Here is a 57,223-nt window from a genome sequence, read left to right as displayed (position 1 = left end):
GCCGAGAGCACATGGCAGCGCCCCTCGAGGGCGACGTGCGTCATCGTCGGCAGCCAGCTGTCCCGATCGTCGGCGGTGGGCGCGCAGTACACGGCGATGCCCTGCGCGTACATCGCCGTGCGCAGCAGCGGCATGTAGTTCTCCCAGCAGATCACGGCGCCGACGCGACCCGCCGGGCTCTCGACGACCGGAAGGGTCGAGCCGTCCCCGAAGCCCCAGATGAGCCGTTCGGTGCCGGTCGGCATCACCTTGCGGTGGTGGCCGACGATCTCGCCGGTGTCGCTGATGAGCACGGCGGTGCAGTACAGGGTGCGGCCGGCGCGTTCGACGATGCCGAGCACGACGAAGACGCCGTGCTCTGCGGCCGCCTCGGCGACGCGGGCGACCTCGGGCCCGTCGAGTTCGACGGCGCCCGCGAGATAGCGTTCGAACTCCGCGCGCGCCTGCTCGGTGCGGCGCCCGATCGGGCTCCGGAACAGCAGGGCCTTCGGATAGGTGCCGAGGAAGGCCTCGGGGAACAGCAGCAGGCGCGATCCGGCCTCGGCGGCCTCGGCGACGATCGCGACGGCCTTCTCGGCGGTCGCGGCCGGATCGAAGGCGATCGAGCCCACCTGGGCCACGGAAACTCTGGTCATCTGCTTCTCCATTGCGGTCATGCCTTCGTCAACTCCTCGATGGTGTCGACGATCCAATTGATCTCGGGGTCCTCGTTGCGGGTCTGATGCCAGACCGCGGCGACCTCGTAGTCGGGGAGGTCGATGGGCGGTTCGAAGACCGCGAGCCCGTACTGGTCGGCGAAGACCCGCGCCACATGGCTCGGCACGGTCGCCACCGACGGTGTTTGCCGCAGCAGGAGCGGCGCCATCGCGAAGTGCGCCGTCGAGGCGATCTTGAAGCGCTGCAGCCCGAGCTTGTCGAGTTCGTCGTCGACGATCCCCCTGGTCGCATCGAACGACACCATGACGTGGGGGATGGCGAGGTATTCGTCGAGCGTGAATCCGGCGCGGGGGCCGAGCTGCCGCTCGTCGTAGACCGAGAGGTACCCGGAGCGGAAGAGCACGCGATGACGCAGGCTGCTGTTCCACGCCGAGTTCGCGACGACCCCGATATCCACCTGGGCGGACTCCAGCAGCGCCGGCAGGCCGAGGCGGTTCGTCTGCACCCCGTAGGCGCTCATCCCCGGGGCCGCAGGCGAGACGCGCGAGAGCAGCCGCGGCATCAGGAGGGCTTCGAGGTCGTCCGACATCCCGATCCGCAGGGTGAAACGGTCGCGCTCGGGTTCGAACACCCGCGCACCGCCGACGGCGGTGTGCATGGCCCGCAGGGCCTCGGCGACGGCACCCTGCATCCGCTGCGCCCGAAGCGTCGGCACGACGCCGTGCGGCACCCGCGTGAACAGCGGGTCCCCGTGCGCGCGTCGCAGTCTGCCGAGGGCGGCGCTGACGGCGGACTGGCTCATGTGGAGCCGTTTCGCAGCCCGGGTCACGCTCCGCTCCTCCATGAGTGCGGAGAAGACGACGAAGAGGTTCAGATCGTGGGCGCGGAGGTCCGCGTCGTCGCGATCAGTCATGGCCGACCGGTTGCCAGAGTTCCTCGGCATAGGCGAGCACGCCGGTCGCGGGGTGGCAGTTGACGTATTCGAAGCGCGTCGACTCGGCGAGGACGAACACCTCGTGCCAGGTCGTGACCTGTCGCGCTTCGCCGTACTGGCGGTTCTTCGCGATGGCGTGTTCGTAGATCGCCGCGTGCGTGGCGTGGTTCGCCGCCCACGTCTCGAGTTGCTCGAGGGAGGAGAAGTGGCCGAGCACGCTGGTCTCGCGCCTGGCGGGCACGGTGCGCGGGTCGCCGCTGCGCAGGATCCTGAGCGAGATGGTGCCCGTGTCGTCCGGGTTCGTCGCGAGATAGTCCATGCCGGCCAGCAGCTTCGGTTCGAGCTCCCGCTCGTAGTCCTCGAGTTGCTCGCCGGTGGATGCCTCCCAGTACTGCCCGCTGCGGATGACGGCGACGTTCAGGCCGAGCGCCGCGCGAAGGCGACGGCCGGCGCTCGGCACCGATTCGCGGCGGGTGTGCGGCGCGGGTGCTTCGAGAGGGTCGATCGCAGACAGCGGCATGCGGTCGCGGGCGGCACCGAAGTATCCGTTCGACGTGGTCGAGCCGAGCCGGATGCCCTCGCAGGCCGCGAACCCGAACTCCCGGTCGGGGGAGGAGTAGATCGTCTCGGCGCGTTCGAGCGGGACCTGGATCGTCTCCCGCCAGGCGCCGTGTTCGACCTCTGCGGCGTCGAGGTCGCGAAACCATCGGCCGAGCGCCGAGTGCCGCGCCCAACGTGCGTGGCGGGTCGGGTCGGTCCAATAGCCGAGGAAGATCACGTCGACGGCGTCCGCCGTGCGGTGCGTGAGGATCTCGGATGCGTCGGGTGCATCGCCGACGCCGGCGTCGACCGATGCCGCGGCGATGTCGAGGAAGACGTCGACCGCCGGGTCGGATGCGTCGCGGACCTGCACGGCGTAGTAGTCGGACGTGACGGCGGTGAACGGCCGCTCGAATTCCGCCGACCATCTCGGGGCTCTCGGCCGGTGGCCCGCCGGTCGGCGTTCGGGGATGCGCCTCGGGTATTCGGGCTGCCACGACATCGCGTCTCCTCTGCTCTCCATCGAGCGCCATCCTCGGGGATGGAAGGCGCACGGCTGTTACTGAACCATGACGAAGAGATTTCAGTCCAGCTCATAACAGTGGAGAGCGATATCGATGATGTGGATATCAGGCATGAGACCTGCACAGGCGGCGGTCTCGGCAGCGCCGCGGGCGCGGGTGGCGCGGCTCTCAACCGGTGCAGGAGGAAGCCCGGTCGAAGACCCGGCGCCCCGCGAACCACGTCTCCAGGCTGCGCGTCCGCACGAGCTCGTCGGCGGGCACGGCCCACGGGTCGCGATCGAGCACCGTGAAGTCGGCCGACTTCCCGGGCTCGAGCGTGCCGGTCTCGGCGGCCAGCCCCATCGCCGTGACGGCACCGATCGTGAACGCGGTCACGGCCTCGTCGAGGGTGATCGCCTGCTCGGGCCACAGCGTCCCGGGCACCCGGCCGAGCGGGTCGGCACGGGTGACGAGGCCCTGGATCGCCTCCCACGGGTTCGGCGACTCCGAGACGGGCCAGTCGCTTCCGCCGGCGAGCACGGCACCGGCGTCGAGCAGTGCGCGGTTCGGCTGCATGCGTGCGGCCCGCTCGGGCGGCAGCACGGCCGCGATCGCCTCGGGGATGACGCCGGGGAACCAGATGAAGGGCGAGATGTCGGCATCCACCCCGAGCGAAGCCAGCCGCGGGATGTCCTCGTCGGCGAGGAACTGGCCGTGCGCGACATGGAACCTGGCACGGTCGAAGCCCTCGGCGCGTAGCCGTTCGACGGTGTCGAGCACGAGCCGGGCGGATCCGTCGCCCGTGCAGTGGATCTTCGCCGACAGCCCCGCCGAGGCGACCCGGCGCAGCCACCCCTCGAGCTCCTCGGGCGGCATCGTCGTCGCCCCGCGGTAGCAGTCGCCGTGGGCGTCGTCGGGCAGATACGGTTCGAGGAAGGCGGCGGTGCGCGCCGGCGGGGTGCCGTCGAGGAAGATCTTCACGAAGTCCGGCCGGTGGTGCTCGGTGCGGAACTCCTCGCCGCGTGCGACGAGGCCCTCGCCGACGAGTTCGTAGCCGAAGATCTGGTCGTTCACGGTGAGCGAGGAGACGACCCAGGCGTCGAGTTCGCCGGCGGTGTCGAGGTCTCGGAGGGCGCCGAGGATCTCGAGGGAGACCGCGGCATCCTGGAACGCCGTGATGCCGTACGAGCCGAGGATCTCGATGCCGCGACGGGATGCCTCCCGGTGCTGCCGGGCGGTGAGCCCGCCGCCGGCGGCGAAGGCCTGTTCGACGGGGATGCCGGCCGATTCGAGCAGCACGCCGCTCGGCTCTCCGGTCTCGGGGTCGAGCATGACGACGCCGCCGTCGCCCGGCACGGTCTCGGCGGTGATGCCGGCGAGTTCGAGGGCGCGCGTGTTCGCCCAGCGGTTGTGCCGGCTGTCCTCGGCGAGCATGACGGGCCGACCCCCGGCGGCCTCGTCGAGGCGACGGCGGACGGATGCCCGGTTCAGCACGGGCATGAGGGTCGAGGCCCAGGCGCCGCCGGTGACCCAGGCGTCTTCGGGGAGGCCGGAGGCGTGCGCGGCGACGGCGTCCAGGATCTCCTCGAGCCCGGCTTGCGTGCTCACGGAGAGCTCGAAGAGCTCGGTGCGGCCGGCGACGGCGTGGTGATTGTGCACATCGGCCAGGCCCGGCAGCACGGTCGCGCCGCCGAGGTCGCGCACCACGGTCTCCGGCCCGCGGAGGGCGAGGGCGTCGTCGCCGACGGCGAGGATGCGACCGCCGCCCACGGCCAGGGGGCCGGCGCGCGGCCGGGCCGGATCCATCGTGCGGATGTCCGCGTTCGTCAGCAGGAGATCGGCGACCGGCATCCGCCCGCCGGCACCGGCGCCCGTGCTCATGCGAGGCTCCGCGCCGGGTCGAGACGGGGGTCGGTGAGGGTCGGCTCGCTCATACGGGTCCTTTCATCGGGAGCGCGGCGGTGGATGCCGGGGGGCGGCGCCCCGCGGCATCCACTCGGGGCTAGTGCCCGCAGCTGCACTCGCCGCCGCTGCAGCAGCTCGCGCCGCCGCCGTGCTGCGACCAGTCGGGCAGGTCGAGCGCGGGGTTGCGGTCGAGGAAGCCGACGGGCTTGAACATGAAGCCGGAGTAGTCGACGGGCATGATGGGCCAGTCCTCCGGGCGCGGGATGTGGGTGGGGCCGAAGACGTGCCAGAGCACGACGTCGGTGCCGTCGAGGTCGCGGTCGGCGGCCGTCCAGGCGGGCAGGCCTGCGCCGCCGGCGTGCGCGTTCGGCTCGTCGCCGGCGGGGAAGCGCTCGGCGTCGTCGAAGGCGGTCGCCCACAGGTGCTTGGTCGCGAACGTCGCCCGTGCGTAGACGGTGGAGTCGGGCTGGGCGAGCAGGGTCGCCGATGCCTGCGGCAGCAGGTGGTAGGCGGTGGGCTTGCCGAGCCGGTTGGTGCGCGAGGCGCTCGCGACCTTCCAGGCGCGCGCCTTCGTGGGGTCGGCGAGGCGGGCGGCCTCCGACTCGCGGGCGAGCTTCGTCTCGGTCCAGGTGAAGGCGTTGCCGTAGGGGTTGTCGGGGCCGGTGGGGATGCCGACGGCATCCACTTCGGAGACCGTGTTGTCTTCGCCGTCGATGGCGACGTCCAGGCGCGCGCAGAAGAGGTGCTGGTGCACGGGCGCGAAGAGGCCGGGTGCGATCTCGGGGGCGTGCGGGTTCGTTTCGCCCGGGATGCCGGCGCCGGCGAAGACGATGCCGGTGGCCTTCGCTTCGACCTGGATGGTGCCGTCGAGGTAGAGGTACCAGAAGAAGCCGTAGTCGTAGTTGCCGATGGTCGAGAAGTACGAGATGACGAGGCGGCGGCTGCGGCGCACGTCGGAGCGGCCGTCGAGGTCGGTGTGCTTCCAGAGGATGCCGTAGTCCTCCTCGTGCATGCAGACGACCTGGGGGATCTTCACGGGGTGGCCGTGGTCGTCGGCGACGAAGACGTCGAAGTAGTGGATGACGCCGAGGCAGTCGCAGCCGAGGGCGAGCGAGTTCGCATTCTTGCCGAGCAGGTATTCGCCGGCGTCGAAGTAGCTGATCCAGAAGCGGGTGGAGGTGGTGTCGCCGTAGGGCACGACCATTTCGGGAACGCTCGCGCGGTGCAGCACTGAACGATCCTCGTCGCCGTCGCGGAACGTGACCTGGTTCAGCACGAGCCCTTCGCGGGCGTTGAAACCGACGCGGAACTTCCAGTTCTCCCACTCGACGGCGCTGCCGTCGACGGTGAAGCTCGGGCCCTCGGGCTGGGTGATCTCGATGGGCTTCAGGCTCGTGCGGGCCGGGCCGACGGCCTCGGGGGTGTAGTTGCCGCCCTCTGCCGGCACAGGCACGTCGCCGTCGTCCTCGACGCGGATGACGCGGCCCTCGGTGAGGTCGATGTGGACGATGAGGCCTTCGACGGGGTGGGCCCAGGGGCTGTCGTCGGGGTGGTCGCGGAGGAAGGTGAGGGAGCGGATGACCCGGCGGCCGACCTCGTCGGCGCGGTTGAAGAAGCCGGGCGCGAGCGGGGAGCAGAACGCCAGTTCCATGCGGTCTTCGAGGCCGCGGCGGCGCATGGCGGCCTGCCAGGCAGGGTCGGCCTTGGCGATCTCCTCGGCCCGTTCGTACTCCTCGAAGAGGTACTGCGGCTGCCCGTAGGGCGCTTCGCCCGTGGCGAGCTCCCGTGTTTCGTCGACGGTGCGGCGGGTGATCGAGACGACGGCCTTGCTCGCGCGGCCGGTGGCGGGCTCGAGGAGGGTGACGTCGACGCGACGGTCGATGGATGCCCCGGGCATCCACTCGGCGAGTTCGGCCTTGCCCGGTTCGACGGGCAGGAGCTGGGGCACGCGGGTCGTCTCGGTGACGAGGCCGGCGCCTACGAGGATCTCGCGGGCGGCGGCGATCTCGTCGGCCGTGAGCGGGTCGAGCGGGTGGGCGACCGCGGTCTGCGTGTGCGTGCGGGCGTCGTGGCGGTGCGCGTCGTGCGCCGCGCCGTGGTCGTGCGTCGTGTCGTCGTGGTGCGTCATCGGAACCTCTTCGCGTCAGGCGTTCCCAGTCTCGGCGGGCTGCCGGGCCTGCGGTTGACCGTGAGCGCCGGGGCCTTGGACGGGCACGCACGGTCGGAGCATTTGACTCTCCCGTGGGAGAATAACTCATCGCCGCTACGATGCCCAGGGGTGCGAAAAGCGCCGCGAAGGAGTGCGCATGCCGCGAATCGTCGACAAGGACGCGCGCCGCGACGAGATCATCGACGTCACCTGGCGCATCATCGAGCGCGAAGGGGTGGATGCCGTCACGCTCCGCCGCGTCGCTGCCGAGCAGGGCCTGGCCAACGGTGCCGTCAAGCCCTACTTCGCGAGCAAGGACGAACTCCTCGAAGCCGCATACCTGCGCGCCTTCGCCCGCACCAACGAGCGGGCCGAAGCCGCCATCGGCGAGCTGGCCGGCCTCGAGGCGCTCCGCCGCCTCGCCGCCGAGATCATGCCGCTCGACGAGGAGCGCCGCACCGAGGCCCGCATCGTCGTCGCCTTCTGGGAGCGCGCCGTCTCGAACGAACGCCTCGCCCGCATCTACCGCACGCACACGTGCGCCTGGCTCGGCGAGCTCGCCCGGCATCTGGCCGCGGCCCGGGATGCCGGCGAGGTCACGGCATCCACCCCCGACACCGTCGTCCTCGACCGCCTCATGTGGATGATGACGGGCCTGCAGGCGATGAGCCGCCTGGCCCCCGAACTGGCGAGCCCCGAACGGCAGCGGGCCGCGCTCGACGAACTCCTCGACGGGCTCGCGGGGGAGTAGGGGTCGCCCGCAGGCGGTGCGCGACGGCATCCGCACCCCGGCCCATCGTGCCCGCCCGGTCAAGCGTCGTGCACGCACGGCACAGCCGCAGACGTTCTCCCGTCGGAGAATCGACGGGCACCCGGCCGCGTCGAAGGAGATCCCCATGCCCGCATCAGCCACCCAGGCGCCCTCGACGGGCGCGAAGGACCGCCGCCTCGGCGTCATCGCCGTCGCCTTCCTCATCGTCGCGGCATCCGCACCCCTCACCGTCATCGCAGGCGGCGTCACGAGCACCTTCTCGGTCACGCACATCGCCGGCGTGCCGGTCGGCTTCATCGTGCTCGCCGCCGCCCTCGCCGTCTTCGCGATCGGCTACGCCGCGATGAGCCGCTTCGTCACCAACGCCGGCGCCTTCTACGCGTATGTCGCCCGCGGCCTCGGCCGGCCGACCGGCGTCGGCGCATCCGTCGTCGCCCTGATCGCGTACAACATGATGCAGATCGGCATCTGGGGCATGTTCGGCTTCCAGGTCTCGACGTTCATCGCCGAGAAGACCGGTGCCGACATCCCGTGGTGGGTCGGGGTGCTCGTCGGCATCCTCATCGTCGGGTGGATGGGTGTGAACCGCGTCGACCTGTCGGCGAAGGTGCTCGGGGTGCTCGTCGCCGCCGAGTTCATCGTCGTCATCGTCTTCGACATCGTCGCCTTCGCACAGCCCGCCGACGGATTCTCGGCCGCGCCCGTCGACCCGGCCTCGCTCTTCGTGCCCGGCGTCGGCGCCGTCCTCGCCTTCGGCGTGGCCGCCTTCATGGGCTTCGAATCCGCCGCGATCTACGGCGAGGAGTCCAAGGACCCGAAGCGCACCATCCCGCGCGCCACCTTCCTGGCCGTCTCGGTCATCGGCGTCTTCTACGCGATCAGCTCGTGGGCCCTGGCCCTCGGCATCGGCGTCGACAAGATCACCGACCCCGCCGGCATCACCGCCGAAGAGGCCGGCCCGCCGCTGTTCTTCGGCTTCGTCGCCGAACGCCTCGGCACCGTCTGGGTCGACGTCATGTCGCTGCTGTTCATCACGAGCATCTTCGCCGCGCTCGTGAGCTTCCACAACGCCGTCGCCCGCTACCTCTTCTCCCTCGGCCGCGAGGGCGTGCTGCCGGCCAGGCTCGCGGTCGTCGGCCGCGGCGGCGGCCCCGTCGCCGGCTCCCTCACCCAGTCGGCCATCGCCGTCGTCGTCATCGTCGGCTTCGCGATCGCCGAGGCCGGCTGGGATCCGGCCGCGGGCCCGTACCCGGTCATCACCCTCTTCACCTGGCTCACCAACACCGGTGCGCTCGGCCTCGTCCTGCTCATGGCCGTCGTCTCGATCGCCGTCATCGGCTTCTTCCGCCGCGATGCCCGCGGCGTCGGCGCCGGCAGTCGCCTCATCGCCCCGCTGATCTCGGCGATCGCCCTGCTCGTCGTCCTCGGCCTCATCATCGCGAACTTCGCGGTGCTCCTCGGCCAGGCCGAGCCCGATGCGACGACCTTCCTCCTGCCGGCCATCGCGATCGTGCCCGGCATCGCCGCCGTCTTCTGGGGCTTCGCCCTCCGCCGGCGCCCCGAGGTCTACGAACGCATCGGTCGCGGCGGCGACGCCGACGCCGCCCGCCTCGGCACGGCGGAGTTCGCCGAGGAGCGGTGACGCGCGTGGCCTTCGCAGGAGCCGGCGTGCAGGGCCGCGTCGTGATGATCACCGGCGGCGGAACCGGCATCGGCGCCGCCGCCGCCCGGCGCTTCGCAGCCGAAGGCGCGCACGTCGCCGTCGTCGGCCGTCGCGCTGAACCCCTCGACGAGGTCTCTGAGGCGATCGGAGCACTCCCGGTCATCGCGGACGCCGCCGACGCCTCCGGAGCCGCATCGGCGATGGATGCCGTACTCGATCGTTTCGGTCGGCTCGACGTGCTCGTCGCCAACGCCGGCGGTAACGGCTTCGCCTCCGTGGGTGCGACCGACGACGAAGCATGGGAGTCCGCGATGCGGGCGAACCTGACGACGGCCTTCGTGACGGCACGGGCTGCACTGCCGGCGCTCCGGGAGTCCAGCGGCCAGATCGTCGTCGTCTCGTCCCTCGCCGGGCTCTTCGCCGGCCCCTCGGTCGCCGGCTACACGGTCGGCAAGCACGCCCTCATCGGTCTCACCCGCACCCTCGCACGCGACTACGGGCGCGACGGCGTCCGAGTGAACGCCGTCTGCCCCGGGTGGGTCCAGACTCCGATGGCCGATGCCGAGATGGATCAGTTCGCCGAGGAAGCCGGCATCACGGGCGGTCGCGAAGCCGCCTACGCGCGCGTGACGGCCGACGTGCCGCTCGGCCGCGCCGCCCGCCCCGAAGAGATCGCCGCGATCGTGCGCTTCCTGGGCTCCGGGGAGTCGTCGTACATGACCGGAGCCGTGCTCGTCGCCGACGGCGGTGCACACATCGTCGACGTCCCCACCCTCGCATTCGACCACGCGGGGATGTAGGGCTACGCGGCGGCGCCGCCGAGATAGGCGCGGTGCAGGAGCTCGGGGTGCTCGCGCAGTTCGCATGCCGGACCCTGATAGCTCACCCGTCCGCCGGCGACGACGAGGGCCTCCACGGCGATGCCGAGCGCGAGGTTCGTGAACTGCTCCACGAGCAGCACGCCGACTCCGTCGGCAGCCATCTCCTCGACGGCCGGCAGCAGCCGCATGAACACGACCGGGGCGAGCCCGAGCGACATCTCGTCGATGAGCAGGAAGCGGGGTCTCGCCGCGAAGGCGCGGGCGAGGACGACCATCTGCTGCTCGCCGCCCGACAGCAGCGCCGTCGGCGAATCGATGCGCTTCTCGAGCTCCGGGAAGCGGGCGAGTGCCGCGTCCATCTCGGCGGGCGTGCCGGCGGTGAGGGAGAGGTTCTCGCGGACCGTCAGCGAGGGGAAGACGGCTCTGCCCTGCTCGATGTGGACGATGCCGCGCCGGGCTCGGGCCACCCGAGGCATCCGCTCGATCGATTCGTCGCCGAGGACGATCCGGCCCGCCGAGCACGGTGCGACGCCGGAGATGCCGTCGAGCAGGCTGGTCTTGCCGGCACCGTTCGGGCCGACGAGGGCCGTCACCCGCCCAGGCTCGAGGGCCAGCGACACGTCCTGGATGACGGGGCCGGCCCCGCGGCTGACGGCCACGCCGTCGAGGATGAGCGCGTTCACAGCATCTCCGTTTCGCCCATATAGGCCTTGATGACGTCGGGGTCGGCGAGCACCTCGTCCTGGGGGCCGCTCGCCAGCACCCGGCCGAAGTCGAGCACCGTGAGGCTCGAGCAGACGCTGCGCACGAGATCGAGGTCGTGCTCGATGAGCACGATCGACATTCCGAACCGGGCCGGGGCCTCGGCGAGTCGCGCGCCGAGGGCCACATGCTCCTCGTGCGAGAGCCCAGCGGCCGGCTCATCCAGCAGCAGCAGCTTCGGTGCCGCCAGCACATTGCCGGCGACCTCGATGAGGCGGCGTGTGCCGACGTCGACGCCCGTCAGCCGGGTGCGCGCCGACGGGCAGCCGAAGAAGGCGAGCACGTCGTCGACCTCGGCGGCGCTCACGCGCCGGCCGGCGACGAAGCGCACATAGGCGTCGATCGTGAGCGTCGGGGGCACCCGGTCCTGCTGGAACGTGCGCCGAAGACCGAGCCTCGCTCTGGCCGTCGGGGAGCGGCGGCCGAGCTCTGTGCCGCCGAGTCGCACCGTGCCCTCGGCGTTCGGCAGAAAACCGCCGATGGCGTCGACGAAGGTCGACTTCCCGGCCCCGTTCGGGCCGATCAGTCCCATGACGGAGTTCGCCGGCACGGTAAGGCTCACACCGTCCAGGGCGGCCAGTGCTCCGAAGCGCACCGTGAGGTGCTCCACCTCGAGTGCGGGCGGGGCCGATGCCGCGAGCCGATCGGCCGCGAGGTCGACGCCCGGGCTCGAGGCAGTCGCTGCGGGCGACGGCGCGGCATCCACGCCTGCCTCCTCCGCGAGCGGCGTTGTGCCATCCCGGCGCGCCGTGACTCGCGCGGCCGCGGCCCGGGCATCCGCCCGCTTCCACCACAGGTTCCGGATCCCCTGCCCGAGGTTCGTGCCGCTCGTCAGCGCCTGCACGCCGAGCACGCCGAACACGACGAAGCCCCAATCCTGCGGCACACCCCAACGTTTCAGCAGCTCCGGCACGAGCACCCACAGCAGGCCGCCGAACACCGCCATGTCGATGAGATACGCGCCGCTCATCACCGCGAGCACGTACAACGCGAGCGACTGCAGCGGGGTGAAGCTCGACGCGAACGGTAGCTGCACCTGACCGGCCAGCAGCCCGCCCGACACGCCGCCGAGCGCCGCCGAGACCGCGAACGCCGTGAGCTTGGCGGTGCGCACGCTCTGGCCGACGGCGGCGGTGCCGCGCTCCGAGAACGCCACCGCCTTCCACGAGGAACCCCAGCGACTGCGCTGCAGGAAGAACACGATCAGCGCGCACACGGCGAGCACGATGATCGAGAAGAAGAAATAGGAGCGATCGCTCGAGAAGGACTCCGGTCGCGCGATCGGGATGCCGTCCTTCGACCCCGGGAACTGGATCTGCACGAGCGTCACATCTGCCGCCGCCGCGAAGCCCAACGTGACCACCGCGAGGTTCACCCCGCGCAAGCGCAGCGCCGGCAGCCCGACGAGCACCCCCACGACGCCGGCGGCGAGCCCGCCGAGCACGAGCCACACGACGAATCCGCCGGGCGCCTCGAGCACGTTCAGGAGCGACACGATCCACGCACCGACCGCGGCGAACGTCAGCTGGCACAGGGCGATCATGCCGGCCGAGCCGGTCACGATCCCGAGCCCGAGGATGGCGATCGCCGCAGTCACCGCCGAAACGGCGAGGAAGACGGTGTACCCGTCGAGGCCCACGCTCAGGGCGTAGCCGGCGACGATCGCGACCGCCGCGACCGCGAAGGGCCACAGCATCCGCACGGGGCGGGACTCAGCGAGCCGCATCCCACACCTCCTTCCGCTGCGTCCACAGGAGCAGCACGACGATGAACAGGAACGGCAGGAAGTTGCGCACGAGCGCGACCTCGTCGATCTGGGCGACGAGCCCCGAGAGCATCCCGAGCACGAGCCCGCCGACGACCGCGAGGTCGAGCCGCTTGAAGCCGCCGAGCAAGGCGGCCGCCGTCGCCGGCACGATGAGCATCGCGAGGCTCGTCGCATCGTTCGACTGCGACGGCGCGACGATGATGATCGCGAGCCCCGAGATGAGTCCCGTCACGACCCACACGCCGATCGACAGCGGCTTCGAGCGGATGCCGAGCAGCTCCGCCGTCGTCGGGCGTTCCGAGAGGGCCCGCAACTTCGTGCCGATGCGTGTGCGGGTGAGCACGAGGTGCACGGCGACAGCCACGACGATCGCGAGCACGATCATGACGACGGCGACCTGGCTGACGACGACGCCGCCGGCCTCGAACGCAGGCCCCGAGATGATCGTCGCGAACGGCTGCGGCTTGTTGCCGAAGAGGATGAAGGAGAGCGAGATCAGCAGCAGCAGCGGGCCGACCGTCATCGCCGAACGGGTCGTCGTGTCTGCCTCGGCGAGCCAGGTCGCCGCGATCCAGCCGATGGCCCCCGACAGCACCCCGGCCAGCAGCACGCCGATGAGCGAACCGGCCCAGATGGGCAGGCCCGCGTGCGCGACGAGCCACACGGCGACGAAGCCGCCGAACATGCCCGTCGCCGCCTGTGAGAAGTTCACGACGCGGACGAGCCGCGACATGAGGGTGAGGCACACGGCGAGCACCGCGTAGAGTCCGCCGGCGGCGAGGCCGGCGAGGGCGCCCTGCAGCATGGCGCTCCTTTCGGGTCGAAGGGGGCGGGTGGATGCCGGGGCGCGAGGCCCTCGGCATCCACCCCGGATCAATCGAGGATGTGCAGCCAGTCGTCGGCCGCGTTCTCCCACGTGTTCGTGCCGCTCTTCAGCACGATCGGCCAGCCGGCGGTGAGCTGGTCGTGCGTCTCGGCCGTGCCGAAGACGTAGGGCGTGCCGAGCATGGGCGTCTCGATCGGATCCATGGCCTGCAGTGCCTCGGCGACCGATTCGCGGGTGACGTCGCCGTCGATGCCTTCGAGCACCTCGATGAAGAAGGTCGCAGCGAGGTATCCGCCCTGACTGAACGCCGTCAACGGGATGTCGTTGGCCTCCATGAGCGTCTGCCAGTCCTCGTTGATGTCGCTCGGCGCCGTGTACGGGTAGAACTCGGCGGGGACGTAGATACCGGCTCCGGCCTCGGAGACCGAGGATGCGAAGTTCTCGGAGTACGCGCTCGTCAGGAGCAGGTAGGTCACGTCATCCCAGCCCTGCGCATTCGCGGCCTTGATCCAGCCGATCGCGTCGGGCTCGACCGGGTTGCCCGAGATCGCCTCGCATCCGGCCTGCTTCGCCTTGACGATGTACGGCGTGTAGTCGCTCGCGCCGTACGGCACGGTGTCGTCGAGGTAGAAGAGCTCTTTTCCGGTCGTCTCGCTCCAGCGGTCGATCGCGGCCTGATAGGTCGGGCGGGTCGAGCCGGCGATCTCGAGCAGCACGCAGATTCTGTCGATCCCGAGCACCTCCGAGCCGTACTGCAGGGTGAGCGTGAGGTCGTTGAACGGGCCGACGTTGGCCGGTGCGATATTCGGGCTGTTGAAGCATCCGGTGTCGACGCCGATGCCAGGCAGCGACAGGATGCCTTCCTGTTCGTAGTACTTCTGGTTGATCTCGCATTCGATGAGACTCGCCGAGCCGACCATCGCGACGGCTTCGTCGCTGCCGACGAGCTGCCGGGCCGCGGCGGATGCGGTGGCGGGGTCGCCCTTGTCGTCTTCGGCGCGGTAGTCGATCTTCCGCCCGTCGAGGCCGCCGGCGTCGTTGAAGGCGTCGAACACGGCCGCAGCCGCTTCGGAAGCCTCGGGGAAGGTCGCGGCGCCGCTGATGGTGTTCACGGATCCGACGACGATGGGGGAGTCCGCGCCGCCCTGCCCGCCGGCGCATCCCGCGAGCACGAGGGCGCTCGCGGCCGCGACGGCGGCGACGCCGATCAGTCTGCTTCTCATGGTCCTGCCTCTCTCGCCCGGCTCGGCCGGGCTCCGCGCCGACGATGCCGGCGATGGTGGTGCGTGAATGGTGCTTGTGTGTGGCCGGGGGTGATCAGTCGGCGTAGGCGCGGTTCACGAGCGCGCTGTCGACGACCTGTTCGAAGGCCGTCACACGGCCGTTCTCGAGCCGCCAGACGTGGGCGAAGCGGGCGGCGAAGAACCGCCCGCTCGCCTTCGAGGTGCCCGAGTAGGTGCCGACGCCGACGATGGTGTCGCCGCCGTCGACGACCTGGTCGACGGCCACGGTGTACTCGTCCCACTCGTCTTGGATGCGCCCGAAGACGCCTGCGGCGACCGCCTCGGGGCCGACATAGGTCCCGGCGTAGGGGAAGCCGGCCGCTTCGGTCCATCGGATGTCGTCGGCGAACGGGGCGAGCATGCCGCCGAGGTCGCCGCGGTCGCTCGCCGCGTAGTGTTCGCGGATGGTCTGTGCGTTCTCGCTCATGGGAGCCTCGTTTCAGACGGGCTGGGCGTCGGGGTAGGCGACCGAGCCCAGGGGGTAGATATGGCCGCCGGCCTTGGAATGCTCGGACTCGCCGGCCCCGTTCAGGCCGAGGAAGTTTCCGGTCGTCATGAGCCCGTATCCGAGGTCGTGCAGCCAGACGCTCGCGACGGGGATCCGGAACTCGCGGAAGCAGAACAGGTACAAGCCGTCGGCGAACTTCCACACGGTCGACAGATCCATGTCGCCGTGCCCGCGCTGCACGCCCTCGAGGCACTGCCAGGCGTAGCGCTGGCTCGAGACGTACACGTGCTCGTAGAGATGTTCGGGGCTGTACCGGTAGACGTTGCGCTTGCCGATCAGGTCGCGGCTGGGGGCCGGGATCTCGCCGCTCGCTTCGCCGTCGGAGCTCGTCGCGGCCCAGAAGCGCTGCGAGACCTGCGGGACATCCTCGCGAGCCTCCTCGTCGATGCGCCCGTGCACGACGATCGCTCGATTGCTCGAGGCGCCGATGACGACGGTGAGCGACTCCCGCACGCGGCTTTCGAAGGGAAGGGTTACGAAGTGCACGTCCTCGCGCACGGCGACGGCGTCGTACGGATCGACCGCCGCTTCGGGCTGGTCGAGGGCGCCGTCGGCGCTCCAGGTGACGGTGCGTTCGCCGAAGGCGAGGTCGAGCCGCGTGCCGTCGTCGAGGGTCAGGGTCAGCTCGCGACCGTCGAGCGAGACGGGCGGCAGCCGGTAGGTGTCGATGCCGGCGGCGAACTCGTCGTAGCTGTGCCAGTCTTCTTCGCCCTTGACGGGTGCAGGTGCGGTGTCGGTCATGGGGTCCTCTCTTTCGGGGTCGGGTGCGGATGCCTCAGACGCCGTCTCCGCCCGGCGCGGCCGACGGGTCGAGCACGGCCTTCAGCACGCCGCCCTCGCGACCGGCGACGACGGCGAAGGCGCGCGCGGCGTCCTCGAGGGCGAAACGGTGGGTGACGAGTTCTTCGAAGGGGAACCCGCCGCGTTCGAGGAGCGCGATGGCCGGTTCGAAGCCACCGGCCGACAGGAACGACGGCAGGACGTCGATCTCGCGAGTGAGCAGGTCTTCGTCGGGCCGCAGGGCGAGGGCGGCGCCGTCGCCGCACGCTCCGGCGAGCACCACGCGGCCGCCGCGGCGCACGAGGCCGAGGGCTTGTTCCTGCGCTGCGGGGACGCCTGCGATCTCGACGACGAGGTCGGCGAGCCGTCCGTCGAGGGCTGCACGCGCGGCGGCCACGGCGTCTTCGGTCCGGGTGTTCACGACGGCATCTGCTCCGAATCGGCGGGCGAGCGCGAGCCGTTCGTCGCGGGTGCCGAGCACGATCACCCGCCCGGCGCCGGCCGCCCGCGCGGCCGCGGCGGCGAGGAGTCCCACCGGGCCGGGCCCGATGACGACGACGTCTTCGCCGGGTACCAGGCGTCCGCGGGCGAGGGCGCGGCTTGCGACGGCGAGCGGTTCGACGAGCACGGCCCGCTCCCACGGCAGGTCGGGGTCGAGGCGGTGCACGATCGCTTCGCCCGGCACGTGCAGGTAGTCCGAGTAGCCGCCCCAGAGCCCCGGGGCGACGCTGCGGGGGATGTTCACGCCGTATTGGCGGCCATGCCCGGCGGTTGCCGGGTCGTCGGCCTCGCACAGGTTGTAGCGGCCCTCGCGGCAGCGCGCGCAGGAGCGGCAGGGCAGCAGCATCTCGACGGCGATGCGGTCGCCGACCGCGAGGTCTCGGGTCGCGGCGGCTTCTTCGCCGATGGCGGCGATCTCGCCGACGAATTCGTGACCGGGCACGAGCGGGAACGGGTCTCCGATCTCGCCGGCGAGCAGGTGCAGGTCGGTGGCGCAGATGCCGACGAGCGCGACCCGCAGCAGGATGCCCTCGGGGCCCGGAGCGGGCACCTCGATGCTGTCGATGGTGATCTCGCCCCGCGAGGGGAAGACGACCTGGCGGCTCTTGCCGGCGACGGCGCTGACCATGCGGCTCCTCGGATCCGATGCGCCCGCCTCGATGCGGGTGCGGTGGAGCCATGCTGCGACCGGCGCCGATCCGCCTTCAAGGCTGGGCGGTCTTCGTGCCGCGCGAGTCAACCGCTGTGCCGGGGCGGTCAATGCCCGTGGAACGTTCGGGGGGTGCCGTCGGGGCTCAGGAGCCCGCCCGCACCTCGCTCGGCGCGTGCCCGTAGTGCGCCTTGAACGCGCGGCTGAAGTGCGCCGCGTCGACGAAGCCCCAGCGGGCGGCGATGGCCGCGACCGAGCGGTCGGCGTAGGCGGGGTTCATGAGGTCGCGGCGGCAGCGTTCGAGGCGGCGGGTGCGGATCCACGTCGACACGGTCGTGCCCTGCGCCTGGAAGAGCCCGTGCAGGTGCCGGGTCGAGATGAAGTGGGCGGCGGCGATGGATGCCGGGCCCAGCTCGGACGAGGCGAGGTGCTCGTCGATGTGGGCGCGGATGCGTTGCATGAGGGCCTGGTGGGGGTCGGCGGCGGTGCGGTCGAGGTCGAGTTCGCGGGCGAAGAGCGTGGTGACGAGGTCGAGGGCCGACTGGGTGAGCCGCACCCCCGTCGAGCCGGAGAGCTGTTCGAGGTTGCCGGCGAGCTGGGTGAGGTAGGGCACGACGAGGGTGCCGAGCCCGGCGTCGCCGGCGATGCGCACGGCGGTGAGCTGGCCGACGGCGTCGGCGGGCAGTTCGAGGAGGCGTTGCGGGAACATCACGACCATCGTGCGGAACTCCTCGTCGAAGACGAGGGTGTAGGGGCGGTTCGTGTCGTAGACGGCGAGGTCGCCGGGTCGGAGGGCGGCTTCGCGGCCGTCCTGGATGAGCATGCCGGTGCCGGCGAGCATGAGGCTGAGTTTGAAGTAGGGGCGGTCGCCGCGGTGGATGAGTTCGGGGGTGCGTTCGACGACGTGGCCGGTGGCGCGCACCTCGTCGACGTGGACCTCGTCGACGGCGGCCTGGCGGATGACGCCGCGGAACCGTTCGGCGCGATCGCTCGTGACGCGCAACGGCACGAAGGAGTCGGAGACGGCGGCGCTGAACGAGGGCAGGTCGCGTGCGGTGCTGATCTGCAGGGGGTTCGGCGGCTGGGATGCGACGGACATGTGCTCACCTCGGGTTCTCGGAGCGCGACGACGCTGTTGACGATCCGTGTGCGGGATCCTATCAGTCTCCCTTCGGAGTGTTTCGGGCGGGTGTCGCGCGGGCGGCGCCTCGTGCAGAATGGGGCTCGTGAAAACCGTGCAACTGCGCCGATACGTCATCAACGAGGGTCTCTACGAGCGGTTCGTCGAATGGTGGCACGAGTGGATGCCGAAGGTGCGCCCCAAGATGGGCTTCGCGATCGAGTTCGCCTACTCCATTCCCGAGACCCGCGAGTTCGTGTGGGCGGTGAGCGCCCCGGGCGACGCCGAGGCGTTCCGCGCCCTCGAGGAGACGTACATGACCTCGCCGGAGCGGGCTGCGGCATTCGAGGGGCAGCCGGTGTGGGTCGAGTCCGTCGACATCCGCCTCGTGGACGTGCAGGCCGGCTGAGGCGTATCGCGGAACCCGACGCGCCCTGTGGCGCGCATCACCGCAGTGTCGCCGTGGCCGGTGCGTACGAAGGCCGGATTCCGATAGCCTGACTCGCGACGACGGGGGAGGTCGCCTGATGGAGCCGAGCATCGCGAGGGAACGCGCCGGCATCCGCCGGGTCGCCATGATCGGGGCTGCACTGCTGGCCGCCGCCGGACTCGCGCTCGTGCCCCAACCGGGACCCGCCGCAGGGGCGGAGGACGTCGTCTCGGTGCCCGACGGCTGCTACGGCGTCGCATCGGGTGCCTCGGGTTTCTACCGCAGCATCTCCGGCAGCCCATCCGCCTTCGACCTCGACGTGGAGGGACCCGTCGTGACGGCGGTCGTCGAATGGGCCGGCGTCTGGATGCCCGACCCGGCGGCGACCACCCTCGGTGTCGGCGTCGCCGGCCCCGGCGGCACGCTGTCGGATCCGGCCGTGCCGGGCACCCTCGTCGAACGCGACCCCACCGGGCTGCCCGGCATGCCCTCGTTCGCCCACGGCTACCTCGCCGACGTCACCGAGCTCTTCGGCGACGGCGACCCCGGCGCATACAGGGTCACGCTCACGCCGCCCGACGTCGGCCTGCCCGGCGAGAACGTCTGGTGGGGTGCCACCGTCACCGTGCTCTACGACACCTCGCCCTGCGCGACGCCATCCCGCGTGCTCTGGAAGTCGGGCGCGGACTACTTCTTCGGCGGAGCCGGAGCCCCGAACCCGACGACGTCGACCATCGTCTACGACTGGGGCTACCCGCTGGCCGAGGACGCGACGGTGACCCTGCAGCTCGCGCACGGCGGTGCGCAGCACGATACGACGGCGTGCCGGGTGAGTTCGATCTGGACGGCAACGGGCAGCGGCACGGCGCCGCAGGCCGCGGACGCGCTCGTGAGTGCCGACGGCGTCCCGAATCCGGTATGGGGCGCAGTCGAGAGCGTCGTGCGCCCCTTCACGCCGCCGATGCAGTCCTGCGACCCGCCGCAGGTGACGTTCCCCGTCGTGGGGTACTCGGGCGGGCACGTCGGGCCGCAGTGGGCGCTCGTGCAGCTCGGGATCGTCGTCCCCGCCGGGTCGACGTGGACGGCGATCCAGCTCGAGTCGCCCCGCGACGGGGGAGGCGGCGCCGCCATCCCGGAGTCGGGCGCGTGGGCGGGCGCGGGCGTCCTCCTCGTCCCGGTTCCGGCGCAGCCGGCGGAGCCCGGCATCCTGCTCGAGAAGACCGTGCTCGCGGGCGACGACCCGAGCGCCTGCCCCGGCGTCGAGGGCACCGACGAGCTCGTCGTCGTCGAAGCGGGCGAGCCGGTCACGTATTGCTTCCGCATCGTGGATGCCGGTGACACCCACCTCTTCCCGGTCGGGCTCGACGACGTCGATCTCGGCATCGACCAGGATGACGCGGTGCTCGTCGCCGGCGACGACACGGTGCCGCTGCCGCCCGGCGGCGAACTCGTCTTCGGCTACGTAGCGACGCCGGACGCCGACCTCGTCAACACCGCGACCGCGACGGGCGTCCCCTCCGACGCGAACGGCGACCCGCTGCCCGACCTCGACCCCGTGGGAGACGAGAACGACGCCGAGGTGCGCCTCGCGCCGCCGTCGCCGACCCCGGCCGTCTCCCTCGCCGTCTCGGTCGTCGCGGGCGACGACCCCGCGGCCTGCGCCGCCGGGCCGGGCGAGGACGAGCTGGTCGTCGCGAGCGGCGCGCCGGCGGTCTTCTGCTACCACGTGGGCAATCCGGGCGAGACGATGCTCTCGCCCGTCGAGCTCGTCGACGACGGGCTCGGGGTGACGGATGCCGAGCTGACGGTCGTGTCGGGGTCGACGGCGGCGCTGGCGCCGGGCGAGCAGCTCGTGCTCGCCTACCCCGTCGCCGTGACGGTGCCGCTCGAGAGCCGGGCGGTCGCGACGGGCACCCCCGGCGGCGGCCTCGATCCGGTCAGCGCCGAGGACGGCGCGTCCGTGCGGCCCGAAGACACGCCCACGCCGACGCCGACGCCGGTGCCGCCGACGCCCGTGCCGACGCCGACGCCGGCTCCCGGTGACGACACGCTCGCGAGCGCGGGCTTCGAGCTCGCCGGCCCGGGTGCCGCCGCGTTGCTCGCGGTGATCGCCGGCGCGGCGCTGGCGGCTCTGCGGCGACGACGCCCGAAGGCCGGCTGAGTCGCGGAGCCGGGCGGGCGTTCGACCCGCGGATTCGTGAGGAGTACTGCGGAATCCGGCGCGCGCTGCGGCGCGCCGGGGCTCGTTTCCGCGTCGGGTGCGGATGCCGGGCGATACCCTGCGAGTATGTCGAATCCCGCACCTGCCGCACCGCCGGCCCGCACCACCAACGCCTGGGCGGTCGCCTCGATCATCCTCGTGTGGTTCGGGGCGATCTTCGGCCTCATCGCCGGGTACATCGCCCTCTCGCAGATCAAGCGAACCGGTGAGGGCGGCCGCGGCCTCGCGCTCGCCGCGGTCATCATCGGCTGGATCGTCGTCGCCGCCATCGTGCTCTGGGTGATCTTCGCCGTGATCATCGTCGGCATGAGCTCGGTGCCCGCCGGCACCAGCTGAGCGGCGCGCGCTCAGCCCGCGTTCACGACCTCACTGGAATCGTCTTCCGAGGCGGTTCCGTGCGAGTCCGCAGCCCCGCCCCGGAACCCGGCCGTCGAAGCCCGCACCACGAGCGACGGGGCGAGCACGACGCGCTGATGCACGTGGTTCGGCGTGTGCGCGATCTCGTCGAGCAGCAGGCGCATGGCCGCGGTGCCCATCTCGTAGCCCTGCATGGCGACGCTCGAGAGCGGCACCCGGCAGTCGGGCGCGGAGGTGTTGCGGTCGCAGCCCATCACCGCGATCTGACCGGGTACGTCGATTCCGAGATCGAGTGCGCGTTCGATGAAACCCACCGCGACCGTGTCGGTGACGGCAACCACGCCGTCGGGGCGCATGCCGGGGCTGCGTGCCGCGACGGCGTCCGCGGCGCGGGCCCCGGCGGCATCCGTCAGCTCGTCGACGGCGATCTCTTCGAAAGCGACCGGCCGGCCGGCCTCGGCCATCGCACGGCGGACGCCCCTCCGGCGCAGCCGGACGGGCTGGAACTTCTCGTCTTCGCCGCCGAGGAAGGCGATGCGCTCGCATCCGGAGTCGAGCAGGTGCTTCGCAGCGAGATAGCCGACCTGTTCGTTGTCGACGACGACGCAGCACACGGGGTCGCTGCTCGCGTCGTAGTTGACGATGACGACCGGGCGGCCCCGTTGGGTCATCCGCCGGGTCTGCGAGGAGGAGTCCTGCAGCGGCGCGAGCAGCAGGCCCTGCACGCGGGCCTCGTTGAACGAGTCGACATTCGCACCCTGCACCGCGAAGCTGTCCTCGCTGCCGGCGAGCAGCAGGTTGAGCCCGGCCGTGTGGGCAGCGGTCTGGGCGCCTCGGGCGACGTCGACGAACATCGAGTTGCCGAGGTTGATGACGACGAGCCCGATGCTGCGCGAGCCGCCCGCGGCGAGCGAGCTCGCGTTGGCGTCGCGCACGAAACCGAGCGTGTCGATGGCGTCTCGCACGCGGGCGATCGTTTGTTCGCTGACCTTCGCGGGATGATTGAGTACGTTCGAGACCGTCCCCATCGACACGCCCGCATGCCGTGCCACGTCTCGCAGCGTCGGCGGTCGGCTCGCGTTGGCGTTCACGATCGGGTGCTTCCTCTCTCGGGGGTCATCTCGGCGCCGGGGTCAGCCCTTGATCGCGCCCGAGGTCATGCCCGCGACGATCTGCTTATTGAAGAAGATATACATGATCAGCGGCGGGATCGTGATGAGCAGCACGTCCATGAAGAGCAGATTCCACTGGCTGAGCCCCTGCGACTGGAAGTTGTAGAGGGTGAGCTGCACGGTCGCGTTCTCCTGACCGGGCAAGAAGTAGAGGGCGTAGGTGAAGTCGTTGAAGACGGTGACGGCCTGCACCACGATGACGGTCACGATGACCGAACGAAGCAGCGGGAAGATCACCTGGAAGAACAACCGCACCGGTCCTACGCCGTCGATGAGCGCGGCTTCATCGAGTTCGCGGGGGATCGTGCCGACGAATGCCTTGAATAGCAGGATGCAGAACGACAACCCGAAGGCCACGTGCACGGCGATGAGGCCGGCCAGGGTCTTGTAGAGCCCGAGGCCCTGCAGCGTCCAGATCGTCGGGACGACGGCCGGCGGGATGATGAGACCTGCGAGCACGAAGAAGTCGATGACGGGGTTCCACTTCGAGCGGCGGCGCTGCAGCACATAGCCGACCATCGCGGCGAGCACGACCATGATCGCCACGCTCACGATGGTGAGGATCGTGCTGTTGACGAAGGCTCGCACGAGCACGTAGTCGCTCGTCTGGATCACGGTGACGAGGTTGTCCCAGAACGCCCATTCGGAAGGCCACGAGAACTCGAGGAGCGAGGCCTCCTTCTGGGTCTTGCCCGCCGTCAGCACGATGAAGGCGAACGGCACGAGAAAGACGACGATCGAGACGAGGATCGAGACGATGCCGAGCCAGAGGCCCTTCGGGCGGTGGCGCTTGCGCTCGCTCACTGGTCGTTCCCCTTTCGGTTGAGCCAGAACGACAGGGGGATGATGACGGCGGCGATCACCACGAAGAGCACGACGTTGCCTGCTGTCGACAGCCCGAAGAACCCGGCCTGGTACTGCTTGTAGATGACGGAGGCGATGACGTCGCTCGTGAAGCCGGGGCCGCCGCGCGTCATCGTCCAGATGAGGTCGAAGGATCGCAGGCCGCCGATGAGCGACAGGATCACGACGGTGACCGTCGCGGGGCGGGCCAACGGCAGGGTGATGTGGCGGAACTGCTGCCACGAAGAGGAGCCGTCGACGCGGGCGGCTTCGTAGTACTCCTGCGGGATCGCGACGATGCCGGCGATGTAGATGAGGGTGGCGAGGCCGACGCCCTTCCAGATGTCGACGCCCGCGACGGACATGAGGGCGAGATGGGGGTCGGTGAGCCAGCCGGGGCCGTCGATGCCGAACCACCCGAGCACGACGTTGACGAGACCGTCGAACGGGTCGAGCAGCACTTTGAAGGTGATGCCGATGCCGATGGTGCTCACGAGCACCGGGAAGAAGACGACGGAGCGGAGGTAGCCGCGGCCGATGATCTGCGAGCTCAGCAATACCGCGAGCAGCAGGCCGAGCACGACCTTGGCGCCCGAGGTGACGAACGCGTAGACGAAGGTGTTGACGAAGCCCTGCACGAGTGCGGGTTCCTTGAAGAACTGCACGAAGTTGTCGAGGCCGATGAATTCGACATCGAAGAGCGTCCAGCGGGTGAGGGCGAAGTAGAAGGATGCGATGGTCGGGATCGCGAACAGGACGACGAAGAACACTCCGGCCGGGATGTGGAACCACAGCGGATAGGGGCTTTTCGGCCTGGATGGGCGGCGGGGCGCCCGGTCGGGTGCGTCCGTGCGTGCGGCGGCGGGGGTGGTCGTGGTCATGGGGCTCCCGGTGTTCGGGCGGCGAGGCCGGTACGTCCGGCCCCGCCGCCCGATCGGTGGCGGAACTGGTTACCAGTCGAGGCCGAGCTGCTGGGCCTGCTTCTCGACGTCCTGGTCGTAGAGGGCGGCGCCGTCCGCTGCGCTGGAGATGCCGGAGCCGACCTGCACGGTGATCTGCTCGAGGCTCGGTCCCTTGATAGGGGAGAGGAACTCGAGTGCGAGGCCGGTCTTGCCGTCGTCGAAGAAGGGCTGCATGTCGTTCACGAGCGAGGCAGCGGTGTCGGGCACGTCGCAACCGTCGACCACGAAGGGGCCGCCGAGCGTGATGGACTCGGCCTGGATCGCGCAGCTGTCGGGGGTGACGAGCCAGTCGATGAAGTCCTTCGCCGCCTCGAGCTGGGCTCCCGTGGTGGTCTTGGGCACGTAGACGCCGTTCGGCATCCACACGGTCAGACCGTTGCTGTCGGCGTCGGGGCCGGGGATCGGGAATACGCCGATCGAGGCGTCGGCCTCGGGATAATTCTCGCCGATCGCAGCGGCGACGTTGCCGGTGAGCATCGGGTACTGGGCGCCGGTGCCCTCGACGAGCGACTTGATGACCGCATCGTAGGTGGCGGAGGCGAAGTCCTCGTTCAGCCAGCCCTTGTCGAAGGCGTCCTGCAGCGACTGGAAGCCGGCGATGGCGGGGGCGTCGGAGTACCTGGCCTTGCCGGCGGTGTAGTCGTCGGCCCATTCCGGCTCGGCGGCGGTCACGTTGTAGAAGTCGCCGAGCACGGGTACCTGGGATGTCCAGGTGTCGCTGTAGCTCTGCAGCACGGGGACGATGCCGGCAGCCTTGATCTTGTCGTTGTTCGCGTTGTACTCGGCGATGGTGGTGGGCACCTCGAGGCCGAGATCGGCGAAGACATCCTTGTTGTAGACGACGGCGCCGGCGAACGAGGCGCCGACCGGTGCGCCGTAAAGCGCTTCATCGGTCGAGACGACGGTGGTGAAGTTGTCGTCGATCGAGCCGACCCATGACTCGTCATCGAGCGGGGTGAGCGTCTCGTCGGGATTCAGAGCCTGGAAGAGCGAACCCGAGTTGTACCAGAACAGGTCGTTCATGTCGCCGGTGGAGAGGCGCGTCTTGATGAGGTTGTCGCCCTCGCTGCCTGCGGGGTGGGTTTCGACGGTGACCTCGACGTCGGGATTCGCCTCGGCGTATCCGGCCACGAGGCCGTCCCAGAGGGCGATCGACGAGGGGTCGCTGTCAATGTAGATCGACAGCTTCGAACCGTCGTCGGACGAGGTGCCGCCGGTGCAGCCGGTGAGCGCGAGCGCGGCGATCGCCGCGACGGCGCCGACCGCCAACCGGATCGGACGGTGGGTCTTCATGCTTTACCTCCCTGTAAAGTGTGCCGCCGCCGAGATCGCCCGGGAGACGGAGCGCAGTTGAAGCGTTTCACTGCACGGTCAAGCTAGACCTGCCTTCTCGTGCTGTCAAGCCGAGGGCGATAACGAAACGGAAACGCACACCCTGTAGCGGATCGACGGCGCCGGGTCCGAAGTTTCCGCAGAATCGCGCGTGCTCTCGCATCCACGCGCCGATCTTGACGGCGACCTCGCCGCTGCATAGGGTGAGGGACGCCGTCAGATGAAGCGGTTCAATCAGTCTCCCGATCGACGGGAGCCCGGCGCGACCATGGCGGTCGCACCGTGCACGAGGAAGACGGCAACTCACGTGGCGCTGCCCCCCATCACCCAGCACGACCGGCGCACCACGGTGGCCGAGCTGCGCAGCGGTTTCGACCCCCGGTTGCTGGGCGTCCCGCTCGACCCGGTCGCGCTGCGTTGGCGGGTCGAATCCGACGACCCCGACGCGCGCCAACTCGGCGCGCAGCTGCGCCTGCGCACGGACGGCGGCGACTGGATCGAACGGGCGCCGTTCGCCGGGGAAGCATCCATCGACGTGCTCGACGCACCGCTCGCCCCCCGCGAGATGCGCGACTACGCCGTGCGCGTGGCCACGCCTGCCGGCTGGAGCGAGTGGAGCGCACCTCTGCGCGTCGAAGGCGGGCACGGGCCCGAGGGCCTCGGCGCCGACGTCGTCGACATCCCGAGCGAGATCGGCGGCCCCGTGCCGGTCTTCCGCCGCGAGTTCGACGTGCCGTTCGTCGTGCGCCGCGCGCGCCTGCGGATCTCCGCGCTCGGCGTCTACGCGGCCCGCATCAACGGCGCCGCCGCCTCGGACGAGGTGCTCGCGCCCGGCTGGACCTCGTATCAGGAGCGCATCCTCGTCGACACGCTCGACGTCACCGCGCTGCTCGTGCCCGGCCGCAACGCGATCTCCATCGCCGTCGCCGACGGCTGGTACCGGGGGCGGTTCGGCTTCGCGGGCCGCACCGCGATCTACGGCGACCGCATCGGCCCCGTCGCACGGCTCGAACTCGAGGGCGACGACGGCCGCACCCTCGCCGTCGCCACCGACGACGACTGGCGCGGCGGCTTCGGCGCCGTGCGCGCCGCGAGCCTCTACGACGGCACGCGCATCGATCTCGCGCTCGCGGCCGACGCGAGCATCACGGGCTTCGACGACCGCGAGTGGATGCCGGTGTCGATCGTCCCCGTCCAGCCCGCCCGGTTCCGCCCCCGCGGGGTCGCACCGGTGCGCGCCGTCGCCGAACTGCCGATGACGGCGGCTCCCAGAGGCACGGCGACCGCGCTCGACGCCGGACAGAACATCTCGGGCTGGGTGCGCCTCGTCGTCGACGGCCGGGCCGGCGACGTCGTGACCGTGCGTCACGCCGAGGTGCTCGAGCCCGACGGCGCGCTGCACACCGCAGCTCTGCGGACCGCGCGGGCGACCGACGAGTACGTGCTCGACCGCGACGGCCGCGTCGAGCTCGAACCCGTCTTCACCTTCCACGGCTTCCGCCACGCCGAGGTGACCGGCGCCGAGGTCATCGATGCGGTCGCCGTGGCGATCTCATCCGACCTGGCCCGCCGCGGCCGCTTCTCGAGCTCGCACGCGACCCTCGACCGCTTCCACGAGAACGTGGTGTGGTCGCAGCGCGACAACTTCGTCTCGGTGCCCACCGACTGCCCGCAGCGTGACGAACGACTCGGCTGGACCGGCGACGCGCAGGCGTTCGCCCCGACGGCGAACACCCTCTTCGACACCGAGTCGTTCTGGGCGTCCTGGCTCCGCGACCTCGAGATCGACCAGACCGACGAGGGCGGTGTGGCCTCGGTCGTGCCGAACATCATCTTCCCCGGCGACATGCAGATGGCCGTGCCCGACACCGACACGATGGGTCGGGCTGCCTGGGCGGATGCCGCCGCGATCGTGCCGCTGGCCGTCTACGACTCCTTCGGCGGCGACCGGGTGCTGGCCGCCCAGCTCCGCAGCATGCGTCGTTGGGTCGACCACCTCCGCCGTCGCGCCGGGCAGCAGGTGCTGCTGCCCGAGGAACCGTTCCAGTACGGCGACTGGCTCGATCCCGACGCGCCCGCCGATCGCCCCTGGGACGCGAAAGTGCCCGCGCGGTACGTCGCCAACGCCTACTACGTGCGTTCGGCCCGCCTGCTGGCGCGCGCCGAACGACGTCTCGGCGAGGACGCTGCGGCCTCCGAGCACGAGGCACTCGCCGATCGGGTGGCCGGCGCGGTCTGGGCCGAGTGGGGCGGGATCGCCGCCGACACGCAGACCGGCGCGGCCCTCGCTCTCGAGTTCGACCTCGCCCCCGACGCCGAGCGCGGCCGCATCGCCGACGCGCTCGCCGCGAATGTGCGCGCCGAGCGCGGCCGCATCGCCACGGGGTTCGTCGGCACCTCGCTCGTGCTCTTCGCCCTCAGTCGTACCGGCCATATCGCCGAGGCCTATGAGATGCTGCTGCGCCGTGACGCCCCGTCGTGGCTCTACCAGGTCGACCGCGGTGCGACGACGGTGTGGGAGCGCTGGGACGCGATCAAGCTCGACGGCAGCATCCACTCGGGCGACCTCGACTCGGGCGACGACGGCGGCATGATCTCGTTCAACCACTACGCCTACGGCGCCATGGTCGACTGGGTCTACCGCAACGTCGCCGGCCTCGAACCGGTCGAGCCCGGGTATCGCACGGTGCGGGTCGGGCCCCGGCCGGCCAGCGCACTGCGCGCCGCGCGGGCGGAGATCGACACGGCGTACGGCCCGCTCGCCATCGACTGGCGCCTCGACGACGACGGATGTCTCGACGCCGAGCTGACCGTGCCCTTCGGCGTCACGGCGGAACTCGATCTGCCCACGACCGTCGATTCGGTCGTGACGGTCGACGGGGAGCAGGCCCCGGGTGCACTCCGCCACGGCATCCACCGCATCAGTGTCACCGCCCCGGCCGTCATCGCGGTCGACGCGCCCGCCTCGTGAGCCTCAGCGACGCATTCCCGAACGCCACGGCGGCGGATCTCGTGGCCCGCTCCCGCGCGGCGGGAGCCGACCGGATGCCCGACGCCCTCGCCCGCCCGGAGGGCTTCAGCTGGCACTACCCGGCGGGGCAGTTCGAGATCGGCGCCCTGCACCGGCTGGTCGACGAGGGGCGGGCGGCCAACCGCCATGTCGACTATGCGGCGAACTACGCGGACGTCGAGCCTGCGGCGCGCTTCCGGACGACCATCGGCCCGGGCGACGCATTCACACTCCTCGGCACCGGGCGCATGGAACTCCGCGTGGACGGCGTGACGTCGGGCACCGCCGTCGACGGTGCGCTGCGGGTCCCGAAGCTCCCGGCCGGCACCCGGATCGAGGTGCTCGTCGCCGCCGACGGGGAGCCCGCGGCGATCGGAGCAGAAGCCGGCGGCCCCGGCGACGTCGAATGGGTCGTCGCGCCCGGCACCGAGGGCGCCTTCGACGGTTCCCGGGCCGTGTCGCGCGCGGGCGGCCTCGAACCGCCGCACCGCGTCGGCGAGCCCGAAGTGCGGCTCCCGTTCCGGGCGCTCGGCGAGGGCATCCACATGCTCGACGCGCCCGCGCTCGGCGTCGTCGAGATCCGCTGCACCGGCCGCCCGGCCCTCGCGGTCGGCGAATCCCTCGACGAAGCGCTCGCCGACCCCGAAGCAGGGGAGAGCCGCACCGACCTCGTCGAGGAGGCACCGGGCATCTGGGCATCCCGGTACCGGTTGGGCCTGCGGTACGCGCGTGTTTCGGGCGTCGAGGGTGCGGAGCTCGTGCTCCGGGCGTCCGTCCGGCCCGTCGAGCGCCGCGGCGCCTTCGCCTGCGACGATCCCGTGCTCGAGCGGATCTGGGCGACGAGCGCGTTTACGCTGCGTCAGTGCCTGCAGGTCTTCCTGATCGACGGCATCAAACGCGACCGCATGCCGTGGATCGGCGACCACGCCCTCGGCATCCTCACCAATGCCTACACCGTCGCCGACCGCGAGATCGTGCGCAACAGCCTGGTCGCCCTCGGGCGGCCGCGGCACGGGTACATCAACGGCATCGCCGACTATTCGCTGTGGTGGGTCATCGCGCACCGTCTGTACCAGAGCTACTTCGGCGACCGTGAGTTCCTCGAGCAGGAGGGCGACCGCCTGCACGCCTTCGTCGCCGACCTCGCCGAGCACACCGGACCCGACGGCGTGTTCCGGCCGCTCGCGCGCCCCGACGCATTCGCCGAGGCCGGACCCGGTTCCCTCTTCCTCGACTGGGGCGTCTCGCTCCGCGCCGATGTCGACGCGACCGCCGTGCAGTTGCTCTGGCACTGGGCGCTCACGAGCGCCGCCGAACTCCTCGCCGAGGTCGGGCATCCCGGCGCCGAAGGCTGGGCGGCGCTCGCCGCGCGCCTCGAACGCACCCTCGAGACGACGGCCTGGGATGCCGAGGCCGGCGCGTGGCGCGAATACCTTGACGCCGCGAGCCGCCCGTCGGCATACCCGAACTTCCTCGCCGTGCTCAGCGGAATGCTGCCAGCTGCCGCAGACGGTGCGGCTGAGGCGATCCGCGCGAACCCCGCCGGAACGCCCTTCATGCGCGCCTTCGCGTTGCGTGGGCTCGGCGAACTCGGCGGCCGCATCGAAGCGGTCGACGAGCTGCGTCGACTCTGGGGCAGGATGCTCGACGCGGGCGCGCAGACCTTCTGGGAGGAGTTCGCCGACCAGAGCGCCTCGCCGTTCGAGATGTATCGGCGCCCCTATGGCAAAAGCCTCTGCCACGCCTGGGCGGCCGGTCCGGCGATGCTGCTGCCCGAGCTCGTGCTCGGCGTGCGGCCGCTCGCCGACGGCTGGCGGGAGTTCGCCGTCGCCCCGGAGCTCGGCACCCTCGGCTGGGCTGCCGCCGTGGTGCCGCTTCCGGGCGGCGACCTCATCGTGGAGGCCCGCGCCGGGCGGGTCCGGGTCGACGTGCCGGCAGGCTCGACGCTCGTTCACCCGGAGGGCCGGTTCCCCGGCCCGGCGAGGCTCGACCTGCCGGCCTAACTTCGCTCGGCTAGAGATGCCGAACTACATCCGCGCGAGGATCTCGGCCTTCTTGCTCGCGAACTCCGCCTCAGTGAGAATGCCGGAGTCTCGAAGAGCGGCGAGCTGCTGGAGCTGTGCAGATGGATCAGGAGATGCGCTGGATGCTGAGGCCGTTCCGGCAGCAGACGACGGCTGCTGGATCACGACCGTGGGGTTCGCGGCAGCATCGAGCTGCCGAATAGCGTCGAGTACCGCAGACCGGAATTGAGCGGCCTCGTCTTTGCTCACGCGGAAGGTAATCGTATTGGCGACCGCGCCCGTGGAAGTCTGTACCTCGACCGCGTAGTACATCAGGCCGTCCTTACGGCTTGAGACATTCGTGACGTGCTTCAGCAAAACTGTCTCATAGCGGTCCTTGCCGCCTTTTACTCCGGTCACGAGAAGCGATGCGCCACCCGTCATGACCCCCGCCGTGAGCTTTCCTGCGGAGAGACCCCGAGGACGCTCCCACTCGATCCGGTCATCCCAGAGGCGCACCTTTGCGTTCTTACCTTCGATGTGACTGACCAGTTCGAGCACGGGGTGAGGCCCGGCGATGGTTTCCGGAATGTACCCAGTCGAGGTGACCAGGTCATCGCGATGATCGGAGGCGAAGTCCTCCCCGGATTTCTCAAGCTTCTGCTGAGCCTGCGAGGCGGCGTGCGCGGTCGCTTCCTTCATCTTGTCCAGTAGGCCCACGGTCGTTCCTCCCCGTTCACACGGCAGTCGTTGCGATTGACCGAGGGTCGGCGGTACGGGAATCGTTCGCTCTCAACAGGACCTCAATCTGAGGAATCCTAACATTTGTCGGACTGTGTCTCGGCATGCACCGCGATGTACGTGAGCGCCATATTGGAGCTCACGCACTTGCCCGCGCCGGCTCCACTTCCGCGTCCATACCCGCGAGGGCCTGCCCGAGCCCGCGATGGCCGCGGGTCGTGAACGCCGCGACGAGGCTCGCCGCCGCCAGCAGCCAGGCGAGCAGCGACCAAGGGTCGGGCGCCAGCCCGAGCAGCAGGTAGCCGCCGATGCCGAAGACGATCCGCACCGTACGCCACCACCAGCGGGGCCGCCGCCCCTCGCGGGCGCGGATCAGCACGGCATGCTCGCCCGGGGTCGCACCGCTCGCCCACACCGTCGCGGCGACGATCGCGAACGGCACCAGCGCCCCGAGCAGGGTGGCGAGCCAGGCGACCTCGTCGACCGAGCCGCGCCCGTTCAGCACCATCTGCACCGCATTGATGCCGATGCTGATCGCGACCGACACGGCGGTGGCGCCCACGAGGTCGACGAGCATCGCGAGGATGCGGCGCCCGGCGGTCATGTGCGGCGCGGCATCCACTCGGGCCCGCGTACGCCCCCGAAGCCGCAGCAGCACCGCGACCGCGGCGGCCCCGAGCAGGGTGCCGAGCCCGTTCGTCAGCAGGTCGCCCGTGTCGAACAATCGGTACGCGCACGGGAACAGCCCCCACACGCCCGTGAGCTGCGTAACCTCGATCAGGAGCGAGACGCCGACGCCGATGAGCGTCGAGACGAGCATGCCGCGGCCGAAGAGCCCGCGCAGGTAGATGCCGAGCGGCACGAAGAGGGCGACGTTCAGCGCGAACTGCTGCACGGCTGGGTTCGAAAGCAGCCCGTACTCGCCCTGCAGCCGGAGGATGTCGGTGACGACGAGCGTCGGGTCGAGTTCGACGCCGACGCAGCGATACCCCTCCTCCGGGAACGGCAGCAGCGTGTACGCCCACAGGCCGAAGAGGTAGAAGGGCAGCGACAGCCAGCCGATGAAGCGCACCGCGCTGAATCCGCCCCGCCGCCGGTACGAGCCCACGACGACGGGCACGAAGACGAGCGTGAGCACGGGAATGCCGAGGACGAGCGCGACGACGCCGGGGAGGATGCGGTCCACGCCCCAGAGTCTACGGAGCGGATGCCGCGGGGCGCCGCCGCGCATCGGCCCGTCGCAGCGGTGCCGCGGGCCCGCCGCCCGCTCCCGGCGGTCCGTGATACGGGGTCACGTAGAATCGGGTACGACCCCTGCTATCGAAGTGTGGCCGATGCCGCCCGCTGTTCCGCGGGAGCATTCGGCTCAGAAGGAATCCAGTGAGCCACGAGTTCGACGCACGACGCGAGGAATGGATCGCCCGGGAGGAGCTCGCCGAGCGGATGATCCCGCTCATCGGCAGCCTGTACCGCGACCACGGCGTGGTGACCAGCATCCACGGCCGCCGTCTCATCAACCGGTCCGCGATCGAGATCCTGAAGGCGCACCGCTTCGCCCGCCAGGCCGGCGACGAAGAGCTCGGCCTGCACGACACGATGCAGATGCTGACCGCCGTGCGCGAGGTCGCCCCCGGCCCGGCCTCCGTCGACATCGCCCGCCTCGTGCAGCGCTTCAACGCCGCCGGCGAGGGCACCGAACTGCTCGACTTCCTGCGCGAGGAGCTCGCGCCCGTCATCGGCCGTGCCGAGCCCGAGTCGGGCACCGACGTCGTGCTCTACGGCTTCGGCCGCATCGGGCGTCTGCTCGCCCGCATCCTCATCGCCCACGCCGGAGGCGGGCAGGGTCTGCGCCTGCGCGCGATCGTCGTGCGCAAGGGCAGCGAGAACGACCTCGTCAAGCGCGCCAGCCTGCTGCGCCGCGACTCCGTGCACGGCCCCTTCCAGGGCACCATCACCGTCGACGAAGAGACCAACACGATCCTCGCGAACGGCACCCTCATCCAGGTCATCTACTCCGACGACCCGGGCACCGTCGACTACACCGCCTACGGCATCCACGACGCGATCGTCGTCGACAACACCGGCCGCTGGCGCGACGAGGCCGGCCTCGGCCGCCACCTCGAGTCCAAGGGCGTGTCGCGGGTGCTGCTGACCGCCCCCGGAAAGGGCGCGATCAAGAACATCGTGCACGGCATCAACACCGACGCGATCACCGACGACGACCGCATCCTCTCGGCCGCCTCCTGCACGACGAACGCCATCACCCCCGTGCTCGCGGCGATCGACGATGCGTACGGCGTCGTCCGCGGTCACGTCGAGACGGTGCACTCGTTCACGAACGACCAGAACCTCATCGACAACTTCCACAAGGGCGACCGCCGCGGCCGCGCCGCGACGCTCAACATGGTCATCACCGAGACCGGTGCCGCCAAGGCCGTCGCCAAGGCGCTGCCGCAGCTGGCCGGCAAGCTCACCGGCAACGCGATCCGCGTGCCCACGCCCGACGTGTCGCTGGCTATCCTGAACCTGCAGCTCGAGCGGCCCACCGACAAGGACGAGCTGAACCGCTACCTGCGGCAGGTCTCGCTCACCTCGCCGCTGCGCCAGCAGATCGACTACATCGAATCGCCCGAGGTCGTCTCGACGGACTTCGTCGGCAACAACCGCGCCGGCATCGTCGACGGTCTCGCCACGATCGCCGACGACACCGACGTCGTGCTCTACGTCTGGTACGACAACGAGTACGGCTACAGCTGCCAGGTCGTGCGCGTCATCGAGGCCATGGCCGGCACGCACCCGGTCGTCCTGCCCGAGCGCGAGCCCGTCGCCGTGGCGGCGCTCGCCGAGGGCGCCGCATCGACCGAGATCGACGGCGCCGGCCTGGACGAGGACGTCGTCACCCTCGCCTGAGCATCCGCGCCGAACGGCCCGTCCCGGTTCCGGGGCGGGCCGTTCGCGTTCGGCGAGTGGATGCCGCGGCGCGCCGCCGCATCCACAGTCCCGTGTTATCCACAGGTTGTGATGTCGGCACATGTGGAACGCATGTAGCGTGGGATCATGCCGCGCATGCTGCAAGTACGCAACCTCCCCGACGACGTCCATGCGCGCCTCAAAGAACGGGCCGCCGCCGAACGGATGAGCCTGTCCGACTATGTCGCCCGCGAACTCGAGCGGATCGTGCGGTATCGGAGCAACGCCGAGGTGTTCGCCGCCGCCCGCGAACGCCGACTGGATCTCGACCCTCGGGCGATCACGGACGCCGTGCGCGCCGAACGGGACGGCCGATGACGGTCGTCGCCGACTGTTCGGCGGTCGTCCAATGGCTGACCGGGCACGGCGCCCCGCCCGAGGAACCGATCGCCGCCCCCGCGCTGCTGGACTACGAGGTCGCGTCGGTGCTCAGACGGCTCGCGGCGGCCGGTGCAGTGCCGCCGAACGAGGCGCGCGAGGCGCTCGAACGGTTCCGCGAGCTCGAGATCGACCGGCACCCGGCCGACCCGTTCCTCGAGCGCATGTGGATCCTCCGGCATCGCCTCACCGCCTACGACGCGGCATACGCGGCGCTCGCCGAGGCCTTGGATGCGACGCTCATCACCGACGATCGCGGCCTCGCATCCGTCGCCGGCGAGACCTGCCGGGTCGCCGCGCCCTGAGCGGATGCCGCGACGTGCCGCCGCCGTCCGCCTTCCGGCATCCACGCGCCGAGCGCCGGCGGCCCCGCTTAGGCTGGGACGCATGAGCAGAGAAGCGGTCATCGTCGATGTCGTCCGCACGCCCGTGGGGCGCGGCAAGCCCGGGGGGCGGCTGTCGGGCATCCACCCGGTCGACCTGTTCGCCGGCGCCCTCGACGCGCTCGTGAACCGCAGCGACCTCGATCCGGCGCTGATCGACGACGTGTACGGCGGCTGCGTGAGCCAGGTCGGCGAGCAGTCGTACAACACGACCCGCAATGCGGTGCTCGCGGCGGGCTTCCCGGAGTCGACCCCGGCGACGACGATCGACCGGCAGTGCGGTTCGAGCCAGCAGGCGGCGGCGTTCGCGGCGCAGGCGGTGCTGTCGGGGCAGGCGGATGTGGTCATCGCCGGCGGCGTGGAGTCGATGAGCCGGGTGCCGCTGGGTTCCAGCGCGGCCGGCGCCGACCCGTACGGCGAGCGGATCCGCGCCCGTTACCCCGAGGGGCTCGTGAACCAGGGCGTGTCGGCCGAGCTGATCGCCGCGAAGTGGGGCTTCGATCGTGCGACCCTCGACGCGTTCGCGGCGCGGTCGCACGAGCTCGCGGCGGCGGCGGCCGAGGACGGGCGCTTCGCCGCCGAGCTCGTGCCGGTGCCGGGTGTGGATGCCCTGCGCGACGAGACCGTGCGGGCGGGCACGACCGTCGAGAAGCTCGCGGGCCTGCCGGCGTCGTTCCGCACCGATGAGCTGGCCGCGCGTTTCCCCGAGATCGGCTGGAACATCACCCCGGGCAATTCCTCGCCGCTGACCGACGGGGCGTCGGCGGCGCTCATCATGAGCGCTGAGCGGGCCGAGGAGCTGGGGCTCACCCCGCGCGCCCGGTTCCACGCGTTCTCGGTGACGGGCAGCGACCCGCTGTACATGCTGACCGGGGTGATCCCGGCGACCGAGCGGGTGCTCGAACGCGCCGGCCTCGGCATCGACGACATCGATGTCTTCGAGGTGAACGAGGCGTTCGCCTCGGTGCCGCTGGCGTGGCTGGCCGAGACGGGCGCCGACCCGGCGAAGCTGAACCCGCGAGGCGGGGCGATCGCCCTCGGGCATGCGCTGGGTTCGAGCGGCACCCGCCTGCTGACGACGCTCGTGAACGAGCTCGAGGCCACCGGCGGCCGGTACGGCCTGCAGACGATGTGCGAGGGCGGCGGCATGGCGAACGCGTATATCGTCGAACGCATCTGACCCGGCGCCGCCGGCCGGCCGGCGGCGCAGCGCGGGGGAGCACCCCGTGAACCCGATTCGAAAGGAACGATATGGAACTCAGCGGATCCGGCGCCCTCGTCACGGGCGGCGCCTCGGGGCTCGGCCGGGGCACGGCGACCGTGCTCGCGGCGGCGGGGGCGGAGGTCGTCATCGTCGACCTGCCCGGTTCGCCCGGCGAGCAGACGGCCGCCGAGCTCGGCGGCAACGTGCGCTTCGCACCGGCCGATGTCACGAACGAGGACGAGGTGCGCGCCGCGATCGACGCGGTGCAGGAGCGGGCGCCGCTCAGGGCGGCCGTGAACTGCGCGGGCATCGCGACCGCCGGGCGGACGGTGGGCCGGCAGGGGCCGCTCGACCTCGGCGCCTTCGAGCGCACGATCCGGGTGAACCTCATCGGCACCTTCAACGTGGCCCGTCTCGCGGCTGCCGCGATGGCCGGGAACGCGCCGGTCACCGCCGAGCCGCTTCCGGGGGTGCCCGAGACCGCCGAGCGCGGGGTCATCGTGAACACGGCATCCGTCGCCGCCTTCGACGGGCAGATCGGGCAGGCGGCCTATTCGGCGTCGAAGGGCGGGGTGGCCTCGATGACGTTGCCGCTCGCCCGCGACCTGTCGAAGCTGCTCATCCGTGTCATGACGATCGCGCCCGGCATCATGCAGACGCCGATGATGGCGGGTATGCCCGCCGAGGTGCAGGCCTCGCTCGAGGAGCAGATCCCGCACCCCTCGCGCATGGGCACGCCGGCCGAGTATGCGGCGCTCGTGCGTCACATCGTCGAGAACCCGCTGCTGAACGGCGAGGTCATCCGCCTCGACGGCGCGATCCGCATGCAGCCGAAGTAGGCCGGCACGCGACGACGGGGCGGGGCGCTGCGCCCCGCCCCGTCGTCTGCGGTGGATGCCGGGCGCCGGGCCCGGCCGAACGACCGGCCCGGCGGCCCGCCTCAGCTCCGGTTGCCCGGGAACTCGAGGGTGCCGCGGCCGCCGCCGCGTGCGGCCTTGACGATGCCGTCGATCGCATCCCACACCGCGACGCCCACGATGACGAGGACGAAGACGGCGCCGAGTGCGCGCATCCCGTCGTCGTCGATGTTCGCGCCGGCGAACGCCTCGAGCTCGGGGCTGAACAGCCGGCCCTCGCCGAAGAGCCAGAGCACGGGCACGGCGAAGGCGGCGCCGATCGCGACGTTCGCGACCGCGGCCGGCCAGCTCCAGTCGCGCAGGTAGATCCACACGGCGAATGCGGCCTCGACCACGAGCAGGCCGATGATCACGGGCAGCCAGAACGACCACAGGGCGGGGTCGAGCACCGGCATCCACTCGGCCTCGATGACGAGGCCGCCGAACTGCTGCCAGACGATGAACCCGAGCATGAGGGCGATGTAGACGAGGCTCGCCACGAGGTCGCTGCGGCGGTGCGGCCGGACGACGTCGGGCAGTTGCGGCAGTTGATCGGGCGCCCAGCCGAGGTCGACCTTCTTCCCGCCGTCGGTGCGTTCGATGGCGGCGAAGACGAGGGTCGTCCAGAACGCGACGTGCACGCCGACGGTGATGGCGATGCCGATGGCCGGCCCGATCGAGCCCCAGCCGCGGCCTTCGATGAGGGAGGCGAGGAGTACGGCGGCGGCCACGATGGGCGGCACGATCGACTCGAGGAGGATGAGCAGCCGCTTCCAGATCAGGTAGAGGCCGGGGCCGATGAGCATGAGCGGCCGGTCGGTGTAGTCGGCTGCGAGCATCGAGGGGTTGCCGAGTTCGGCGAGGGCGTCGTGCTCTGCGGCCTCGGGGGCGGATGCGCCGGAGTCGACGCGGGCGTCGATCGCGTCGCCGATGCGTTCGGCGAGTTCGCGCGAGAACTCCTCGCGCTGGGCCGCGGGCAGGTTGCGCGCGGCGGCGAAGATGTAGCGGTCGGTGAGTTCGGTCATTGCTGGCTCCCGGTGTCGGAGTCGGTGCCGGCGTCGCCGGCGGGGTCGGTCGGGGTGGGTGCGGATGCCGGCGCTTCGCCGTCCGCGGCGGCGAGGCCTTCGACCGCGCGGTCGAGGCGGCGCCATTCGTCGAGGAGGCGGGCGGCGATGTCGGCGCCGGCCGGGCTCGTGCGGTAAAACTTGCGCGGCCTGGCCTCTTCGGTGTTCCACTCGCTCGTGAGCAGGCCCTGCTTCTCGAGCCGGCGGAGGAGGGGGTAGAGGGTGTTGGCGTCGACGACGATGCCGGCGTCGCCCAGCGATTCGAGCAGGGCGTAGCCGTAGTCGGCGTCGGCGAGGCGGAGCAGGCAGCCGAGCACGACGGTTCCGCGCCGCAGCTCCTGCAGGTGTCCTGCCGTGAGGTCTTCGTCCATGTCTCACACGATACTGTGCAACGCACACTAATGCAAGCACTACGCATAATGTGACGGTGGATGCCGGAGCGCGACCACGCCCGAAACACGGCCCCGCTATCATGGCCCCGGGCGCGGCCCCCAGCGCCCGAAAGGCGGTGATCGACGTGTTCGAGACGATCGGCATGGAGGCCGGCCAGGAACGGGTCTACCTCGCGCTGCTGTCGATGGGATCCGAGGTCCATCCCGGCGAGCTCGCCCGCGCCGTCGACGTGCCCGCGCACGAACTCGACCGCATCCTCGGCGCCCTCGCCGGCGGCGGACTCGTGCACACCGCGGCCGACGACGGCTCGGTGCGCGCCGTGCCGCCGGACATCGCGCTCACCCGCCAGCTCGTCGACCGCATCGACGAACTGCGCCGCATGCACCTCCAGCTCGCCAAGCTCGCCCACGAGCTGCCCGATCCGGCCATCCCCGTCGACGGGCCCGGCGCGACCGAGACGCTCCGCGGGCGCGAGGCCATCGCCGGCCGCTACCACCAGCTGCAGCGCTCGGCGCGCGAGGGCATCCGCAGCCTCGCCGGGGGCCCGGCGATCGCCGTGCCCGCCGAGGAGAACGCCGGCCAGCGCGAAGCCCTCGCCGCCGGCGTGCGCTACCAGGTCGTCTACGAGCGGGCCCTCCTCGACCCCGACGTCGCCGACGCCCCCATGCTGCTCGAGCAGTGGGCCGCCCTCGGCGAGGAGATGCGGGTCGCCGCCGAGGTGCCGTTCAAGCTCGTCATCATCGACGACCGGCAGGCCCTGCTCGTGCCCCGCACGCAGCCCTACGCCGAGCCCATCGCCGTGCACGTGAGGTTCGGGCCCATCGTCGGCGCGCTCATCTGGGCGTTCGAGAAGGTGTGGGAGAGCGCCCTGCCGGTGCCGACGGCGCTGCTGACCCCCTCGCCGGGGCCGCTCTCCGACGAAGACCGTCGGCTGCTCTCGCTGCTCCTGGCCGGCTACACCGACGGCGCCATCGCCTCCCAGCTCGGCGTGAGCCTGCGCACCGTGCAACGCCGCGTCGGCCACCTGCTCGAGCTCGCCGGCGTCCGCACGCGCCTGCAGCTCGGCTGGCAGGCCGCGCGCCTGAAGTGGATCTGAGCGCCACGGCAGCGGCCGCCGTCGAGGCCCTGCTCGCGGCCGGGCCGCGCGGCTGACGCAATCGCGTCACGTCGCCACTCCGCCAGCCGATCCCGTATCCCCGGAGCGGTCCCCGGTGCCAATCTGGCCCTGCACCGCACCACTCCAGAGAGGGGATCCACCTTGCACCGATCCACCACCAGCGCCCGCCGCACCATGCGGCGCGGCGCCGCGATGCTGGGGGCCGCCGCCGTCACCGCGGCCGGCCTCGGCTTCGCGAGCCTGCCGGCGGCCGCCGCCGAGCCGGGCGACAAGCTCGGCGACCACGACCGGGCCCTCATCGAGCAGTACATCGCCCAGTACGGCGCCCAGGCCCGCTCGCGCAGCGCCGCCCCCGAGACCGCCGTCCCTGACTACGTCACCCTCATGCTCGCGACCGAGCCCGGAACGGCCGAGGCCGTCGCGGCATCCATCGGCGAACTCGGCGCGACCGCCACGCGCGTCGAGCCCGACTTCGGCTACGTCAAGGCGAACGTGCCGTTCGGGCTCGTGGATGCCGTCGTCGCCATCGACGACGTGCTCCTCGCCGACGCCGACGAGCTCCTCCTCTACGAGGACACGCGCCCCGACGGCGACCAGACCGCGACCCTCGGCGGCGGCAACGGCGCCGGCAAGGGCAAGGGCAAGGGCAACGGCCATGGCGGCAAGCAGGACCCGGCCGCCGGTCCGAGCGAGCGCACGCGCGACGACAACGCCTACATGCCGACGAACGAGACGGGCTCCGTCTCGTTCAAGCAGCGCAACCGCACCGCCGACGGCCGCGGCATCGTCGTCGGCGTCATGGACTCGGGCGTCGACCCGACCCACCCCGCGCTGCAGACCACGACGACGGGCGAGCCGAAGCTCATCGACTCGGTCACCGGCACGAGCCCGCTGAACTTCATCGACCTGCTCTTCGACGACACCTGGCACCTGCAGTCGACCTACGCCTCGGTCACCGGCCCCGAGTTCACCGACCCCGTCACGGGCAACCAGTGGACCGGCCCGGCCGAGTCCGGCCTGCGCGCCACGAACGAAGCGCAGATCATCCCCGGCCTCGGCAACGTCAGGGTCGGCGTCCTCAGCCGCGACAGCGACGGCACCGTCTGGGTCGACACCGACTTCGACCACGACTTCACCGACGAGACCCCGCTCCGGCCGTATGCCGAAGACGGCTCCGTCGGCGTCTTCGGCGTCGACGACCCGGCTACCGAGATCAGCGAGGCCGTGCCGTTCACGGTGCAGACCATGGACATGACCGCCACGATCCGCGCCGTCAACCTGAACGTCATCACCGTCGCCCACGGCACCCACGTCGCCGGCATCATCGCCGGCAACTCGCTCTTCGGCGGCGACATGGACGGCCAGGCGCCGGGTGCGCAGATCGTCTCGATGCGCGCCTGCCACCAGCTCGGCTGCTCGTCGGCCGCGCTGAACGACGGCATGATCGACCTCGCCACCGACTACGGCGTCGACGTCGTCAACATGTCCATCGGCGGCAGCCCCGCCCTGAACGCCGGCACCAGCGCGCAGGAGCTCATCTACAACCGGGTCATCGCCGAGACCGGCGTGCAGCTCATCATCTCGGCCGGCAACTCGGGCTCGGGCACCAACACGCACGGCGCGCCCTCGGGTGCGGCGAGCGTCATCTCGGTCGGCGCCTCGGTGTCGAAAGACACCTACCTCGCCGACTACGGCGCCGAGGTGAAGAAGCGGATGGACGTCTTCCCCTTCTCGTCTCGCGGGCCGCTCGAGGACGGCGGCTTCAAGCCCGAGATCGTGGCGCCGGGCGCGGCGATCTCGTCGACGCCGGCGTGGATCGCGTCGAGCTGGGTGGCGGATGCCGGGTACGAGCTGCCCGCCGGGTACTCGATGATGAACGGCACCTCGATGGCCGCCCCGCAGGCGACCGGGGCCGCGGCCCTGCTGCTGTCGGCCGCCGAACAGCGCGGCATCGACCTCGACCCGGTGACGCTGCGCACCGCGTTCATGTCGACCGCCGACCGCATCGACGACGTGCCGGTCATCGCCCAGGGCCGGGGGCTCATCGACGTGCCCGCCGCCTGGAAGCTCATCGAGAAGGGCGACGCCGGCGTCGACGTCATCACGGCATCCGCACCCGTGTGCACGGTGCTCTCGGACCGGCTCGCCACGCCGAACACGGGTCGGGGCCTGTTCAACGGCTGCGCCCCCGATGCCGGCGGCCAGGCGGCCGGCGAGTCGCGCGACTACACGGTGACGCTCACCCGCACGACCGGATCCGAGCGCCCCGTCAAGGTGCATCTCGACGTCGTCGGCGACGACGGCACGTTCCGCGCACCGAAGCACGTGGACCTGCCGCTCGGCGTGCCGGTCGAGGTGAAGGTCACCGCCAAGCCCCGCAGCGCCGGCGTGCACAGCGCCGAGCTCCGCATCGACGCGAAGAACACCAAGGCGCTCGAGGGCTCGGTGATGCTCTCGGTCACCGCCGCAGACGTCCTCGCCGCCGGCGGGACGTGGCAGGCGTCCGGCTCCGTCGACCGCAACGGCGTCGCCGTCTACACGGTCGCCGTCCCCGAGGGGGCGAGCGCGCTCACGGTGACGATGCCCGAGCTGGCAGCCGACAGCCAGGTGCGCTGGTGGGCCTTCGACCCCGAGGGCCTCTCGGCCGAGGTGCCGGTGCAGGGCACGATCTCCTGCTACCAGCACTACTACGACGGCTACGACTGCGACCCGTACACGCGCACGTACGAGGCCCCCGAGGCCGGCGTGTGGGAGTTCGTCGTCGAGGCGCGTCGCACGACGGGAACCCTGCGCAACGCCTACGAGCTGAGCGCGACCCTGCAGTAGCAGGGGGAGAAGGGCGGGGCGGGTGCCGGTGGATGCCGGTGCCCGCCCCGCTTCGTGCGCCGCGGCATCCACCGCACCCGGGCATCCGCTGCGGGGCGCCCGCCCCTACCGCTCGGCGTGCGACTCGAGGAACTCGAAGACCTCGGAGTCGTCGACGCCGGGGAAGGTACCGGACGGCAACGGCGAGAGCACGTGCGCGTGCAGGCGCGCGCTCGGCCAGGCCCGGCCCGTCCAGCGGTCGGCGAGCTTCTCGGAGGGGCGTCGGCAGCAGGACGGGTCGGGGCAGCGCGATACCTCGCGCACCGTCGTCTCGCGGCCGCGGAACCACTTGGCCTGGTTGAACGGCACGCCGACGGTGATCGAGAACTCCTCGTCGTCGGTGCGGCCGGTCTGCGTGGCGCACCAGAAGGTGCCGGCCGGCGTGTCGGTGTACTGGTAGTTCTCGGTCGTGCGGTTCGTCTCGCGGAAGGCGCGGCGCGCGCTCCACTTCTTGCACACCCACTGGCCCTCGATCGAGCCGGTGACGTCGGTCGGCAGCGGCAGCCCGTCGTTCTCGTAGCCCTTCAGCAGCGCCCCCTCGCCGTTCACCCGTACGAAATGCACGGTCATGTCCAGATGCGAGGTCGCGAGGTTCGTGAAGCGCAGCGCGGCGGCCTCGTGGGTGACTCCGAAGGCGTCGCGGAAGTCCTCGATGGCCAGCCGTTTCTCCTTCTTCGCTTCGCTCAGGAACGCGACAGAGGCATCCCGGGGCATCAGGCAGCAGGCGGCGAAGTAGTTGATCTCCAGCCGCTGCTGCAGGAACTCGGCGTAGCTGGCCGGCCGCTCGTGGCCGAGCAGGCGGTGGGCCATGGCCTGCAGCGCCATCGAGCGCAGGCCGTGGCCGCCGGGGATCGAGGCCGGCGGCAGGTAGATGCGCCCGTTGGCGAGGTCGGTGATCGAGCGGGTGGATGCCGGCAGGTCGCTCGCGTAGATGAGCTGGAAGCCGAGCCGTTCGGCCATGACGCTCACCTCGCGGTGGGTGAGGGCGCCCGAGACGTGGCCGGAGGCGCGCACCTGCTCCTCGGCCAGCTCCTCGATCTCCGGCAGGGAATTGTCGCGCTCGCGCATGCGGGCGCGCTGTTCGGTGTTGGCGCGGCGCGCCTCCTCGGGCGTCGCGATCGCTTCGCTCGCGCGGCGCTGCAGCTCGCGGTGGAGGCCGACGACGGCTTCGAGCTGTTCGTCGGTGATGCCGCGGCCGGGCTTGATCGCCGGGAGGGCGAGGGCGGCGTACAGCGGGCTGGCCTGGGCGCGGCCGAGCTCGAGTTCGAGGGCCGCGCGGCGGCTCGGGGCTTCGCGCGAGAGCAGCTCGGCCAGTTCGATGCCGAGGGATTCGGCGAGGGCGTCGAGGGTGGAGAGCTTCGGTTCGCGTTTGCCGTTCTCGATGAGGGAGAGCTGGCTGCCGGCCAGGCCCACCCGCTCGCCGAGCTGGTCGAGGGTGAGGCCGCGCTGCCCGCGGAAATGGCGGATGCGCTGGCCGAGGGTCGCGAGGTCGGAGCCGGATCTCATGTCTTAAGGATACCGAAAGAACGTGAATTCTTAACACGCTGTTTGCCAGGGAAGCTTGAGCGGAATCATCCACACTGGAAACACGACCTCTCACGGCACCCGCCCGCGCCGCCACGAACGCCGCGGCCGCCGGCGGTCGCACGACAGAAAGGCACACGATGACCATCTCCGAGCTCTCCGTCGGCACCGGCGCCTCCGATTCGCAGGGGCCCGCCACGACGGACCCGGCCCTCATCGCCTGGGTCGACGAGATCGCCCGCCTGACCAAGCCCGACCACGTGGTCTGGTGCGACGGATCCCTCGCCGAGGCCGACCGGCTCACCCGTGAGCTCGTCGACGAGGGCAAGCTCGTGAAGCTCAACCCGGAGTGGCGCCCCAACAGCTACCTGGCCCGCACCGACCCGGGCGACGTCGCTCGCGTCGAGGACCGCACGTTCATCTGCTCCACCTACGAAGAGGACGCGGGCCCCACGAACAACTGGCGCGACCCCCGCGAGATGCGCGAGGAGCTCGCCGGCGTCTTCGACGGCTCCATGCGCGGCCGCACCATGTACGTCGTGCCGTTCTCGATGGGTCCGCTCGGCGGCCCCATCTCGCAGCTCGGCGTCGAGATCACCGACTCGCCCTACGTCGTGCTCTCCATGGGCATCATGACCCGCATGGGCGAACAGGTCTACCGCCTCATCGAAGGCGGCGAGGCGTGGGTGCGCACCGTGCACTCCGTCGGCTACCCGCTCATCGACGCCGCCGGCGTAGCCCGCCCCGAGGTCGAGTGGCCCTGCAGCGACACCAAGTACATCGTCCAGTACCCCGACACCCGCGAGATCTGGTCGTACGGCTCCGGCTACGGCGGCAACGCGCTGCTGGCCAAGAAGTGCTTCGCCCTGCGCATCGCCTCCGTCATGGCCCGCGACGAGGGCTGGCTCGCCGAGCACATGCTCCTCATCAAGATCACCTCGCCCGAGGGCAAGGCCTACCACGTGGCCGCCGCGTTCCCCTCGGCATGCGGCAAGACGAACCTCGCGATGCTCCGCCCCACCATCCCGGGCTGGAAGGTCGAGACCATCGGCGACGACATCGCCTGGATGCGCCCCGGCCCCGACGGTCGCCTCTACGCCATCAACCCCGAGGCCGGCTTCTTCGGCGTCGCACCCGGCACCGGCGAGTCCACCAACCCCACGGCCGTGCAGACCCTCTGGGGCAACACGATCTTCACGAACGTCGCCCTGACCGACGACGGCGACGTGTGGTGGGAGGGCCTGACCGACGAGGTGCCCGAGCACCTCATCGACTGGCAGGGCGAGGACTGGAACCCGGCCGCCGGCCGCCCCGCCGCCCACCCCAACTCCCGCTTCACCGTCGCCGCGGCCCAGTGCCCGCAGATCGCCGACGACTGGGACGCCCACGACGGCGTGCCGGTCGACGCGATCCTCTTCGGCGGCCGCCGCGCCACCAACGTGCCGCTCGTGGCCGAGGCCCGCTCCTGGACCCACGGCGTCTTCATGGGCGCGACGATCTCCTCCGAGAAGACCGCCGCCGCCGAGGGCACCGTCGGCGAGCTGCGCCGCGACCCCTTCGCCATGCTGCCGTTCTGCGGCTACAACATGGCCGACTACTGGGGCCACTGGGTGAAGATGGGCCGCACGCTCGGCGAGCACGCGCCGAAGATCTTCCAGGTCAACTGGTTCCGCAAGGGCGCCGACGGCTCCTTCCTATGGCCCGGGTTCGGCGAGAACTCGCGCGTGCTCGAGTGGATCGTCGGCCGCGTCGAGGGCACCGCCGAGGCCGAGGAGGCCCCCATCGGGCTGCTGCCGGCCGCTGGCTCCCTCGACCTCGCCGGGCTCGAGCTCGACGAGGCGACGCTCGAGCAGCTCTTCCACGTCGACCCGGCCTCCTGGCTCGACGAGTGCGAGCTCACCGAGGAGTACTTCGGCCAGTTCGGCGACCGCGTGCCGGCCGCCCTCGGTGCCGAGCTCGCGAGCCTCCGCTACCACCTGAAGGAGGCCCAGGCCTCCTGACCACCGCTTCCGGCGCCCGATCCGTGCGCCGGACCCCGGCATCCGATCCGTATGCCGGAACCGCGAACGCCCCGTCGAGTCACAGCGACGGGGCGTTCCGGCGTTCCGGGCGAGCGCCTCGGCGAGTGGATGCCGCGGGGCACTGCGCCCCGGCATCCACCGCGTGCACTTAGGCGCTCAGCCGCGCGAGCTCCTGCTCGATGACGCCCGCCGCGTCGTCGATGAGGGCGTCGCCGATGACGACCGAGGGCAGCAGCCGCAGCACGCTGTCCCACGACCCCGCGTCGAGGGCGATGACGCCGTTCGCCGCGGCGTGCGCGATGACGCGCTTCAGAGCGCCCGGGTTCGGGGTCTTCGTACCGGGCTCGACGAGCTCGATGCCCCACATGGCGCCCTTGCCGCGCACCTCGCCGACGACCGGGAAGCGCTCGGCCCAGTCGCCGATCCGGGCGGCGAAGGCGCGCTCGACGCGCACCGCCTCGCCGATCAGGTTCTCCCGGTCGATGAGGTCGAAGACCGCCAGCGCCGCCGCCGTCGACACCGGGTTGCCGCCGAAGGTGCCGCCGACGCCGCCGGGCTGCACGGCATCCATCACCTCGGCGCGGCCCGTGACCGCAGCCAGCGGAAAGCCGCCGGCGATGCCCTTGGCCGTCGTGACGAGATCTGGCACGACGCCGAAGTGCTCGATCGAGTACCAGGCGCCCGAGCGGGCGATGCCGGCCTGGATCTCGTCGGCGACGAAGAGGATGCCGTGCGCCTCGCAGAACGCCTTGAGGGCCGGGAAATAGCCCTCGGCCGGGATCACGATGCCTCCGTCGCCCTGGATGGGTTCGACGAAGATCGCCGCGACCTCCTCGGCGCCGATATGCGTGACGATGTAGTCGATCGTGCGCGCCGCCGCGTCCTCGCCCGAAAGCCCGTCCTTGAACGGATAGCTCGACGGCACGCTGAACAGGTCGCCCGGGAACGGGCCCATGCCGGCCCGCTCGGGGTAGGGGCGGTACGTCATCGCCATGGTGAGGTTCGTGCGGCCGTGGAAGGCGTGGTCCAGGCTCAGGATGACCCTGCGGCCGGTCGCCTTGCGCGCGATCTTCACCGCGTTCTCGACGGCCTCGGCGCCGGAGTTCACGAGCACCGAGCGCTTCTCGAAGTCGCCGGGGGTGATCTCGGCGAGCTTCTCGGCGACCCGCACGTAGTTCTCGTACGGGGTCACCGTGAACAGGGTGTGCGTGAGCTTGCCCGCCTGCGCGGCCGCGGCCGCGGCGACGTCGGGGTTCGCATGCCCGATCGTGGTGACGCCGATGCCGCAACCGAGGTCGATGATCTGATTGCCGTCGACGTCGACGAGGATCGCGCCGGAGCCGTGGTCCATGAAGATGTCGGCGAGGGTGCCGGCGCCCCGCGAGACCGCGGCGCGGCGGCGCTCGAGCAGCTCCTTCGAGCGGGGACCGGGCAGTTCGGTGACGAGCTTGCGCTCCTGGGGTACGGCGAATTCCATGTCTTCGAGCCTACGCCTGCCCCTGTTTCGCGCCCGTGTCGGGGCGCCCGGGCATCCACCCCGGGCATGCACCCCGGGCTCAGACGAGCAGCTGGTGCTCGGCGAGCTCCCGGTAGAGGGGGGTGGACTCGATGAGCTCGGCGTGCGTGCCCTGCCCGACGACGCGGCCGTGGTCGAGCACGATGATGAGGTCGGAGTCGACGACGGTCGAAAGCCGGTGGGCGATGACGAGCAGCGTGCGGTCGGCGGCGACGGCGTCGATCGCCTCGCGCATCATGCGCTCGTTGCGGCCGTCGAGCGAGGAGGTCGACTCGTCCAGCAGCAGGATCGGGGGAGCGGCGAGCAGGGCGCGCGCGATCGCGAGGCGCTGGCGTTCGCCGCCGGAGAGCTTCACGCCCTCTTCGCCGACCTCCGCGCCGAGGCCGGCCGGGTCGCGCGAGAGCACCTCGCCGAGGTTCACGGACTCGAGTACGCGGATGCAGTCGGCGTCCGAGGCGTCGGGCGTGCCGAGCAGCAGGTTCTCGCGGAGGGTGCCGGCGAGCACCGGCGCGTCCTGCTCGACGTAGCCGATCTGTGCGCGGAACGCGCGGCGGTCGAGGGTGCGGAGGTCGAGGCCGCCGAGGCGGATCTCGCCGACGCTCGGGTCGTAGAAACGCTCGATGAGCGCGAGGATCGTGGACTTGCCGGCTCCGGACGGCCCGACGAGCGCGACGCGGCGGCCGCGCGGCACGTCGAAGCTGACGCCGTGCAGCACGGGCCGGCGTTCGGCGACCTCGGGTTCGGGGATGGATGCGTCGGGGCTCGTGTTGCCGGGATCGGCCGGATCCTGCCTGGTCCTGGCATAGCTGAAGTGGACGTCGTCGAAGGCGATCGCCGGCGCCTCGGGGCCGTCGGCGGTGGCGAGCGCGGCGAGCGAGGCCGAGGCGAGCGAGGCGAGGGCGCGGTCGTGCTGGTCCTCGCTCGGCAGGTCGAGGATCTCCTGGATGCGGCCGAGGGCGCCGAGGGCCTGGTTGACGGAGGTGAGGGCGCCGAAGGCGAGCCCGAGCGGCATGATCATCATGAAGAGGAACATGAGGAACGCGACGAGGTTCGCGATCGTGATCGCCCCGCTGGCGACGCGGAAGCCGCCGACGCCGAGCACGACGAGGAACGAGATCTGCATCGCGATGCCGGCGACGGGCACGATGAGGGCGGAGATCTTCGCGACCTTCACGCCCATCTTCCAGGCGCCCTCCGCCTCGCGGTCGACGGCGGCGGCCTCCCGTTCGGTGGCGCCGGCCGCGCGGATCGTGCGCACGGCGCCGATCGCCCGCTCGACGGCGGCGGCGACATCGCCGACCTTCGTCTGGGCGCGGTGCGAGGCATCCCGGACCCGGCCCGACAGCAGCGTCACGGTGACGATGGCGACGGCGACGACGAGGGCGGTGAGGCCGAGGAGCACGGGGTCGATGATGAGCATCGCGACGAGGGCGCCGACGAAGGTGACGGCACCGCCGATCGCCTCGACGAGCCCCTGGGTGAGCACGGCGCGCAGCAGCGTCGTGTCGCTGCCGACGCGGGAGACGAGGTCGCCGGTGCGGCGCGTGTCGAACTCGGAGATCGGCAGGTGCAGGATGCGGGCGACGAGGCGCTTGCGGCTGGAGAGGACGATGCCCTCGCCGGTTCGTTGCAGCAGGTAGTGCTGGTAGCCGGTGATGACCCCGTTCACGACGACGAGACCGACGAGGACCCAGACGAGCGCCCCGAGCGTCTCGCCCGACTCGACGACGGTGATGACCTGCCCGATGAGCAGCGGCTGGGCGAGGCCGGCGAGCGCGGCGACGATGCTGAGCACGGCCACCCAGGCGAGCACGGGCTTGTGCTCGAGGATGAACGGGAGGAGCTGCCGGAAGGTGGCGCGCGGCCCGTCGGGCGCGGGGCGGCGGCCGAAGCCTCGGCGGCGGCCGGACGTCTGGCGGGGTTCGGGGGAGCTCATGCGGCCTTCCTGCTCTGGCGGACGGCGATGCCGCCTGGAGCATCCTACGCAGGGCCGGCTCGGAGACGCCTGCGTGCCGGCCGGCAGGCCCTGCCGGGTCGACTCCGGGCCGAAACGCCCCGGCCCGGCAGGCTCACCACTCCTCGGGGTTGCCCGGCGCCGCGCCGACGTCGTCGAGCAGGATGCGCTCGGGCGGGGCGGCCAACCACCGCTCGAAGGGGTCGTCGTCGGCGACCGCGAAGACCGCCTCGGCGTGCTCCTCGAAGTGGCGGCGCGACTCCCAGAGGGCGATGCCGACGGCCCGGCCGCCGTCGGCCTCCCGCCAGGGGCCGATCGCGTCGAGCCCCGGCGTTCCGAGGCCGGCCAGGCGCACCCGGTTCATCGACGCGATGACCTCGCCGAGGAACTCCGGCTTCGGGGTGTAGATCGTCATCTGCATGAACATGGCCAGAGGCTACACAGACGAGGGCGGGCGGCGGCGGATGAACCGCCGTCGCCCGCCCGGACGCATGAGGGGGCTACTTCGCCGAGGCGACCCCGGCCGCTTCGTAGTCGACGTCCTTCGTCTCCTTCGAGACGATGAGCGAGATGAGGGTCAGCACGCCCATGACGGCGAGGTAGACGCCGACGAGCCAGGGGGACCCGGCCGCCTCCCACAGGGCGAGGGCGATGAGCGGGGCGACGGCCGCGCCGAGGATCGAGGACACGTTGTAGGCGATCGCCGAGCCCGTGTAGCGCACGTTCGTCGGGAACAGCTCCGGCAGCAACGCCCCCATCGGGCCGAAGGTGGCCCCCATGAGCATGAAGCCGAACACGAGGAAGGCCTGCACGAGCGCGCCCGAGAACTTCGGGTCGAGCGCGGGCATCAGGAACACGTTGAACAGCAGGCCGAAGGCGATGATGCCGCCGGTGACCCAGATCAGCAGTCGGCGCCGGCCGATCGCGTCGGCGATGGGGCCCGAGAGCAGCGTGAAGATGCCGAAGAAGACGACGCCCACGATCTGCATGAGCACGAAGTCGGTGTAGGCGAACCCGCCGCCCGGAACGAACGCGGCGGCGTCGAAGGCGGCACCCTTGGCCTCGGCGGCTGCGGCGGCGGCCTCTGCGGTGGCCGGTTTCGTGCCCCAGGTGAGCGTGAAGTTCGTCATCAGGTAGAACAGCACGTAGGTGGCCAGCATGAAGAAGGTGCCGAGGATGAGCTCCTTCCAGTGGTGGCGGAAGACGACGCCGAGCGGCACCTTGCGGATCGCGCCCTGCGTGCTCGCCTTCGAGAAGGCCTCCGACTCGACGAGCTTCAGCCGCACCCACAGGCCGACGACGACCATGACGGCCGAGAACAGGAACGGCACGCGCCATCCCCACTCGAGGAAGGCGCCCTCGGAACCGCCCGAGACGGCGTTGATGACGAGGAACAGCACATTGGCGATGATGAAGCCGATGGGCGCGCCGAGCTGGGGGAAGGTGCCGTACCAGGCGCGCTTGCCCTTCGGGGCGTTCTCGGTGGCCACGAGCGCGGCGCCGGACCATTCGCCGCCGAGCGCGAAGCCCTGCGCGAGGCGCAGCACGAGCAGCAGGAGGGCGGCGACCCAGCCGATCTGGTCGTGGGTCGGCAGCACGCCGATGAGGAAGGTCGCGATGCCCATCGTCAGCAGCGAGGCGACGAGGGTCGCCTTGCGGCCGTGCTTGTCGCCGAAGTGGCCGAAGACGACGGCGCCGATCGGGCGGGCGATCATGGCCGCGCCGAAGACGGCGAAGGAGGCCAAGAGGCCGGTGGTCGCGTTGCCGGTCGGGAAGAAGAGCGCCGGGAAGACGAGGACTGCGGCGGTCGCGTACGCGTAGAAGTCGTAGAACTCGATCGTCGTGCCCACGAGCGAGGCGAGGATGACGCGGCTGCGCGAGTTCTTGGGGGCTGCCGGGCCGGCCGGCGGTGCTGCGGGGGCGGATGCCGTGGGGGCGTCCAGGGTGGAGCTGGTCATGCGGGGGACTTTCGGGTGGATCTGTGGTGCGCCCGCGGGCCCTGGTGGTGCACGGGACGGCGCGGGGGAGGTTCGCCGTCGAACCATGCGATTTCGGGTGGGTTGCTCGTGGCAACCGGATCACCCTACGCCCGCGGCGGAGCGCCCGACGAATCGGGACGGACGCCCGGCCCGAATCGGCCGCGACGAATGTGCAGAATGCTCAACTTCAGCGTGCACGACCCCGTCGCGCGGTGGATGCCGGGGTGCACTCCGATCACAGCGCCCCGCAGCACCGGGCGCGCCCCGGCATCCGCACCCGACCCCGTCGGCGCACGGAAAAACGCCGCCGGGGCGAACCCCGACGGCGCTGGAACGATGAAAAGGGTCAGCGCCAGACGACGGCGACGACGATGTTGGCGAGCGTCAGCCCGCCGATCGCCCAGAGCGCCCACGACGGCGCCGGCTGCTTCTTGCGGTAGACGAAGACGAGCACGGTGATGACGATCGCGACGAGCAGCTTCACGGCGATCTTGACGTTGTCGAGCTCGAAGAGGTGCCCCATCTCGATCGTCCCGACGAGCAGCAGTCCTGTGACCAGCTGGGTGAGCGCTCCATGCACCATGGCCGGCACGACGGTGCCACGGCCTGCGCCGATGGCCTTCATCTGCACGAGGAAGCCGCCGAGCAGCGAAGCGAGGCCCACGAAGTGGAGGATGACGAGGATGAGGCGGAGGATCTCCATGCCCCGAGCCTATGTTCTACGGCGTGTCGAACGCGAGCCGAGCGGGGCTGCGACGGGCAGAATCCATCGAAGGATGGAGGGCCCGGCCCTCAGCCGCGCAGCGTGCGCAGCAGCACCGCCGTCGCGACGGCCGCCTCGGCAGCCTCGCGGCCCTTGTCCTCCTTCGACCCCGGCAGGCCGGCCCGATCCAGGCCCTGCTGCTCGTCGTCCAGGGTCAGCACGCCGAAGCCGACCGGCTTCCCGGTGTCGAGGGCGACCCGGGTGAGGCCGTCGGTCGCCGCGGCCGACACGTACTCGAAGTGCGGGGTGCCGCCGCGGATGATGACGCCGAGCGCGACCGCGGCATCCGCCCCGGCATCCAGCGCGGCCTTCGCGGCGACCGGCAGCTCGAAGGAGCCCGGCACCCGCACCACCCGGTACGAGGCGCCCGCCTCCGCCAGGGCGCGCTCGGCGCCCGCGATGAGGCCGTCGCCGATCGTCTCATGCCACGTTCCGGCGATGACGACGATGTCGAGGCCCGTGCCGTCGACCTGCAGCTCGGGCGAGCCGGCTCCGCTCATGATGCGTGTCCTTCCAGCAGGGCCGCCTGTGCGGCTTCGCTCAGTGCGCGGTCGGCGAACTCATGGCCCATCCGATCACGCTTGGTCTCCAGATATGCCGTGTTCAGGGCCCCGACGCCCACGACGAGCGGCACCCGCTCGGCGACGTCGACGCCGTGCGCCTCGAGCTGGCGCACCTTCTCGGGGTTGTTCGTCAGCAGTCGCACCCGGTCGACCCCGAGGTCGTGCAGGATGCCGGCGGCCGCCGCATAGTCGCGGGCGTCGATCGGCAGGCCGAGCGCGACGTTCGCGTCGAGCGTGTCGAGGCCCTGCTCCTGCAGCGCGTACGCCCGCAGCTTGTTCACGAGGCCGATGCCGCGGCCCTCGTGCCCGCGCAGGTAGACGACGACGCCGCCGTGCTCCTGCACCTCCTCGAGCGCCGCAGTCAGCTGCGGCCCGCACTCGCACTTCAGGGAGCCGAGGGCCTCGCCCGTCAGGCACTCCGAGTGCACCCGCACCAGCGCCCCGTCGCCCGGGGTGCCGCCGATGATCGCCAGGTGGTCGGCGCCCGTCATCCGGTCGCGGTAGGCGCGCACGCGGAACTCGCCGTGCACCGTCGGCAGCATCGTCTCCACCTCGAACGAGACCCGGTCCGATTCGGCGATCGGCTCGGCCGCGGCGGCAGCGGCCTCGCCGCCCGCCTCGATCCACTCGATGATCGCCGCGACCGTGGTCACCGGCAGCCCCTCGGCCTCGCCGAGCTCGATGAGGCCGGGCAGGCGCATCATCTCGCCGTCGTCCTGCACGATCTCGCCGATCACGCCGACCGGGGCGAGCCCGGCGAGACGCATGAGGTCCACGGCCGCCTCGGTGTGCCCGGCGCGGGCGAGCACGCCGCCGTCGACGGCCCGCAACGGCAGCACATGCCCGGGGCGGATGAGGCGTTCGGGGGTGGATGCCGGGTCGGCCAGCACGCGCAGCGTGTGCGCGCGGTCGGAGGCCGAGATGCCCGTGGAGATGCGGTCGGCGGCATCCACCGAGATCGTGTACGCGGTGCCGCGGGAGTCCTGGTTCCGCTCGGTCATGAGCGGCAGGTCCAGCCGGTCGGCGACCTCGTTCGGCATCGGCGCGCACAGGTACCCGCTCGTGCGGCGCACCATCCAGGCGATCCACTCGCGGGTCGCGAACTCGGCGGCCATGATGGCGTCGCCCTCGTTCTCGCGGCCCTCGTCGTCGGCGACGATCACGGGCTTGCCGGCGCGCAGGGCGTCCAGCACGTCGGGCATGGCGGCGAGGCTCATGCGAGACCTCCTTCGATGGTGGGTGCGGAGATCGAGGACGGCAGCTCCTCACGGCGGTCGACGCGCAGCATCCGCTGCACCTGCCGGGCCAGGATGTCGGTCTCGATGTTGACGGCGTCGCCGGGCTGCAGCGTGCCGAGGGTCGTCGCGGCGAGGGTCTCGGGGATGAGGGAGACCTCGAACCAGCCGTCGGGGCCGGGCTCGCCCACGGCCGACACGGTCAGCGACGCGCCGTCGACGGCGATGGAGCCCTTGTCGACGACGAGCGGCGCGTGCGCCTCGTCGAGCGAGAAACGGATGACCCGCCAGGCTTCGCCGGGGCGGATCTCGAGCACCCGCGAGGTGCCGTCGATGTGGCCCTGCACGATGTGGCCGCCGATGCGGTCGCCGACCTTCGCGGCACGTTCGAGGTTGACGGGGCGGCCCGCCTCGGCGCCGTCGAGGGTCGACATCGCCAGGGTCTGCGCCATGACGTCGGCCGTGAAGCCCTGCTCGTCGAACTCGACGACGGTCAGGCACACCCCCGAGACGGCGATCGAGTCGCCGCGGTGCGCGTCGCCGACGACGGCGGGCCCTTCGATCGTGAAGCGTGCCGCGTCGGCGGTGCGTTCGATGCGGGCGATGCGCCCCTGGGTCTCGATGATGCCGGTGAACATTCAGATCCCTTCCCGGTCGGCCGCCGCGGGGCGGGCGATGATGCGGAGGTCGCGGCCGAGCCGGTCGACCTCGGCGAGTTCGTAGCGGAGCGCGCCGTCGATGTGCCCGATGCCGAGCTCGCCGATCGCGAGCCGTGGGCCGCCGAGCAGGGCCGGTGCGAGGTAGACGAGGAGTTCGTCGGCGAGGCCGGCGGCGACGATGGCGCTCGCGAGCGTCGGACCGCCTTCGACGAAGAGGGTGCGGATGCCGCGTTCCCCGAGTTCGGCGAGGTCCGCGTCGAGGTCGGCGCCCGTGAGCCGCACCGGCTCGTGCGGGTGGTTGCCGAGGGCGGCGCCGGCGGGAACCTCGCGGCGCCCGAAGACGACGGGCACGGGCTGTTCGGCGAGCAGCCCGCCCTCGGCGTCGCGGGCGGTGAGGGCGGGGTCGTCGGCGAGCACGGTTCCGGTGCCGACGGCGATCGCGTCGGCCAGGGAGCGCCTGAGGTGCACGTCGGCGCGGGCTTCGGGGCCGGTGATCCAGCGGCTGGAGCCGTCGGCGGCGGCGATGCGCCCGTCGAGGGTGGATGCCCATTTCACCGTGACCCGCGGGCGCCCGGCGCGGGCGGTGAAGAGCCAGTCGGCGAGGAAGTCGGTGATCTCGGCCGCGAGGAGGCCGCCTTCGACGTCGACGCCGGCGCCGCGGAGCCGGCGTGCGCCGCCGCTCGAGGCGCGGCCCGGGTCATCGACGCCGTAGACGACGCGGCCGATGCCGGCTTCGATGAGGGCGCGCGAGCACGGGCCGGTGCGGCCGGTGTGGTCGCAGGGTTCGAGGGTGACGACGGCGGTGGCGCCGTGGGCGAGCCCGGGGGCGAGGCCGGCGAGGGCGGCGACCTCGGCGTGCGGGGTGCCGGCGCCGCGGTGCCAGCCTTCGGCGAGGGTCTCGCCGGCGGGGGAGAGGATGACGCAGCCGACCCGGGGATTCACCCCGCGCGCCGGCCCGCGGGCGGCGAGCTCGAGCGCACGGCGCATCGCCTGCCGCTCGTGCTCGGCACGGGCTTCGATGGTCACCGCCTGCATCCTCCGGTCCTTCCTCGAAGGCTCCGGGGTGCATCGGGATGCGAACCGATGAACTCGGTCGGGCGAAGGCTCGGCCGAGACGTGCCGCCTCCCATCCGGACTTTCACCGTCGGTTCCGGAGTTCCACCGGATCAACCGTTCGCGCGGGTTCTCACCCGGCTCGCGGCTCGCGGACTGTTACCGCCGGTTCGGAATTACACCGACCCCGGAGCACGTATCTCCTCCGATGCTACCCCCGTTTCGGAGGTGCTCGGCCCGGGGGCGGGTTCCGCCGCCGTCAGGCGTCGAGGATGCCGGCCCAGCTCGCTCGGGCGTCGGGGTGCGGATGCCGGCCGCGCACCGCGACCCAGCCCGGCTCCTCGCCGCCGCCTCGGAGCGGCACGGGCCCGTCGGGCAGCCGGCGGAACCCGGCGGCGCGGGCGACGCCCGCGGAGCCGAGGTTGCCGCGGAGCGCCCGCCAGGTGAGTTCGACGTCGTCGCCGCTGCGGCCGGTGAGGCCGCCGGCGAAGGCCCAGTCGGCGACGGCGAGGGCCGCCTCGCGCATGATCCCGCGGCCGCGGTGGGCGGCGCCGAGCCAGAAGCCGATCTCGTTCCGCTCGGTGCGGAACCCGATGACGCCGAGGAGCGGCCCGCCCGTCTCGTCCCGGATGGCCCAGGTCGCCTCGCGGCCGCTCGCCCAGCCGCCGGGCACGAACTCGCCGACGAAGCCTGCGGCGTCGTCTCGCGTGTACGGCCACGGGATGGTGAGGAAGCGCTCGAACGCCGGATCCTGGCAGAGCCCGGCGATCGTGTCGACGTCGCCTGCGCCGGGCTGGTCGAGCACGAGGCGCGCTGTATGCAGGGCGACGGGTTCCATCGACGTTCCGCCGCTCAGCGGGTGGGCCGGAGGAAGCCGACGCGGTCGTATACCGTCCCGAGCATACGATCGGCCCGCTCGGCGGCCTTCTCGGCGCCGTGGGCGAGGATGCGGTCGAGTTCGGCCGGGTCGGCGAGCAGCTCGGTGAAGCGCTCGCGGAACGGGGTGAGGCGTTCGACGACGGCTTCGGCGAGGTCCTTCTTGAGGTCGCCGTAGCCGCGGCCGGCGTATTCGGCCTCGATCTCGGGGATCGTGCGCTCGCTGACGCCGGCGAAGATGTCGAGCAGGTTCGAGATACCGGGTTTGGCGGCCACGTCGTAGCGGATCTCGCGCTCGGTGTCGGTCACGGCGCTCTTGATCTTCTTCGCGGTGATCTTCGGGTCGTCGAGCAGGCGGATGAGGCCGGCGTCGCTCGCGGCGGACTTCGACATCTTGCTCGTCGGGTCCTGCAGATCGTAGATGCGGGCCGAGGCCTCGGGGATGAAGCCCTCGGGCATCACGAAGGTCTCGCCGTAGCGCGAGTTGAAGCGCGCCGCGAGGTCGCGGGTGAGTTCGATGTGCTGACGCTGGTCGTCGCCGACGGGCACGAGCTCGGTCGAGTAGAGCAGGATGTCGGCGGCCATCAGCACCGGATAG

The 57,223-nt window shown here is 71.3% G+C and carries 49 protein-coding genes and 1 riboswitch (2 of these 50 running past the window's edge); of the genes, 16 read left to right on the top strand and 33 right to left on the bottom strand.

Annotated elements, in window-relative coordinates:
* From G127AT_RS03900 to G127AT_RS03880, 5 genes are all read right to left on the bottom strand, one after another.
* A protein-coding gene (locus G127AT_RS03900; protein WP_244857725.1) for a carbon-nitrogen hydrolase family protein crosses the window boundary here: on the bottom strand, positions 1–656 show its 5' portion. It extends 310 nt beyond the left edge of the window; only the first 656 of its 966 coding nucleotides appear in the window; its start codon is at positions 654–656; the stop codon falls past the left edge of the window.
* Positions 653–1,570, bottom strand: coding sequence for a LysR family transcriptional regulator (locus tag G127AT_RS03895; RefSeq protein ID WP_210900098.1), 918 nt, complete (start codon positions 1,568–1,570; stop codon positions 653–655). The genes G127AT_RS03900 and G127AT_RS03895 overlap by 4 nt, the downstream gene beginning before the upstream one ends.
* The gene (locus tag G127AT_RS03890) at positions 1,563–2,654 is read right to left on the bottom strand and encodes a phenylacetaldoxime dehydratase family protein (protein WP_210900095.1); all 1,092 of its coding nucleotides are present in this window, start codon (positions 2,652–2,654) and stop codon (positions 1,563–1,565) included. Before G127AT_RS03890 ends, G127AT_RS03895 begins: the two co-directional genes overlap by 8 nt.
* Before the next feature lie 169 nt (positions 2,655–2,823).
* Positions 2,824–4,515, bottom strand: coding sequence for an amidohydrolase (locus tag G127AT_RS03885; RefSeq protein WP_244857724.1), 1,692 nt, complete (start codon positions 4,513–4,515; stop codon positions 2,824–2,826).
* A 121-nt stretch (positions 4,516–4,636) separates the two neighbouring features.
* Positions 4,637–6,667, bottom strand: coding sequence for a primary-amine oxidase (locus tag G127AT_RS03880; RefSeq protein WP_210900092.1), 2,031 nt, complete (start codon positions 6,665–6,667; stop codon positions 4,637–4,639).
* Positions 6,668–6,845: 178 nt separating this feature from the next.
* Between G127AT_RS03880 and G127AT_RS03875 the strand changes: the two genes are divergently transcribed.
* The 3 genes from G127AT_RS03875 to G127AT_RS03865 all read left to right on the top strand — a co-directional run bounded on the left by G127AT_RS03875 (position 6,846) and on the right by G127AT_RS03865 (position 9,923).
* Entirely contained in the window at positions 6,846–7,439 is a 594-nt protein-coding gene (locus G127AT_RS03875; protein WP_210900089.1) for a TetR/AcrR family transcriptional regulator, read from the top strand.
* A gap of 145 nt (positions 7,440–7,584) precedes the next feature.
* Positions 7,585–9,102, top strand: coding sequence for an APC family permease (locus G127AT_RS03870; RefSeq protein WP_210900086.1), 1,518 nt, complete (start codon positions 7,585–7,587; stop codon positions 9,100–9,102).
* Positions 9,103–9,107: 5 nt separating this feature from the next.
* Complete coding sequence (locus tag G127AT_RS03865; protein ID WP_244857723.1) at positions 9,108–9,923, top strand: SDR family NAD(P)-dependent oxidoreductase; 816 nt, start codon at positions 9,108–9,110, stop codon at positions 9,921–9,923.
* Positions 9,924–9,925: 2 nt separating this feature from the next.
* Here the strand turns inward: G127AT_RS03865 and G127AT_RS03860 are convergent, their stop codons facing one another.
* The 8 genes from G127AT_RS03860 to G127AT_RS03825 form a co-directional block, all read right to left on the bottom strand.
* Positions 9,926–10,627, bottom strand: coding sequence for an ABC transporter ATP-binding protein (locus tag G127AT_RS03860; protein WP_210900083.1), 702 nt, complete (start codon positions 10,625–10,627; stop codon positions 9,926–9,928).
* Entirely contained in the window at positions 10,624–12,432 is a 1,809-nt protein-coding gene (locus tag G127AT_RS03855) for a branched-chain amino acid ABC transporter ATP-binding protein/permease (RefSeq protein WP_210900080.1), read from the bottom strand. The genes G127AT_RS03860 and G127AT_RS03855 overlap by 4 nt, the downstream gene beginning before the upstream one ends.
* Positions 12,419–13,279 (bottom strand): branched-chain amino acid ABC transporter permease, encoded by an 861-nt coding sequence (locus G127AT_RS03850; protein WP_210900077.1) that lies wholly within the window; start codon positions 13,277–13,279, stop codon positions 12,419–12,421. The genes G127AT_RS03855 and G127AT_RS03850 overlap by 14 nt, the downstream gene beginning before the upstream one ends.
* 68 nt (positions 13,280–13,347) lie before the next feature.
* Complete coding sequence (locus G127AT_RS03845; protein ID WP_210900074.1) at positions 13,348–14,523, bottom strand: ABC transporter substrate-binding protein; 1,176 nt, start codon at positions 14,521–14,523, stop codon at positions 13,348–13,350.
* Between the two features lie 94 nt (positions 14,524–14,617).
* On the bottom strand, positions 14,618–15,010 hold the full coding sequence (locus tag G127AT_RS03840; protein ID WP_210900071.1) for a nuclear transport factor 2 family protein: 393 nt from the start codon (positions 15,008–15,010) through the stop codon (positions 14,618–14,620).
* 12 nt (positions 15,011–15,022) lie between these two features.
* Positions 15,023–15,832 carry a MoaF C-terminal domain-containing protein gene (locus G127AT_RS03835; protein ID WP_210900068.1) on the bottom strand — a complete coding sequence of 270 codons (810 nt, stop codon included), beginning with the start codon at positions 15,830–15,832 and terminating at the stop codon, positions 15,023–15,025.
* A gap of 34 nt (positions 15,833–15,866) precedes the next feature.
* Positions 15,867–17,000, bottom strand: a complete 1,134-nt coding sequence (locus G127AT_RS03830; RefSeq protein ID WP_210900065.1) for a zinc-dependent alcohol dehydrogenase — start codon at positions 16,998–17,000, stop codon at positions 15,867–15,869.
* A 166-nt stretch (positions 17,001–17,166) separates the two neighbouring features.
* Positions 17,167–18,120, bottom strand: coding sequence for an AraC-like ligand-binding domain-containing protein (locus tag G127AT_RS03825; RefSeq protein WP_210900062.1), 954 nt, complete (start codon positions 18,118–18,120; stop codon positions 17,167–17,169).
* A 127-nt stretch (positions 18,121–18,247) separates the two neighbouring features.
* Between G127AT_RS03825 and G127AT_RS03820 the strand changes: the two genes are divergently transcribed.
* From G127AT_RS03820 to G127AT_RS03810, 3 genes are all read left to right on the top strand, one after another.
* Positions 18,248–18,550, top strand: coding sequence for a hypothetical protein (locus G127AT_RS03820; protein ID WP_210900059.1), 303 nt, complete (start codon positions 18,248–18,250; stop codon positions 18,548–18,550).
* A gap of 118 nt (positions 18,551–18,668) precedes the next feature.
* The gene (locus G127AT_RS03815) at positions 18,669–20,732 is read left to right on the top strand and encodes a hypothetical protein (RefSeq protein ID WP_210900056.1); all 2,064 of its coding nucleotides are present in this window, start codon (positions 18,669–18,671) and stop codon (positions 20,730–20,732) included.
* 126 nt (positions 20,733–20,858) lie between these two features.
* Positions 20,859–21,128: a DUF4190 domain-containing protein gene (locus tag G127AT_RS03810; protein ID WP_210900053.1), complete on the top strand. Its 270-nt coding sequence runs from the start codon at positions 20,859–20,861 to the stop codon at positions 21,126–21,128.
* A gap of 11 nt (positions 21,129–21,139) precedes the next feature.
* Here the strand turns inward: G127AT_RS03810 and G127AT_RS03805 are convergent, their stop codons facing one another.
* From G127AT_RS03805 to G127AT_RS03790, 4 genes are all read right to left on the bottom strand, one after another.
* Complete coding sequence (locus G127AT_RS03805) at positions 21,140–22,201, bottom strand: LacI family DNA-binding transcriptional regulator (protein ID WP_210900050.1); 1,062 nt, start codon at positions 22,199–22,201, stop codon at positions 21,140–21,142.
* 81 nt (positions 22,202–22,282) lie between these two features.
* Positions 22,283–23,125 carry a carbohydrate ABC transporter permease gene (locus tag G127AT_RS03800; protein WP_210900047.1) on the bottom strand — a complete coding sequence of 281 codons (843 nt, stop codon included), beginning with the start codon at positions 23,123–23,125 and terminating at the stop codon, positions 22,283–22,285.
* Positions 23,122–24,045, bottom strand: a complete 924-nt coding sequence (locus G127AT_RS03795) for a carbohydrate ABC transporter permease (RefSeq protein WP_210900044.1) — start codon at positions 24,043–24,045, stop codon at positions 23,122–23,124. The genes G127AT_RS03800 and G127AT_RS03795 overlap by 4 nt, the downstream gene beginning before the upstream one ends.
* A 69-nt stretch (positions 24,046–24,114) precedes the next feature.
* Positions 24,115–25,419: an ABC transporter substrate-binding protein gene (locus G127AT_RS03790; protein ID WP_210900040.1), complete on the bottom strand. Its 1,305-nt coding sequence runs from the start codon at positions 25,417–25,419 to the stop codon at positions 24,115–24,117.
* Between the two features lie 346 nt (positions 25,420–25,765).
* Between G127AT_RS03790 and G127AT_RS03785 the strand changes: the two genes are divergently transcribed.
* Complete coding sequence (locus G127AT_RS03785) at positions 25,766–28,429, top strand: alpha-L-rhamnosidase (RefSeq protein WP_210900037.1); 2,664 nt, start codon at positions 25,766–25,768, stop codon at positions 28,427–28,429.
* The gene (locus G127AT_RS03780) at positions 28,426–30,471 is read left to right on the top strand and encodes an alpha-L-rhamnosidase-related protein (RefSeq protein ID WP_210900034.1); all 2,046 of its coding nucleotides are present in this window, start codon (positions 28,426–28,428) and stop codon (positions 30,469–30,471) included. The genes G127AT_RS03785 and G127AT_RS03780 overlap by 4 nt, the downstream gene beginning before the upstream one ends.
* A gap of 24 nt (positions 30,472–30,495) precedes the next feature.
* Here G127AT_RS03780 and G127AT_RS15975 read toward each other — a convergent pair whose 3' ends face one another.
* Together G127AT_RS15975 and G127AT_RS03770 are read right to left on the bottom strand one after the other, a co-directional pair.
* Positions 30,496–31,173 (bottom strand): SHOCT domain-containing protein, encoded by a 678-nt coding sequence (locus tag G127AT_RS15975; protein WP_244857721.1) that lies wholly within the window; start codon positions 31,171–31,173, stop codon positions 30,496–30,498.
* A 178-nt stretch (positions 31,174–31,351) separates the two neighbouring features.
* Positions 31,352–32,398, bottom strand: a complete 1,047-nt coding sequence (locus tag G127AT_RS03770; protein WP_210900031.1) for a VanZ family protein — start codon at positions 32,396–32,398, stop codon at positions 31,352–31,354.
* A gap of 230 nt (positions 32,399–32,628) precedes the next feature.
* On the opposite strand from G127AT_RS03770, the gene G127AT_RS03765 reads away from it, so the two are divergent.
* From G127AT_RS03765 to G127AT_RS03745, 5 genes are all read left to right on the top strand, one after another.
* A complete protein-coding gene (locus tag G127AT_RS03765) occupies positions 32,629–34,122 on the top strand; it encodes a glyceraldehyde-3-phosphate dehydrogenase (protein ID WP_244857879.1) in 1,494 nt (497 codons plus the stop codon).
* 147 nt (positions 34,123–34,269) lie between these two features.
* Positions 34,270–34,500, top strand: coding sequence for a FitA-like ribbon-helix-helix domain-containing protein (locus G127AT_RS03760; RefSeq protein WP_210900025.1), 231 nt, complete (start codon positions 34,270–34,272; stop codon positions 34,498–34,500).
* The gene (locus tag G127AT_RS03755) at positions 34,497–34,865 is read left to right on the top strand and encodes a type II toxin-antitoxin system VapC family toxin (protein ID WP_210900022.1); all 369 of its coding nucleotides are present in this window, start codon (positions 34,497–34,499) and stop codon (positions 34,863–34,865) included. The genes G127AT_RS03760 and G127AT_RS03755 overlap by 4 nt, the downstream gene beginning before the upstream one ends.
* 82 nt (positions 34,866–34,947) lie before the next feature.
* On the top strand, positions 34,948–36,123 hold the full coding sequence (locus G127AT_RS03750) for a thiolase family protein (protein ID WP_210900019.1): 1,176 nt from the start codon (positions 34,948–34,950) through the stop codon (positions 36,121–36,123).
* Between the two features lie 71 nt (positions 36,124–36,194).
* Positions 36,195–36,986, top strand: coding sequence for an SDR family NAD(P)-dependent oxidoreductase (locus G127AT_RS03745; protein ID WP_210900016.1), 792 nt, complete (start codon positions 36,195–36,197; stop codon positions 36,984–36,986).
* A gap of 101 nt (positions 36,987–37,087) precedes the next feature.
* On the opposite strand, the gene G127AT_RS03740 is transcribed toward G127AT_RS03745, so the two are convergent.
* A complete protein-coding gene (locus tag G127AT_RS03740; RefSeq protein ID WP_210900013.1) occupies positions 37,088–38,068 on the bottom strand; it encodes a permease prefix domain 1-containing protein in 981 nt (326 codons plus the stop codon).
* Positions 38,065–38,478, bottom strand: coding sequence for a PadR family transcriptional regulator (locus tag G127AT_RS03735; protein ID WP_210900010.1), 414 nt, complete (start codon positions 38,476–38,478; stop codon positions 38,065–38,067). Before G127AT_RS03735 ends, G127AT_RS03740 begins: the two co-directional genes overlap by 4 nt.
* Positions 38,479–38,624: 146 nt before the next feature.
* Between G127AT_RS03735 and G127AT_RS03730 the strand changes: the two genes are divergently transcribed.
* Both G127AT_RS03730 and G127AT_RS03725 read left to right on the top strand, forming a co-directional pair.
* Complete coding sequence (locus G127AT_RS03730; RefSeq protein WP_210900007.1) at positions 38,625–39,596, top strand: helix-turn-helix transcriptional regulator; 972 nt, start codon at positions 38,625–38,627, stop codon at positions 39,594–39,596.
* 162 nt (positions 39,597–39,758) lie between these two features.
* Positions 39,759–42,443: a S8 family serine peptidase gene (locus tag G127AT_RS03725; RefSeq protein ID WP_210900004.1), complete on the top strand. Its 2,685-nt coding sequence runs from the start codon at positions 39,759–39,761 to the stop codon at positions 42,441–42,443.
* A gap of 105 nt (positions 42,444–42,548) precedes the next feature.
* Here the strand turns inward: G127AT_RS03725 and G127AT_RS03720 are convergent, their stop codons facing one another.
* Positions 42,549–43,988, bottom strand: coding sequence for a helix-turn-helix domain-containing protein (locus G127AT_RS03720; RefSeq protein ID WP_210900001.1), 1,440 nt, complete (start codon positions 43,986–43,988; stop codon positions 42,549–42,551).
* 158 nt (positions 43,989–44,146) lie between these two features.
* On the opposite strand from G127AT_RS03720, the gene G127AT_RS03715 reads away from it, so the two are divergent.
* A complete protein-coding gene (locus G127AT_RS03715) occupies positions 44,147–46,006 on the top strand; it encodes a phosphoenolpyruvate carboxykinase (GTP) (RefSeq protein WP_210899998.1) in 1,860 nt (619 codons plus the stop codon).
* A 169-nt stretch (positions 46,007–46,175) separates the two neighbouring features.
* Here G127AT_RS03715 and G127AT_RS03710 read toward each other — a convergent pair whose 3' ends face one another.
* From G127AT_RS03710 to trpS, 11 genes are all read right to left on the bottom strand, one after another.
* Positions 46,176–47,504 carry an aminotransferase class III-fold pyridoxal phosphate-dependent enzyme gene (locus G127AT_RS03710; protein WP_210899995.1) on the bottom strand — a complete coding sequence of 443 codons (1,329 nt, stop codon included), beginning with the start codon at positions 47,502–47,504 and terminating at the stop codon, positions 46,176–46,178.
* 79 nt (positions 47,505–47,583) lie between these two features.
* Positions 47,584–49,479: an ABC transporter ATP-binding protein gene (locus tag G127AT_RS03705; RefSeq protein ID WP_210899992.1), complete on the bottom strand. Its 1,896-nt coding sequence runs from the start codon at positions 49,477–49,479 to the stop codon at positions 47,584–47,586.
* 133 nt (positions 49,480–49,612) lie between these two features.
* Positions 49,613–49,924, bottom strand: coding sequence for a hypothetical protein (locus G127AT_RS03700; protein ID WP_210899989.1), 312 nt, complete (start codon positions 49,922–49,924; stop codon positions 49,613–49,615).
* Between the two features lie 73 nt (positions 49,925–49,997).
* On the bottom strand, positions 49,998–51,455 hold the full coding sequence (locus G127AT_RS03695; RefSeq protein WP_210899986.1) for an MFS transporter: 1,458 nt from the start codon (positions 51,453–51,455) through the stop codon (positions 49,998–50,000).
* Positions 51,456–51,822: 367 nt separating this feature from the next.
* Complete coding sequence (locus G127AT_RS03690; protein ID WP_210899983.1) at positions 51,823–52,179, bottom strand: hypothetical protein; 357 nt, start codon at positions 52,177–52,179, stop codon at positions 51,823–51,825.
* A gap of 89 nt (positions 52,180–52,268) precedes the next feature.
* Positions 52,269–52,739: a 6,7-dimethyl-8-ribityllumazine synthase gene (ribH, locus tag G127AT_RS03685; RefSeq protein ID WP_210899980.1), complete on the bottom strand. Its 471-nt coding sequence runs from the start codon at positions 52,737–52,739 to the stop codon at positions 52,269–52,271.
* Complete coding sequence (ribA, locus tag G127AT_RS03680) at positions 52,736–54,019, bottom strand: GTP cyclohydrolase II (RefSeq protein WP_210899977.1); 1,284 nt, start codon at positions 54,017–54,019, stop codon at positions 52,736–52,738. The genes ribH and ribA overlap by 4 nt, the downstream gene beginning before the upstream one ends.
* Positions 54,016–54,675: a riboflavin synthase gene (locus G127AT_RS03675; RefSeq protein WP_210899975.1), complete on the bottom strand. Its 660-nt coding sequence runs from the start codon at positions 54,673–54,675 to the stop codon at positions 54,016–54,018. The genes ribA and G127AT_RS03675 overlap by 4 nt, the downstream gene beginning before the upstream one ends.
* A complete protein-coding gene (gene ribD, locus G127AT_RS03670; protein ID WP_425305881.1) occupies positions 54,676–55,722 on the bottom strand; it encodes a bifunctional diaminohydroxyphosphoribosylaminopyrimidine deaminase/5-amino-6-(5-phosphoribosylamino)uracil reductase RibD in 1,047 nt (348 codons plus the stop codon). It lies immediately after the preceding gene.
* Between the two features lie 86 nt (positions 55,723–55,808).
* A riboswitch (FMN riboswitch) is annotated at positions 55,809–55,949 on the bottom strand.
* Between the two features lie 59 nt (positions 55,950–56,008).
* The gene (locus G127AT_RS03665) at positions 56,009–56,587 is read right to left on the bottom strand and encodes a GNAT family N-acetyltransferase (RefSeq protein WP_210899971.1); all 579 of its coding nucleotides are present in this window, start codon (positions 56,585–56,587) and stop codon (positions 56,009–56,011) included.
* 14 nt (positions 56,588–56,601) lie between these two features.
* Positions 56,602–57,223, bottom strand: the 3' portion of a protein-coding gene (gene trpS, locus G127AT_RS03660) for a tryptophan--tRNA ligase (protein ID WP_210899968.1). It continues 401 nt past the right edge of the window; 622 of the gene's 1,023 nt are visible here — the last part of the coding sequence; its start codon lies beyond the right edge, outside the window; its stop codon occupies positions 56,602–56,604.

It is taken from the genome of Agromyces archimandritae, from assembly GCF_018024495.1.
Taxonomy (GTDB): Bacteria; Actinomycetota; Actinomycetes; order Actinomycetales; family Microbacteriaceae; genus Agromyces; species Agromyces archimandritae.
Note: the sequence above shows the minus strand (reverse complement) of the source record. Positions and strands in the feature narration are given on the sequence as shown.

What these genes read in the sequence shown, in the direction of transcription:
- G127AT_RS03665 (WP_210899971.1), bottom strand. Translation starts at nt 56,587, where the DNA reads ATGGAACCCGTCGCCCTGCATACAGCGCGCCTCGTGCTCGACCAGCCC.
- G127AT_RS03850 (WP_210900077.1), bottom strand. Translation starts at nt 13,279, where the DNA reads ATGCTGCAGGGCGCCCTCGCCGGCCTCGCCGCCGGCGGACTCTACGCG.
- G127AT_RS03750 (WP_210900019.1), top strand. Translation starts at nt 34,948, where the DNA reads ATGAGCAGAGAAGCGGTCATCGTCGATGTCGTCCGCACGCCCGTGGGG.
- G127AT_RS03760 (WP_210900025.1), top strand. Translation starts at nt 34,270, where the DNA reads ATGCCGCGCATGCTGCAAGTACGCAACCTCCCCGACGACGTCCATGCG.
- G127AT_RS03740 (WP_210900013.1), bottom strand. Translation starts at nt 38,068, where the DNA reads ATGACCGAACTCACCGACCGCTACATCTTCGCCGCCGCGCGCAACCTG.
- G127AT_RS03795 (WP_210900044.1), bottom strand. Translation starts at nt 24,045, where the DNA reads ATGACCACGACCACCCCCGCCGCCGCACGCACGGACGCACCCGACCGG.
- G127AT_RS03715 (WP_210899998.1), top strand. Translation starts at nt 44,147, where the DNA reads ATGACCATCTCCGAGCTCTCCGTCGGCACCGGCGCCTCCGATTCGCAG.
- G127AT_RS03825 (WP_210900062.1), bottom strand. Translation starts at nt 18,120, where the DNA reads ATGTCCGTCGCATCCCAGCCGCCGAACCCCCTGCAGATCAGCACCGCA.
- G127AT_RS03675 (WP_210899975.1), bottom strand. Translation starts at nt 54,675, where the DNA reads ATGTTCACCGGCATCATCGAGACCCAGGGGCGCATCGCCCGCATCGAA.
- G127AT_RS03855 (WP_210900080.1), bottom strand. Translation starts at nt 12,432, where the DNA reads ATGCGGCTCGCTGAGTCCCGCCCCGTGCGGATGCTGTGGCCCTTCGCG.
- G127AT_RS03745 (WP_210900016.1), top strand. Translation starts at nt 36,195, where the DNA reads ATGGAACTCAGCGGATCCGGCGCCCTCGTCACGGGCGGCGCCTCGGGG.
- G127AT_RS03845 (WP_210900074.1), bottom strand. Translation starts at nt 14,523, where the DNA reads ATGAGAAGCAGACTGATCGGCGTCGCCGCCGTCGCGGCCGCGAGCGCC.
- G127AT_RS03720 (WP_210900001.1), bottom strand. Translation starts at nt 43,988, where the DNA reads ATGAGATCCGGCTCCGACCTCGCGACCCTCGGCCAGCGCATCCGCCAT.
- G127AT_RS03695 (WP_210899986.1), bottom strand. Translation starts at nt 51,455, where the DNA reads ATGACCAGCTCCACCCTGGACGCCCCCACGGCATCCGCCCCCGCAGCA.
- ribH (WP_210899980.1), bottom strand. Translation starts at nt 52,739, where the DNA reads ATGAGCGGAGCCGGCTCGCCCGAGCTGCAGGTCGACGGCACGGGCCTC.
- G127AT_RS03890 (WP_210900095.1), bottom strand. Translation starts at nt 2,654, where the DNA reads ATGGAGAGCAGAGGAGACGCGATGTCGTGGCAGCCCGAATACCCGAGG.
- G127AT_RS03835 (WP_210900068.1), bottom strand. Translation starts at nt 15,832, where the DNA reads ATGACCGACACCGCACCTGCACCCGTCAAGGGCGAAGAAGACTGGCAC.
- G127AT_RS03735 (WP_210900010.1), bottom strand. Translation starts at nt 38,478, where the DNA reads ATGGACGAAGACCTCACGGCAGGACACCTGCAGGAGCTGCGGCGCGGA.
- G127AT_RS03755 (WP_210900022.1), top strand. Translation starts at nt 34,497, where the DNA reads ATGACGGTCGTCGCCGACTGTTCGGCGGTCGTCCAATGGCTGACCGGG.
- ribA (WP_210899977.1), bottom strand. Translation starts at nt 54,019, where the DNA reads ATGAGCCTCGCCGCCATGCCCGACGTGCTGGACGCCCTGCGCGCCGGC.
- G127AT_RS03790 (WP_210900040.1), bottom strand. Translation starts at nt 25,419, where the DNA reads ATGAAGACCCACCGTCCGATCCGGTTGGCGGTCGGCGCCGTCGCGGCG.
- G127AT_RS03880 (WP_210900092.1), bottom strand. Translation starts at nt 6,667, where the DNA reads ATGACGCACCACGACGACACGACGCACGACCACGGCGCGGCGCACGAC.
- G127AT_RS03870 (WP_210900086.1), top strand. Translation starts at nt 7,585, where the DNA reads ATGCCCGCATCAGCCACCCAGGCGCCCTCGACGGGCGCGAAGGACCGC.
- G127AT_RS03705 (WP_210899992.1), bottom strand. Translation starts at nt 49,479, where the DNA reads ATGAGCTCCCCCGAACCCCGCCAGACGTCCGGCCGCCGCCGAGGCTTC.
- G127AT_RS03810 (WP_210900053.1), top strand. Translation starts at nt 20,859, where the DNA reads ATGTCGAATCCCGCACCTGCCGCACCGCCGGCCCGCACCACCAACGCC.
- G127AT_RS03710 (WP_210899995.1), bottom strand. Translation starts at nt 47,504, where the DNA reads ATGGAATTCGCCGTACCCCAGGAGCGCAAGCTCGTCACCGAACTGCCC.
- G127AT_RS03690 (WP_210899983.1), bottom strand. Translation starts at nt 52,179, where the DNA reads ATGGAGATCCTCCGCCTCATCCTCGTCATCCTCCACTTCGTGGGCCTC.
- G127AT_RS03815 (WP_210900056.1), top strand. Translation starts at nt 18,669, where the DNA reads ATGGAGCCGAGCATCGCGAGGGAACGCGCCGGCATCCGCCGGGTCGCC.
- G127AT_RS03885 (WP_244857724.1), bottom strand. Translation starts at nt 4,515, where the DNA reads ATGAGCACGGGCGCCGGTGCCGGCGGGCGGATGCCGGTCGCCGATCTC.
- G127AT_RS03830 (WP_210900065.1), bottom strand. Translation starts at nt 17,000, where the DNA reads ATGGTCAGCGCCGTCGCCGGCAAGAGCCGCCAGGTCGTCTTCCCCTCG.
- G127AT_RS03700 (WP_210899989.1), bottom strand. Translation starts at nt 49,924, where the DNA reads ATGTTCATGCAGATGACGATCTACACCCCGAAGCCGGAGTTCCTCGGC.
- G127AT_RS03895 (WP_210900098.1), bottom strand. Translation starts at nt 1,570, where the DNA reads ATGACTGATCGCGACGACGCGGACCTCCGCGCCCACGATCTGAACCTC.
- G127AT_RS15975 (WP_244857721.1), bottom strand. Translation starts at nt 31,173, where the DNA reads ATGAAGGAAGCGACCGCGCACGCCGCCTCGCAGGCTCAGCAGAAGCTT.
- G127AT_RS03840 (WP_210900071.1), bottom strand. Translation starts at nt 15,010, where the DNA reads ATGAGCGAGAACGCACAGACCATCCGCGAACACTACGCGGCGAGCGAC.
- G127AT_RS03875 (WP_210900089.1), top strand. Translation starts at nt 6,846, where the DNA reads ATGCCGCGAATCGTCGACAAGGACGCGCGCCGCGACGAGATCATCGAC.